Origin of the sequence: Croceicoccus pelagius (assembly GCF_001661915.1) — a bacterium.
Classification (GTDB): domain Bacteria; phylum Pseudomonadota; class Alphaproteobacteria; order Sphingomonadales; family Sphingomonadaceae; genus Croceicoccus; species Croceicoccus pelagius.
Genome location: NZ_LYWY01000018.1, coordinates 1 through 57,671, shown reverse-complemented (window position 1 = coordinate 57,671; position 57,671 = coordinate 1). Strand labels below are relative to the sequence as shown.

53 protein-coding genes, 1 tRNA gene and 1 pseudogene (1 of these 55 running past the window's edge) are annotated in these 57,671 nt (G+C 62.4%); 23 read left to right on the top strand and 32 right to left on the bottom strand.

What is annotated here, in order from left to right; all coding sequences use genetic code 11:
* Both eno and A9D15_RS03130 read left to right on the top strand, forming a co-directional pair.
* Window positions 1-938 carry the 3' portion of a phosphopyruvate hydratase gene (eno, locus tag A9D15_RS03135; RefSeq protein ID WP_066761684.1) on the top strand. 346 nt of this gene lie to the left of the window's left edge, so only the last 938 of its 1,284 coding nucleotides appear in the window; its start codon lies off the left edge, out of view; its stop codon occupies window positions 936-938.
* A 157-nt stretch (window positions 939-1,095) separates the two neighbouring features.
* Complete coding sequence (locus tag A9D15_RS03130) at window positions 1,096-2,958, top strand: M13-type metalloendopeptidase (RefSeq protein WP_066761683.1); 1,863 nt, start codon at window positions 1,096-1,098, stop codon at window positions 2,956-2,958.
* On the opposite strand, the gene ribH is transcribed toward A9D15_RS03130, so the two are convergent.
* The 11 genes from ribH to A9D15_RS03075 form a co-directional block, all read right to left on the bottom strand.
* Window positions 2,955-3,377, bottom strand: coding sequence for a 6,7-dimethyl-8-ribityllumazine synthase (gene ribH, locus A9D15_RS03125; protein ID WP_066761793.1), 423 nt, complete (start codon window positions 3,375-3,377; stop codon window positions 2,955-2,957). The two genes, A9D15_RS03130 and ribH, sit on opposite strands and share 4 nt — an antisense overlap.
* Window positions 3,378-3,393: 16 nt before the next feature.
* Window positions 3,394-4,683, bottom strand: a complete 1,290-nt coding sequence (ribB, locus tag A9D15_RS03120) for a 3,4-dihydroxy-2-butanone-4-phosphate synthase (protein WP_066761791.1) — start codon at window positions 4,681-4,683, stop codon at window positions 3,394-3,396.
* 278 nt (window positions 4,684-4,961) lie between these two features.
* The gene (locus A9D15_RS03115; protein ID WP_066761682.1) at window positions 4,962-7,256 is read right to left on the bottom strand and encodes an EAL domain-containing protein; all 2,295 of its coding nucleotides are present in this window, start codon (window positions 7,254-7,256) and stop codon (window positions 4,962-4,964) included.
* A gap of 117 nt (window positions 7,257-7,373) precedes the next feature.
* Window positions 7,374-7,988 carry an OmpA family protein gene (locus A9D15_RS03110; protein ID WP_066761680.1) on the bottom strand — a complete coding sequence of 205 codons (615 nt, stop codon included), beginning with the start codon at window positions 7,986-7,988 and terminating at the stop codon, window positions 7,374-7,376.
* A 17-nt stretch (window positions 7,989-8,005) separates the two neighbouring features.
* Window positions 8,006-9,868, bottom strand: a complete 1,863-nt coding sequence (locus A9D15_RS03105) for a cation:proton antiporter (protein WP_066761678.1) — start codon at window positions 9,866-9,868, stop codon at window positions 8,006-8,008.
* A gap of 319 nt (window positions 9,869-10,187) precedes the next feature.
* Window positions 10,188-10,263: transfer RNA gene (locus tag A9D15_RS03100), tRNA-Lys, on the bottom strand.
* Window positions 10,264-10,381: 118 nt separating this feature from the next.
* The gene (rodA, locus tag A9D15_RS03095; protein WP_172807449.1) at window positions 10,382-11,497 is read right to left on the bottom strand and encodes a rod shape-determining protein RodA; all 1,116 of its coding nucleotides are present in this window, start codon (window positions 11,495-11,497) and stop codon (window positions 10,382-10,384) included.
* Between the two features lie 2 nt (window positions 11,498-11,499).
* Window positions 11,500-13,632, bottom strand: a complete 2,133-nt coding sequence (mrdA, locus tag A9D15_RS03090; protein WP_066761674.1) for a penicillin-binding protein 2 — start codon at window positions 13,630-13,632, stop codon at window positions 11,500-11,502.
* A complete protein-coding gene (mreD, locus tag A9D15_RS03085; protein ID WP_066761672.1) occupies window positions 13,632-14,189 on the bottom strand; it encodes a rod shape-determining protein MreD in 558 nt (185 codons plus the stop codon). Before mreD ends, mrdA begins: the two co-directional genes overlap by 1 nt.
* Window positions 14,186-15,067, bottom strand: coding sequence for a rod shape-determining protein MreC (mreC, locus tag A9D15_RS03080; RefSeq protein ID WP_066761670.1), 882 nt, complete (start codon window positions 15,065-15,067; stop codon window positions 14,186-14,188). Before mreC ends, mreD begins: the two co-directional genes overlap by 4 nt.
* Before the next feature lie 29 nt (window positions 15,068-15,096).
* Window positions 15,097-16,146, bottom strand: coding sequence for a rod shape-determining protein (locus tag A9D15_RS03075; RefSeq protein WP_066761666.1), 1,050 nt, complete (start codon window positions 16,144-16,146; stop codon window positions 15,097-15,099).
* A gap of 172 nt (window positions 16,147-16,318) precedes the next feature.
* Here A9D15_RS03075 and mutL point away from each other — a divergent pair, with 172 nt between their 5' ends.
* Together mutL and A9D15_RS03065 are read left to right on the top strand one after the other, a co-directional pair.
* Entirely contained in the window at window positions 16,319-18,184 is a 1,866-nt protein-coding gene (mutL, locus tag A9D15_RS03070) for a DNA mismatch repair endonuclease MutL (RefSeq protein WP_066761664.1), read from the top strand.
* Window positions 18,185-18,213: 29 nt separating this feature from the next.
* Entirely contained in the window at window positions 18,214-18,708 is a 495-nt protein-coding gene (locus A9D15_RS03065) for a hypothetical protein (protein ID WP_066761662.1), read from the top strand.
* A 1-nt stretch (window position 18,709) separates the two neighbouring features.
* On the opposite strand, the gene A9D15_RS03060 is transcribed toward A9D15_RS03065, so the two are convergent.
* The 3 genes from A9D15_RS03060 to A9D15_RS03050 all read right to left on the bottom strand — a co-directional run bounded on the left by A9D15_RS03060 (window position 18,710) and on the right by A9D15_RS03050 (window position 20,820).
* Window positions 18,710-19,156 carry a MaoC family dehydratase gene (locus tag A9D15_RS03060; RefSeq protein ID WP_066761660.1) on the bottom strand — a complete coding sequence of 149 codons (447 nt, stop codon included), beginning with the start codon at window positions 19,154-19,156 and terminating at the stop codon, window positions 18,710-18,712.
* Between the two features lie 45 nt (window positions 19,157-19,201).
* Window positions 19,202-19,963 (bottom strand): DUF1206 domain-containing protein, encoded by a 762-nt coding sequence (locus tag A9D15_RS03055; RefSeq protein WP_229660372.1) that lies wholly within the window; start codon window positions 19,961-19,963, stop codon window positions 19,202-19,204.
* Between the two features lie 104 nt (window positions 19,964-20,067).
* Window positions 20,068-20,820, bottom strand: a complete 753-nt coding sequence (locus tag A9D15_RS03050) for a MauE/DoxX family redox-associated membrane protein (RefSeq protein WP_066761657.1) — start codon at window positions 20,818-20,820, stop codon at window positions 20,068-20,070.
* A gap of 24 nt (window positions 20,821-20,844) precedes the next feature.
* Between A9D15_RS03050 and A9D15_RS03045 the strand changes: the two genes are divergently transcribed.
* A complete protein-coding gene (locus tag A9D15_RS03045) occupies window positions 20,845-21,270 on the top strand; it encodes a MerR family transcriptional regulator (RefSeq protein WP_066761656.1) in 426 nt (141 codons plus the stop codon).
* A 21-nt stretch (window positions 21,271-21,291) separates the two neighbouring features.
* Here A9D15_RS03045 and ychF read toward each other — a convergent pair whose 3' ends face one another.
* Complete coding sequence (ychF, locus tag A9D15_RS03040) at window positions 21,292-22,392, bottom strand: redox-regulated ATPase YchF (protein ID WP_066761655.1); 1,101 nt, start codon at window positions 22,390-22,392, stop codon at window positions 21,292-21,294.
* Between the two features lie 257 nt (window positions 22,393-22,649).
* Between ychF and A9D15_RS03035 the strand changes: the two genes are divergently transcribed.
* Entirely contained in the window at window positions 22,650-23,132 is a 483-nt protein-coding gene (locus A9D15_RS03035) for a hypothetical protein (protein ID WP_066761653.1), read from the top strand.
* Here A9D15_RS03035 and A9D15_RS03030 read toward each other — a convergent pair.
* The 9 genes from A9D15_RS03030 to A9D15_RS02990 form a co-directional block, all read right to left on the bottom strand.
* Window positions 23,119-23,463 (bottom strand): (2Fe-2S) ferredoxin domain-containing protein, encoded by a 345-nt coding sequence (locus A9D15_RS03030; protein WP_066761651.1) that lies wholly within the window; start codon window positions 23,461-23,463, stop codon window positions 23,119-23,121. The two genes, A9D15_RS03035 and A9D15_RS03030, sit on opposite strands and share 14 nt — an antisense overlap.
* Before the next feature lie 44 nt (window positions 23,464-23,507).
* Window positions 23,508-24,317, bottom strand: coding sequence for an SMI1/KNR4 family protein (locus A9D15_RS03025; RefSeq protein ID WP_066761649.1), 810 nt, complete (start codon window positions 24,315-24,317; stop codon window positions 23,508-23,510).
* Between the two features lie 293 nt (window positions 24,318-24,610).
* Window positions 24,611-25,180, bottom strand: coding sequence for an aminoacyl-tRNA hydrolase (gene pth, locus A9D15_RS03020; protein ID WP_066761647.1), 570 nt, complete (start codon window positions 25,178-25,180; stop codon window positions 24,611-24,613).
* Window positions 25,181-25,292: 112 nt separating this feature from the next.
* Entirely contained in the window at window positions 25,293-25,949 is a 657-nt protein-coding gene (locus tag A9D15_RS03015) for a 50S ribosomal protein L25/general stress protein Ctc (RefSeq protein ID WP_066761646.1), read from the bottom strand.
* Between the two features lie 124 nt (window positions 25,950-26,073).
* The gene (locus A9D15_RS03010) at window positions 26,074-26,946 is read right to left on the bottom strand and encodes a TraB/GumN family protein (protein WP_082924217.1); all 873 of its coding nucleotides are present in this window, start codon (window positions 26,944-26,946) and stop codon (window positions 26,074-26,076) included.
* 9 nt (window positions 26,947-26,955) lie between these two features.
* Entirely contained in the window at window positions 26,956-27,861 is a 906-nt protein-coding gene (locus tag A9D15_RS03005; protein ID WP_066761645.1) for a TraB/GumN family protein, read from the bottom strand.
* A gap of 61 nt (window positions 27,862-27,922) precedes the next feature.
* Window positions 27,923-28,570 (bottom strand): hypothetical protein, encoded by a 648-nt coding sequence (locus A9D15_RS03000; RefSeq protein WP_172807448.1) that lies wholly within the window; start codon window positions 28,568-28,570, stop codon window positions 27,923-27,925.
* On the bottom strand, window positions 28,554-28,751 hold the full coding sequence (locus A9D15_RS02995) for a helix-turn-helix transcriptional regulator (RefSeq protein WP_066761642.1): 198 nt from the start codon (window positions 28,749-28,751) through the stop codon (window positions 28,554-28,556). The genes A9D15_RS03000 and A9D15_RS02995 overlap by 17 nt, the downstream gene beginning before the upstream one ends.
* 10 nt (window positions 28,752-28,761) lie before the next feature.
* The gene (locus tag A9D15_RS02990; RefSeq protein ID WP_066761641.1) at window positions 28,762-28,944 is read right to left on the bottom strand and encodes a hypothetical protein; all 183 of its coding nucleotides are present in this window, start codon (window positions 28,942-28,944) and stop codon (window positions 28,762-28,764) included.
* Window positions 28,945-29,126: 182 nt separating this feature from the next.
* Here A9D15_RS02990 and A9D15_RS02985 point away from each other — a divergent pair, with 182 nt between their 5' ends.
* The 3 genes from A9D15_RS02985 (at window position 29,127) to ppdK (ending at window position 34,934) form a co-directional block, all read left to right on the top strand.
* Entirely contained in the window at window positions 29,127-30,026 is a 900-nt protein-coding gene (locus A9D15_RS02985) for a glycine--tRNA ligase subunit alpha (RefSeq protein WP_066761638.1), read from the top strand.
* Entirely contained in the window at window positions 30,023-32,161 is a 2,139-nt protein-coding gene (glyS, locus tag A9D15_RS02980; RefSeq protein WP_066761787.1) for a glycine--tRNA ligase subunit beta, read from the top strand. The genes A9D15_RS02985 and glyS overlap by 4 nt, the downstream gene beginning before the upstream one ends.
* A gap of 106 nt (window positions 32,162-32,267) precedes the next feature.
* Entirely contained in the window at window positions 32,268-34,934 is a 2,667-nt protein-coding gene (gene ppdK / locus A9D15_RS02975) for a pyruvate, phosphate dikinase (protein WP_066761637.1), read from the top strand.
* Between the two features lie 19 nt (window positions 34,935-34,953).
* Here the strand turns inward: ppdK and A9D15_RS02970 are convergent, their stop codons facing one another.
* Window positions 34,954-35,742: a methyltransferase domain-containing protein gene (locus A9D15_RS02970; RefSeq protein WP_066761636.1), complete on the bottom strand. Its 789-nt coding sequence runs from the start codon at window positions 35,740-35,742 to the stop codon at window positions 34,954-34,956.
* Between A9D15_RS02970 and A9D15_RS17105 the strand changes: the two are divergent.
* The 5 genes and pseudogenes from A9D15_RS17105 to A9D15_RS02950 all read left to right on the top strand — a co-directional run.
* Window positions 35,667-36,029 (top strand): annotated as a pseudogene (locus tag A9D15_RS17105) (double zinc ribbon domain-containing protein); the annotation flags it as partial. The gene A9D15_RS02970 and the pseudogene A9D15_RS17105 overlap by 76 nt on opposite strands.
* Before the next feature lie 39 nt (window positions 36,030-36,068).
* Complete coding sequence (locus A9D15_RS02965; RefSeq protein ID WP_308419920.1) at window positions 36,069-36,617, top strand: ComF family protein; 549 nt, start codon at window positions 36,069-36,071, stop codon at window positions 36,615-36,617.
* Between the two features lie 309 nt (window positions 36,618-36,926).
* Complete coding sequence (gene hisI, locus A9D15_RS02960; protein WP_066761632.1) at window positions 36,927-37,292, top strand: phosphoribosyl-AMP cyclohydrolase; 366 nt, start codon at window positions 36,927-36,929, stop codon at window positions 37,290-37,292.
* Window positions 37,293-37,323: 31 nt separating this feature from the next.
* Window positions 37,324-37,734, top strand: coding sequence for a MerR family transcriptional regulator (locus tag A9D15_RS02955; protein WP_066761630.1), 411 nt, complete (start codon window positions 37,324-37,326; stop codon window positions 37,732-37,734).
* Between the two features lies 1 nt (window position 37,735).
* Window positions 37,736-39,541 carry an acyl-CoA dehydrogenase C-terminal domain-containing protein gene (locus A9D15_RS02950; RefSeq protein WP_066761629.1) on the top strand — a complete coding sequence of 602 codons (1,806 nt, stop codon included), beginning with the start codon at window positions 37,736-37,738 and terminating at the stop codon, window positions 39,539-39,541.
* A gap of 21 nt (window positions 39,542-39,562) precedes the next feature.
* Here A9D15_RS02950 and cysK read toward each other — a convergent pair whose 3' ends face one another.
* The 3 genes from cysK to A9D15_RS02935 are packed head-to-tail and all read right to left on the bottom strand — an operon-like array spanning window position 39,563 to window position 42,449.
* Window positions 39,563-40,480, bottom strand: a complete 918-nt coding sequence (gene cysK, locus A9D15_RS02945) for a cysteine synthase A (protein WP_066761624.1) — start codon at window positions 40,478-40,480, stop codon at window positions 39,563-39,565.
* 33 nt (window positions 40,481-40,513) lie between these two features.
* Window positions 40,514-41,797 (bottom strand): MFS transporter, encoded by a 1,284-nt coding sequence (locus A9D15_RS02940; RefSeq protein WP_373283497.1) that lies wholly within the window; start codon window positions 41,795-41,797, stop codon window positions 40,514-40,516.
* A gap of 1 nt (window position 41,798) precedes the next feature.
* On the bottom strand, window positions 41,799-42,449 hold the full coding sequence (locus A9D15_RS02935; protein WP_066761622.1) for a carbonic anhydrase: 651 nt from the start codon (window positions 42,447-42,449) through the stop codon (window positions 41,799-41,801).
* 57 nt (window positions 42,450-42,506) lie between these two features.
* Here A9D15_RS02935 and lipA point away from each other — a divergent pair, with 57 nt between their 5' ends.
* Entirely contained in the window at window positions 42,507-43,469 is a 963-nt protein-coding gene (gene lipA / locus A9D15_RS02930) for a lipoyl synthase (RefSeq protein ID WP_066761614.1), read from the top strand.
* A 12-nt stretch (window positions 43,470-43,481) separates the two neighbouring features.
* A complete protein-coding gene (locus tag A9D15_RS02925; protein WP_066761613.1) occupies window positions 43,482-43,925 on the top strand; it encodes a type II toxin-antitoxin system RatA family toxin in 444 nt (147 codons plus the stop codon).
* On the opposite strand, the gene A9D15_RS02920 is transcribed toward A9D15_RS02925, so the two are convergent.
* Window positions 43,926-44,450, bottom strand: coding sequence for a CinA family protein (locus A9D15_RS02920; RefSeq protein ID WP_066761611.1), 525 nt, complete (start codon window positions 44,448-44,450; stop codon window positions 43,926-43,928).
* Window positions 44,451-44,495: 45 nt separating this feature from the next.
* On the bottom strand, window positions 44,496-45,653 hold the full coding sequence (locus A9D15_RS02915) for a bifunctional 2-C-methyl-D-erythritol 4-phosphate cytidylyltransferase/2-C-methyl-D-erythritol 2,4-cyclodiphosphate synthase (RefSeq protein ID WP_066761609.1): 1,158 nt from the start codon (window positions 45,651-45,653) through the stop codon (window positions 44,496-44,498).
* Between the two features lie 121 nt (window positions 45,654-45,774).
* On the opposite strand from A9D15_RS02915, the gene dusB reads away from it, so the two are divergent.
* The 7 genes from dusB (at window position 45,775) to hflX (ending at window position 55,132) form a co-directional block, all read left to right on the top strand.
* Entirely contained in the window at window positions 45,775-46,800 is a 1,026-nt protein-coding gene (gene dusB, locus A9D15_RS02910) for a tRNA dihydrouridine synthase DusB (protein ID WP_066761607.1), read from the top strand.
* Window positions 46,797-47,918, top strand: coding sequence for a two-component system sensor histidine kinase NtrB (locus A9D15_RS02905; protein WP_082924216.1), 1,122 nt, complete (start codon window positions 46,797-46,799; stop codon window positions 47,916-47,918). Before dusB ends, A9D15_RS02905 begins: the two co-directional genes overlap by 4 nt.
* On the top strand, window positions 47,915-49,363 hold the full coding sequence (locus A9D15_RS02900) for a sigma 54-interacting transcriptional regulator (protein ID WP_066761604.1): 1,449 nt from the start codon (window positions 47,915-47,917) through the stop codon (window positions 49,361-49,363). Before A9D15_RS02905 ends, A9D15_RS02900 begins: the two co-directional genes overlap by 4 nt.
* A gap of 72 nt (window positions 49,364-49,435) precedes the next feature.
* A complete protein-coding gene (locus A9D15_RS02895; protein ID WP_082924215.1) occupies window positions 49,436-51,706 on the top strand; it encodes a sensor histidine kinase in 2,271 nt (756 codons plus the stop codon).
* Window positions 51,707-51,728: 22 nt separating this feature from the next.
* The gene (gene ntrX / locus A9D15_RS02890; RefSeq protein WP_066761601.1) at window positions 51,729-53,108 is read left to right on the top strand and encodes a nitrogen assimilation response regulator NtrX; all 1,380 of its coding nucleotides are present in this window, start codon (window positions 51,729-51,731) and stop codon (window positions 53,106-53,108) included.
* Between the two features lie 139 nt (window positions 53,109-53,247).
* Window positions 53,248-53,802 (top strand): RNA chaperone Hfq, encoded by a 555-nt coding sequence (gene hfq, locus A9D15_RS02885; RefSeq protein WP_066761599.1) that lies wholly within the window; start codon window positions 53,248-53,250, stop codon window positions 53,800-53,802.
* A gap of 13 nt (window positions 53,803-53,815) precedes the next feature.
* Window positions 53,816-55,132: a GTPase HflX gene (gene hflX / locus A9D15_RS02880; protein WP_066761597.1), complete on the top strand. Its 1,317-nt coding sequence runs from the start codon at window positions 53,816-53,818 to the stop codon at window positions 55,130-55,132.
* On the opposite strand, the gene mazG is transcribed toward hflX, so the two are convergent.
* Window positions 55,127-55,918, bottom strand: coding sequence for a nucleoside triphosphate pyrophosphohydrolase (gene mazG, locus A9D15_RS02875; protein WP_066761595.1), 792 nt, complete (start codon window positions 55,916-55,918; stop codon window positions 55,127-55,129). The genes hflX and mazG overlap by 6 nt on opposite strands.
* Window positions 55,919-56,163: 245 nt before the next feature.
* A complete protein-coding gene (locus A9D15_RS02870) occupies window positions 56,164-57,558 on the bottom strand; it encodes an ISNCY family transposase (RefSeq protein ID WP_066761594.1) in 1,395 nt (464 codons plus the stop codon).
* Window positions 57,559-57,671: the final 113 nt, after the last annotated feature.

The window sequence follows — 57,671 nt, the reverse complement described above, 5'->3', positions numbered from 1 at the left end:
TGGCCGTGGCCAAGGCTGCAGCGGCTGCGCGCGGGTTGCCGCTTTATAGCTACATCGGCGGCGTTTCGGCCCATGTCCTGCCGGTTCCGATGATGAACATCATCAACGGCGGTGAACATGCCGACAACCCGATCGATTTCCAGGAATTCATGGTCATGCCGGTCGGCGCCGAATCGCTGGCCGACGCGGTCCGCTGGGGTGCGGAAATCTTCCACACGCTGAAGAAGGGCCTGTCGGACAAGGGCCTGTCGACCGCGGTCGGTGACGAAGGCGGCTTTGCCCCGAACCTTGCCAGCACGCGCGACGCGCTCGACTTCATCATGCAGTCGATCGAAAAGGCCGGCTTCAAGCTTGGTGACGACATCGCCCTCGCACTCGACTGCGCCAGCACGGAATTCTTCGCCGACGGGCGCTATGATATCGCGGGCGAGGGGCTTTCGCTCACCGGCGAGGAAATGGCCGACTACCTGGCCGACCTTTGCGCCAACTACCCGATCCGTTCGATCGAGGACGGCATGGCGGAAGACGACTTCGCGGGCTGGAAGGCGTTGACCGACAAGATCGGCGACAAGGTCCAGCTCGTCGGCGACGATCTTTTCGTGACCAATCCGAAGCGTCTGAACATGGGCATCGGCGAAGGTCTTGCGAACTCGCTGCTGGTCAAGGTCAACCAGATCGGCACGCTGACCGAGACGCTGGAGGCAGTATCGATCGCGCAGCGCAACGGCTATACCGCCGTAATGTCGCACCGTTCGGGCGAGACCGAGGACAGCACGATCGCCGACCTCGCGGTTGCCACCAACTGCGGCCAGATCAAGACCGGCTCGCTTGCCCGTTCGGACCGGCTTGCCAAGTACAACCAGCTCATCCGCATCGAGGAAGAGCTGGGCGCATCGGCCTTCTACGCAGGATCCAGCGCGTTCGGTCGTCTTGTTTGATGCCGGAGTGCGTTCGGACTGAAGCGCGTCTTTAACGGGCGCATTCAGATATTTGCGAAGCGTGGCAAGGTTCCGTAAAAGGACCTTCGCCACGTTTTTGCCATAATGAAAGTCGGGTCCCGCCTTGCGCCATGCAATCCTAGCCGCTTCCGCTCTGATGGCGGTCTCTTTCGGGGTGCTGGCTGCGTGCTCGTCCTCCGATGACAGCGGTTATGTCGCGACGCAGGGCACCGGCGTCGGCATCGATGTCGAGGCGATGGACAAGGCGATCTCGCCTGGCGATGACTTCTACCTCTATGCCAACGGCGGATGGCTGCAATACGCCGAAGTGCCCGAGGACCAGCCCTATGCCAGCAGGCGCGATGCGGCGGCGAGCCTGCTGGAAACGCGGCTCCTCGCCATCCTGCAGGAACTGGCCAGCAGCCCGCAGCCCAATGGCAGCGGAGAGGCGCAGCTTCGCGAGTTCTACCGCGCCTTCATGAACCGCGCAGGAATCGAACGGGCGGGCCGCGACATCGTGGCCGATGATGTCGCCCGCTTTGCCGACATCGAAACGCCCGAAGATCTCGCGCGGGCCATCGGCGAAAACGTGCGAAGCGATGCGAACCCGCTTCTCGCCGATGACGAGCGTAGCGACGGGCTGTTCTCGGTCGCCGTGATGGCAGGGCCGGACGGGCAGACGCAGATCCCGTACTTGTTTGCGGGCGGTCTGGGCCTGCCGCAGGCCGATGACTACGAATATGCGCCCACGCGCGCGTCTTATCGCGTTTATGTTGCCCGCGTCTTGGGCTGGGCCGGGCTAGGCGGCGCGGCTTCGCGGGCGCGGAAGGTGGTCGAGCTGGAGCGCAAGCTGGCCGCGGGGCAGGGCGGTGCCGGCAGCACTTTGACGTGGAGCCGCGAAGCCTTGGCAAAGCAGGCTCCGGGCATGGACTGGGACGCATTCCTTGCAGGCGCCGGGTTGAACAAGGCCGACCAGATCGCCGTGCAGCCGGCAGGGGCCGTGCAGACGGCCTCGGCTCTCGTTGCGTCCGAACCGGTCGAAGTGTGGCGTGACTGGCTGCTGTTCCACCGTCTTAACCGTCAGGCGGGGCTCTTGCCAAAGGCAGTGTCAGACGCGCATTTCCAGTTCTACGACCGCGACCTTCGCGGCATCCGCAGTCGTCCTTCGCGTGAGAGCGAAGCGGTGGCGCGTGCATCGGAGCTCTACCCCGACGTTCTCGGTCGGCTTTACGTCGAGCGCTATGTCGACGAAGCGCAGATCAAGGACGTGCAGCAGATCGCAGAGGCCGTGCGCGGCGCGATGGGGCAGGCAATCCGTGAGAGCGACGACATCGACGATGCTACGATCGCGGTGCTGCTCGAGCGGTTAAAGGGCGTAAGCGTCTCGGTCGGCCATCCCGAAACGATCACGCCCGTCAAACGCCGCGCCCTTGAACTGGACGGCGCCTATGCCATCGCGCAGGAAGCGGACCGTGCGCTTTATCTCCAACAGGCCTCGCGCGCCGGAACCGCTGCGAATGCCGGCGAATGGTGGCTTGCGCCGCACGAGGCCAGCGTGCTGACCCTGCCGAACCAGTCTTCGATCCAGATCAGTTCGGCTTTCATCCAACCTCCGATCTATAATGCCTCGTCGGATGCTGCGGCCAATTTCGGCGGCATCGGTTCGATCATCGGGAGGGAAATGGCGCGTGTGCTCGACCTGCCGAACGATGATGCAGAAGTCAGCGCCGACCTTGCCGGCCTACAGGCCGCGTTCAGGGCCTATCGCCGGTCGCTCGGCGGCAAGGAGCCTGCAGTTATCGAGGGGTTCACCGGCGACCAGCGGTTCTTCATCGCCTGGGCGCAGATGTGGGGCACCAAGTATCCCGAAGGCAGCAGCCTCGATCGGCGCCGGGCGCAGGATGCCCTGCAGGCCCGGGCCAATCTGGTCGAGAATATCGATGCCTGGTACCGTGCCTTCGACGTTCAGCCTGGGGCACGGATGTACCAGTCAGCCGATGATCGGCTTACTGCCTTTTAGACCGCAAAACGCGACTGCAGGTCGAGCAGGGCGAGGGCGGCCTTCGCCGCTTCACCGCCTTTATCCTTCTGCGCCGGATCGGCACGGACGAGCGCCTGTGCCTCGTTCTCCACCGTCAGGATGCCATTGCCGATGGCAACGCCGTCCATCGTCAGCGCCATGACGCCGCGCGCGCTTTCGCCCGCGACGATTTCGAAGTGATAGGTCTCACCCCGGATGACAACGCCGATGGCGACATAGCCGTCGTACTGACCGCTTTCCGAAGCCAGCGCGATAGCGCCCGGAAGTTCGAGAGCTCCCGGAACGGTCAGGACATCGACGGAGTGCCCTTCGGCCTCCAGCGCCGCGCGGGCACCGGCGACGAGCATGTCGTTGAGATGATCGTAGAAGCGGGCTTCCACGACGAGAAAGCGGGCCATGTCGGTCTCCGTTGGATCAGTCGATCGGCCGTTCGCCGGCGATCGAAAGGCCATAGCCTTCCAGCGCGACGAGCGAATGATGCGTGTTGGTGAGCAGGATCATCTCCTGCACGCCCAGTTCGGTAAGGACCTGCGCCCCTACGCCATAGTCGCGCAGTTCGTCCATGTCGGGTGCGGAATTGGCTCCCGAATGCAGATCGAGGACCGTGGACCAAAGCCGCTTGCGGTGACGGTTGATGATCACGACGACACCGGCGCCTTCGTCCGCGATCTGCTTCATCGCGCGCTGCATGAGGCCCGAGCGCGGACCTTGCTCGCCCAGCGTGTCTCTGAAGATGTCGAGCGTGTGCATGCGCACCAGCGTCGGCTTTTCGGGGCCGATATGGCCGAGCGAGAGCGCCAACGTCTCATCACCCGTTGCCGTGTTGTAGTAGGCGCGCGCCGTCCAGGTGCCGCCATACTGGCTCTCGAAACGGGTCTCGGAGCGCAGTTCGACGATATGGTCGTGCTTGCGGCGATAGGCGATGAGATCGCGGATCGTGCCGATTTTGAGGTCGTGCCGACGCGCGAACGTGATGAGATCGTCCATGCGGGCCATCGTGCCGTCATCGTTCATGATCTCGCAGATCACGCCCGAAGGGTTGAGACCGGCAAGACGCGAAATGTCCACGGCGGCCTCGGTATGACCGGCGCGAACCAACACGCCGCCATTACGTGCGACAAGCGGGAAGACATGGCCGGGGGTTACGATATCGTCCGCGCCCTTGGAGGAATCGATCGCCACGCTGATCGTGCGGGCACGGTCGCCCGCGCTGATGCCTGTGGTGACGCCTTCGCGGGCCTCGATCGAAGTCGTAAACGCCGTTTCGTGCCGCGTACGATTGTTGCGGCTCATGAGTTCGAGGCCAAGATCCTCGACCCTTGCCTTGCCAAGAGCGAGGCAAATCAGGCCGCGACCATGCGTCGCCATGAAGTTGATCGCCGAGGGGGTAGCCATCTGGGCGGGAATGACGAGATCGCCTTCGTTTTCGCGGTCTTCGTCATCGACGAGGATGAACATGCGCCCGTTGCGCGCTTCGTCGATGATCTCCTCAGGTGTCGCGAGGACGGGGCGATCGTCGTTGTCGCGAAGGAAGGCGTCGAGCTTTACAAGCGTTTCGGAGGTAGGGTTCCAGCTATCCTCAGTGCAGTCGCGCAGCGAGTTGGGATGAAGGCCGGCGGCCCTTGCGATGGCGGAACGCGACATCATGCCCTGGTTAACAAGGGCCCTGATTCGCTCCTGAGTCGGGGTGATCGTGGTCTGCATGAAAGCCACTTCGCACATTAGAATGTGATTGGCAAATATCTTCACATTTGGATGTGACCGCCAGCTAGTGAGATCACTACGATCGTACCGCAGTACCGCAGGATTCCTTGTGAAATTGTAGGTGGAAAAGCCAAAGAAAAAGGCCTCACCGCGAGGCGAGGCCTTCTAAAAACTCGGTTCGAGGATGCTTACATCCAGTGTTCGAACCAATTCAGACACCAGTCAAACATGTTAGGCCTCCGTTCTTGAGGCTTACACGTTAACCACATTTTTTAAGGTTAATAAAGGGTTAATTTTCGAGGCTCATCGACGGCCTGGTTTCCTAGCATCTGGATGAACTGGGTCAGCAACTGCGGCTTGCCGAGAAGATAGCCCTGGCCAATCTCGCATCCGAGCTCGATCATGGTGGAGCGATCTTCCTCGGTCTCGATGCCTTCGACGACCATTCGCATGTTCGCCATGCTCGTCGTCTTCTCGAGTGCGCCGATGACCATGCGGGCCCGGTCGCTGTGCTGAGAAAGCACCACAAAGCTGCGGTCGATCTTGAGTTCGTCGCAAGGCAAGGCGACCAGCAGCGACAGGTTTGCCTCGCCCGTACCGAAATCGTCGAGCGCGATGTGGTAGCCGATTGAACGGAGCTTCTCGAGATTGCGGGCAGCGCGTTCGATATCGGGCGTTCGCGCCGTCTCGGTGATCTCGATCGTGATGGCAGAGGGGCGCCCGCCGCCGGCCAGGATGTTCTCGTGCACGAAGGGCACGAAGTCGTCATCGGCCACCAGCGTCGCGGAAACGTTAACGCTGACGCGAATGCCCGTCGAAAGGATGCGATCAGCGGCACGGGCCGCGAGGCGCAGAGTATGCGCGGTCAGCGGCTTGAGGCGTCCGGCACGTTCGATCTGGGGGATGAACTGCGACGGGCTGATGACGCCGCGTTCGGGGTGGCGCCAGCGGACAAGCGCCTCGACCCCGACGATGCGTTCATCGGAAAGACGACACTGGGGCTGGAATGCGAGGTATATCTGCTCGCGCTCGATCGCGTCACCGAGTGAGGCCAGAAGCGAAAGCTGCCAGTTGGCGTCGAAGCCTTCCTGTTCGCTCACATAAGAGATATGCGTCGGGCGCGATGCTGCGCGGCCGGCGGCGACGATAGTGGCGCTGATCGCCTGGCGCGGTTTCTCGATCGTGCAGTCAAGGAGACCGAACGCGCAGTTGAAGTCGAGGGTTCGGTCGCCGGTGACGATCGGCGCGCTCGTCAAGGCGAGCAGTCCGGCGACGTGGCTCTTGGCGTGTTCGAGTTCGTCGAACCATGCGAAGTGGCCCGTAGTGTCAGTGTAGATCTGCGCCGTCCCGCCGATGGCCAGGCGCTGCGCGATCTGGCGTACGAAGTCGGCATGGTGCGCGGTTTCAAGGCTGGCGAGGATTTCCTCGTAATTCTCGACCTTGGCGATGATCAGGCGGCCCCTGGCCGCGGTAAAATCATCTTCCAGTGAGTGGAAATTGGGCAGGCCAGACAGGCGTTCGACCCCCGCTGCCCGTTCGCGCATGCTGGAACGGAGACGCAGACCGCCATAAACGAGCAGCACGCAAAGCCCTGCACCCGAATTGATGATCGGACCGAACGGAGCAACGAGCAGCGGAACCGCGACCATCAGGCCGGTTGTCCCGAAATAGGTGTTCCGACGCATCCGGCGCGGCATCAACGCCGCGATGTAGAGCATGATGATCGCGAAGAAGTAGCCGATCTCGGTCGGTACGCGGAACGGCACACCGCCAATCAGGGTCTCGGCCGCGATCAGGTCAACGAAAATGCCGGGGACGCGCCAGTCTTTCGGGACGAGCGCGTTGCGTTCCAGCGATGTGATCGATGCAATGACGACACGCTTGCCGCGCAATTCGCTCGACATGGCGGAGCGGCCGGCGAAGTCGTCGACCGAGTAGACCTTGATGTCGGTGGCGCGGTGGCGGTAATCGATCGGGAAGACGCCCGGCACGTAATCGACGCCTGAAATGGCGGCGCTGAACGACTTCCATTGCTTGTCTGCGACGAGCATCGGCGACTCCGCCTCGCGCACGAATCCGGTCATCAACTGGCGATTGGCCTGAGCGGTTTCACGCACACCGGGGAAGGAAGCGCGGCGATCGACACGTACGCCGATGTAGTTTTCGTCCGCAGTATAGGCGAGGGGCCAGCCGATGGTGACCGGCTGGTTCGCGCCTGCAATCGACTTGGCAAGATCGGGTATGCCGGGATCGGATTCGACGAAGCGGCCTTCGATGAAGATCGCCTCTGCGCCGGCCTTTGACGCGATGCGTACGGCCTGGGCCTGCCGCTCGGCAACAGATTCGTCGGAGAAGTTCTGCCCGCTACCGGTATCGATCAGAACGATTTTCCCGCTGATGGGCTGCACCATCAGGGCCGAGCCGAACCAGCGCGGCGCGTGGTCGATCAGGTGGGGCAAGGCAGCGAGGCCGAGCAGGAACGCGGCAAGCGCGCTCGCAGCGAGCTGGTACAGGCGTACAAGCTCCTGCGAGGAGGCGCGGCGCGCTGAAAAGAGGCGGAGCCCGAACTTCACGCGCGTATGTGTATCGGGAAGTGGTTAACTTTTCCCTGCAAAAGTTACGAAGAGGCTCACCGTAGCATTGCCCGTTAGATGGTTAACGCAGAGCTTAGACTATTCGGCACCGAAGTCTCAGGTCGCGGGAGCCTCGGCAGGAGCATCGCTGGCGACGTCATCCGGCGTTTTGGCTGTCTCTTCGTCGTCCTGTTCGGGAGGAGAGATGGAGACTTCGACGCGACGGTTCTTCGCGCGCCCTTCCTCGTCCGGCGTCCCGTCAAGTTTCGCATTGGGCGCGATGGCCAGCATTTCGCCCATCGCAATGATCGTGATCCGTTCGGGATCTGCGCCGGCTTCCTCAAGCAACGCGGCAACCGCTTCGGCCCGGCGCTTCGATGCGCGCAGGTTTGCCTCGTCGTTGCCCGAGCTGTCGGTGTGGCCCCAAAGCGTAATCGCGCCGCCCAGCTTAAACTGCTTGGATTCGATGACCGACTTGATCTTCTCCGCCGCCTCTTCGGAAATGTCTGCCCCACCATCCGCGAAGGGGATCGTCTGCTCGAACGGTTCGGTCGGTAGCAGGTCCTCGACGATCGGTTCGGGCGTTTCGCGCAGAATCGAAATCGGGCTCTCGGTCGCTTCGGGCAGGGCGGTCTCCGTCGGTTCGGGGTCGGGCTCTGCCGGCGGTTTGCAGCCCGCCAGAAGCATCGCGGGCGCGGTCGCGACCAGCGCCAGTTTACCTGCATTCCTCATCACGTTCCCTGTTGTTTTCATGCGGGTTTTGCCTCCGCCTTGGATTGGCCTTTCGCCTTCTTCTCCTTGCGGGACTGGACGCGTTGCATGTCGAGCTCCTCGGGCGGCGAATAGGACACGACATAGTCGCCCGGTGCGGGGGTGGGCCGCGCGGCGTGCGTGAAGAAACGCAGTGCGCCTGATGCCTTCACGACCATCAGGAAATCTGCCTCGTCGGGAAGCGCGGAGCGGGCGGCCTCGAAATCAAACTGTTCGGAAAGGCGCGTCTTGCGGAATTCCCAACCGGCCTGCTGGCGGCGATGCATTTCGTTCATGTCGACGCCCGACTGAAACAGCGCACGCCCGCGGATCGAGGGCGGGAGCGAGCGCGGATCGTCGTGATGGCCCGCTTCGCCAAGCTGATAGACGCTGTCGCGCCCTATTTCCGGTGCGAATTCGTTGCAGACCAAGGCGTTGTAAGCTTCGTTCTCGGTCGCGGCGACTAGGGTCTGGAACTGCGATAGGTCGAGCGAATGTTCGGTCGCTTCCGCGAGAATTTCGCCGTGATAAGTCGGCAAACCTTGCTGGCGCGCACCGGACAGGCGCCACCAGCTGGTGTCGGCAATCGTCACCGGCACTTCCATCTGCTTCAGCTCTCGCGCCAAGGCGATCGACCAGGGAGTGGCCCCCACAAGGAGGATTCCGGGCGTAGTCGAACCGGTGAGGCCCAGCCATTTCGCAACAGGCGCGATGGTAAAGCCGTGCGCGACGATAGTCACGACACAGACCGCAAACGACAGGCTGATCAGGATCGTACCGTCGCCATATCCAAGGTCCGACAGGCGCAAGGCGAACAGGCCGGAGATGGCGACCGCGACGATGCCGCGCGGAGCGATCCATGCGACGAAGATACGCTCCTTCCACGGGATCGAACTGAACGCGAGGCTGAGCAGCACCGTAGCCGGACGCACGAGGAAGAGTATGGCAATCAGAAACAGCGTGAACTGCCATTCTAGTGCGCGCAGCGTGTCGAAGTTCAGCGACGCGGAGAGCAGGATGAAAATGCCCGACACAAGCATGACGGCGATGTTCTGTTTGAACGGGTGAATGTCCCGCAAAGAATCGACGTTCATGTTCGCCAACGCGATGCCCATTAGTGTCACGGCGACAAGGCCGGTTTCCTGCTGGATTAAGTTCGAGACTACGAACAGGCCGATCACCGTCACGAGCAGGACCGGTGCTTTCAGGAATTCCGGCACGAAGCCGCGCGGGAAGCTCCACGCGATGAGCCACGCCGCGGCGTAACCCAGGACGGCCGCGGCAAGAGTGGCAAATGCCATCTGCGGCAGGACTTCGGCAAGACCGGCGCCGTTGGCCGATGCGCGGAAATATTCGTAGGCGATAACCGCGCACATCGCGCCGAAGGGATCGTTGACGATCGCTTCCCACTTCAGGATCGCGGCAGGGCGCTGCGCCACGCTCGATTGGCGCAGGAGCGGCAGGACCACCGTCGGCCCGGTCACGACGAGGATGCCGGCGAACAGTATCGACACGGGCCAGACCAGTCCGGCAATGTAGTAACAGGCCAGCGATCCCAGCAGCCAGGCAATGGGCACACCGAATATGACGAGGCGCCAGACAGCACTGCCCGTTTTCCGCAATTCCCGGAAATCAAGGCTCAAGCCGCCCTCAAACAGAATGATCGCGACACCGATGGAGATCATCGGTTCCAGCAGTTCACCGAAAGCGTGGTGGGGATCCATTATCCCGGTGATGGGGCCAGCGATGAACCCTGCCGCCAGCATCAGCACGATAGCCGGCCATCCGGTCCGCCAGGCAACCCATTGAGCGCCAATGCCGAGCACGCCGACCAGCGCGATTACGAGAGCCTGTTCTTCCATTACCCCTCAGATGCTGCCACGCGGTGCGCGGTCGTGCAATCGCGACGACCGTCCCTGTGCCCAAGGTAAATGCCGAGATGACATAGGGTTCCCGCAATGGCAGGGATCAGTGCGCGATAAAACCCGAAGTTATGAAGGGTGAGCGGCGGGCCGAGGGTGCGGCGACCGGCCGAGATGTTCGCGTTACTGTAGGGACCGCGGACGACAGCGAATGCTGTCATCGTGTATGTCCGAAAGCGATATAGAAAACACTAGGCTAGCTAAGTAGCGACCTTTGGCTGCGCGCCAAAATGCAAAGGGTTCATAAGTAAATGAATAATGGTGGACGCACTAGGGCTCGAACCTAGGACCCGCTGATTAAGAGTCAGCTGCTCTACCAACTGAGCTATGCGTCCACTTCGCCGCTTTGGAGCCGCGATATGGTGGTTGGCCGTTCAGGCCGTCCCCCGTGGGAGCGCTCCAAATAGTGATATGCGCGATTCGTGCAAGGGCTTTTTTGCACATTGGCGAAACTTACTCGAAGCTTCCCCGCACGTCGCGCTTGCCCCACCGGTCGACCGCCATGATCAGGCCGACGCAGATCATGATCGTCATCATCGAAGAACCGCCGTGACTCATGAACGGCAGGGGGATGCCGACCACGGGCGCGAGGCCCATGACCATCATCAGGTTCACCGCCGTATAGAAGAAGATCGTGGCGACAAGGCCAGCTGCCAGCAGGCGCGCAAACCGGTCCGGAGCATCGCGGGCCACCCGAAGGCCCCAGCGCAGCAGCCAGCCGAAAACGAACAGCACGAACAGTCCGCCCATCATTCCCCATTCCTCGGCCATCGTGGCAAAGACGAAGTCGGTGTGCGGTTCTGGAAGGTAGTTGAGGTGGCTCTGCGTGCCGTTGCCGAACCCCTTGCCGAACAACCCCCCCGATCCGATCGCGATCTTGGACTGGGTGATGTGATAGCCCGTGCCAAGCGGATCGCTTTCCGGGTCGAGGAAGGTCAGAACGCGCTGCTGCTGATAGGGGTGGAGCGCGGCAAAGAACAGGATCGGCACCGCAATCACGCCCGCAATACCCGAGGCGACGAACCAGATCATCGGCAGACCGGCAAGGAACATCACCACAATCGCGCCGAACACGATGGCAAGGCTGGTGCCGAGATCCGGCTGCATCAGGACGAGCCCGACCGGCAGGCCGATCAGCAGGCCGGGGATCAGCAGCGAGCGGAACTCGCGCGTCGCTCCAGGGGGCAGCATGTCGTAATAGCGCGCCAGGATCAGCACGATGCCAGGCTTCATCAATTCGGACGGCTGCAAGGTCATGAAACCGAGGTTGAGCCAGCGCTGGCTACCGCCGCCGACAAAACCCATCGCCTCCACCGCCATCAGCAGCAAGACGAGCATGACATAGACCGGCACGGCCATCATCTTGATGAAGTCGCGCGAGAACTGCGCGATCACCATGGCCATGACGAGAAAGACGAGAAAGCGCACGATGTGCAGTGCCGACCACGGCATCCAGTGCCCGCCCGCTGCCGAATAGAGAACCGCAGCGCCGAAGCAGACCAGCAGCAGGAGCGGTATGATCACGCTCCACGGCTGGCGTCCAAGCCCGGCGGGAAGGGATGCCATCATGTTCATCGGCGCTGCCCCGGCTGGTTAAAGGTAGGCGATGGGGTGGGCGCTGGCGTCGGAGAAGGCGTGGGCGATGCCGAGGGTGTGCTCGCAGGTGCCGGCGTCGGGTTGTCGCCTTCGGGCGCACGTGGCTGTTCGGCGGCGTTCACCGGTTGGGGGGCAGGGGTGTCGTCCGACTGGCTCGTCGCGTTCTCGACCTCGCTCGTCTCCGGCTTGGGCGCGGCGCCGCCGTAGGCCCGTTCGTAAGACTGGTACTTGCGTGCAAGACGTTCCTGCGCGGTGCCGCCCCATTCTTCCTCATATCGGTGGAGCACTTCCAGCGCCTTGTGAGGATCGAACAGGTAAGTCATCACGTCGCGCGCCACCGGATAGGCCGATGACGAACCGGCACCGTGTTCGATCGCGACAGCGCAGGCATATTTCGGCTTGTCGTAGGGGGCGAAGCAGACGAAGTGGCCGTGGTCGCGATACTTCCACGGCACGCCCTTGCCGCCGCGGCCATAGGCGAGGCTGACGACCTGCGCGGTACCGGTCTTGCCAGACAGCTCGATCCCGTCGAGAGGCAGGCGCGCGCGACCCGCGGTGCCCGCGCCGTTCACCACTTCCCACATCGCGTGACGCACAGTTTCCAGATGCTCCTCGGGGATGTCGAGGTGCGGGGCAGGCCGGGCAGGCGCGGTCATCAGAAGGCGCGGCTGAAACCGCCGCCCGCTGGCAATTCGCGAGGTCATGACCGCCTGTTGCAGGGGATTCACGAGGAAGTAGCCTTGACCGATCGTGGCGTTGACCGTGTCGTAGGCCTGCCATTCCTTGCCGTACTTCTTCAGCTTCCACGCCGGGTCGGGCACCGTGCCATAGGACTGGCTGGCGACGGGGAGAGGATACTTGTAACCAAGCCCGAGTTCGCGGGCCATGTCGGAGATGACTTGCATGCCCACCCGCTGCGCCATGGCGTAGAAGTAGACGTCGCAGGACTGGTAGATGCCCTTCGCCATGTTCGTCGTTCCGTGCCCGCGACGGTTCCAGCAGCCGAACACGCGGTTGCCGACACGCAGGCCGCCGCCGCAGAACACGGTTTCTCCAGGGTCGATCCCGGCCTTGAGCAGGGCAAGGCTCACGAACGGCTTCACCGTCGAACCGGGCGGGTAGAGGCCCGACAACACCTTGTTGCGCAACGGAACGTGGTCGTCCTCGGACAGCATCTTCCATTCGACACGCCCGATACCGTCGGAGAAACTGTTGGGATCGAAGCTCGGCATCGATGCCATGCACAGGAGGTCCCCGTTTTCGAGGTCCATGACGACGACCGAGCCGGATTCGAGCCCGATGCGGCGGGCGGCATAGTCCTGCAGCTTGGCATTGATGGTCAGCTTGACCGGATCGCCCTGCACGTCTTCACGCGTTTCGAGGTCGCGTACGATCTTGCCGCTGGCGGTGACTTCGGCACGGCGGGCGCCGGGCTGCCCGCGTAGTTCTTTCTCGAAATACTTTTCGACCCCGTCCTTGCCGATCTTGAAGCCAGGGGTGATGAGCAGCGGGTTCTTCTCTTCCTCGTACTCCTCCGCCGATACCGTGCCGACATAACCGAGCAAGTGCCCAACCGAAGGGCCGGTAGGGTAGTATCGGGTGAAGCCGCGCTGCGGGACGACTCCGGGAAGATCGGGCAAGCGCACCGAAAGCGCCGCGAACTGTTCCCAGCCGACGCCGGTCGCGACCTCGACGGGTCGGAAACCGCGCGTACCGTCCAGCTTGTCGCGAAGGTCGGTGATGGCCGCTGGCGTCAGTTCGAGAATCTCTCCCAGAACCGCAAGCGTACGATCCTTGTCGATCACGCGTTCGGGTACGAGATCGACGCGAAAGTCCGCGCGGTTCGATGCCATCGGGATATTGTTGCGATCGAGTATCCAGCCACGGCGCGGCGGGATCAACGTGAGGTCGACGCGGTTCGATTCAGAGGCGAGATTGTACTTTTCATTCTCGGCCACCGCGAGATAGCCCATGCGCGCGGCAAGCAGCACGCCGATACCGCCCTGCACGGAACCGATCACGAAACTGCGCCGGTCGAACCGGTTACGCAGTTCGCCGCTGCTGACCCGCTGAAGCAGGCGCGCACCACGTTTACGCTTGAAAAGCATCAACCGAGCACTCGTATCCGGGCAAGTCGCAAGAGATCCAGAATCGCAATCACGCGGGTCAGTAACGGAAAGGCGATGAACGAAAGCAGAAGCTGCGGCAGTATCAGCCCAGGCGCAAAGGCCCCGCCCGCGATCGAGGCAACAACGTGCGAAAGCAGAAGATAGGCAGCGATCACCACGCTCGCAACCAGCCAGTCCTGCCAGAACCCGCGCCAGCGCAGCCAACCGTCGATCAGTTCCATCCCGATCATGGCGATGGACCAGAGCAGGATCGCGCTACCGAAAGGTTGGCCGGAATAGAGATCGTCGATCAGGCCCAGCGGCGCACCGGCCCAGAGCGGCAGGAGGCCCGGACGCAGCAGTCTCCAGCCCACGAGAAGCATGAACGAGAGCGGCGGTATGACAGGTGTCGACGCGATGACCGGAGAAAGCGGGACGAGCGAGGCCAGCGCGATCGTCAGCCAAGGCACTACGGTCGCAAGAGTGCGGGAAGGGGCGCGATTGATGCGGCGGGAAAAGAGGCCAGAGCCGGGGAGCCGGTCGCCACCAAGGCTCACGGCGTGGTTTCCTGTGCCGGATCGCGCAGTTCGGTGATCGGTTGCCAGATCGGTTCGACGATTACGAACTCGCTTGCCGCAGGGTCCGACACGATCTGCGCCACGGCCCCGTCCCGCGTCACGTTGCGCACGATGGCGACCGGCACGTTGGGCCGGTAAAGCCCGCCGGAACCGGACGTGACGAAGACGTCGCCTTTCTTGAGCGGATTGATGCCGAGATCGATCAGGCGGATGATCAGCGTGCCGTCAGCCTGCCCTTGCGCAAAGCCCGAGATGTCGCCCTTAACGCGGCGGACCGGCACGACGCTCTCACCATCGGTGACGAGGAGGACGCGGGCCGTGCGATTGCCGACCTCGAGCACGCGCCCGACAAGGCCCTTGGCCGAACGCACCGGCTGTCCGGGCTGTACCCCGTCGCGCTTGCCTGCGCCCAGCAGGGCGAAGCGGCGCGTGCTGGTGGAGCTGGAGCCGATGAGACGCGCGGTCGTAACCGGCGTGCCGTCTGTTTCGCGCACTTCGAGCAGGGCCTTCAGACGTGCATTTTCGGACTTGATCGCTTCGGCTTCGGCAAGGCGCGAGCGGGCGACGGCGAGTTCTTCCTTCAGCTGCGCGTTCTTGCTCCCTGCCTCGATATAGCCGGAGATCACGTCGATAAAGGTCTTGCCACTCGAACGGGTCGTTGCCGAAACGCGGCCTGCCGGCGCGGCGACGTCATTGGCCGCGGCGCGCGCGAAGGCGAAAGCAGTCGGGTTGAGCAGCGAAACGACGAGCACGACGAACCCGAGCGCTGCCCCGGCCGATGCCGCGACATAGCTCGTAAATAGTCCGAGGTGCGCCCTTTTCGAAAAACCCGGACGCCGGTCTTGCGGCGCCGCCATCGCCGTTCCCCTTCAGTTCGTCGCGGCCCTCAGGCCGTCATCAGCACGCCGCGGTAGACCGGTTCTTCCAGCGCGCGGCCGGTGCCCAGCGCCACACAGGACAGCGGGTCTTCGGCGACGGTGACCGGCAGGCCGGTTTCTTCGCGCAGGTATTCGTCGAGGCCGCTGATCAGTGCGCCACCGCCCGTGAGCACGATGCCTTGGTCGACGATGTCGGCGGCCAGTTCGGGCGCGGTGTTTTCAAGCGCGATACGAACCGCCTCGACGATGGCGCCGATCGGTTCGGCCAGCGCCTCGGCGATGTTCGCCTGGCTGATCGTGATTTCCTTGGGCACGCCGTTCACGAGGTCGCGGCCGCGGATGTGGATCGTCTCGCCCTCGCCATCTTCGGGAACGGTCGCGACGGCATAGTCCTGCTTGATCCGTTCGGCGGTCGATTCGCCGATCAGCAGGTTGTGGTGTCGGCGCACGTAGGAAACGATCGCTTCGTCCATCTTGTCACCGCCGACGCGAACGCTGGTGGTATAGGCAAGGCCGCGCAGCGAGAGCACCGCGACTTCGGTCGTGCCGCCCCCGATGTCGACCACCATCGATCCGACCGGTTCGGTAACCGGCATGTCCGCACCGATTGCGGCGGCCATCGGTTCGAGGATCAGGTAAACCTGGCTGGCCCCCGCATTGCTGGCCGCGTCGCGGATCGCGCGGCGTTCGACCGAGGTTGAGCCCGAGGGCACGCAGATCACGATTTCGGGATAGCGCAGCATCGACTTGCGACCGCCGTGAACCTTGCGGATGAAGTACTTGATCATCTCTTCCGCGACTTCGATGTCGGCGATGACACCGTCGCGTAAGGGGCGGATGGCCTCAATGCTGTCGGGGGTCTTGCCCATCATCATCTTCGCATCGTCGCCGACGGCCTTCACCTTCTTGATGCCGTTCAGCGTTTCGATCGCAACGACCGAGGGTTCGTTGAGCACGATGCCGCGCCCTTCGACATAGACGAGCGTGTTCGCCGTGCCGAGGTCGATGGCCATGTTCTGCGAACCGAACTGGAAAAGGCGGGAAAAGAATGAGGACATGATCGGTGTGCGGTCCCTGAAAGTGTGGCGCCTAATTATGGCGCATGATGGTTTAGTCGCAGTGTGACTAGCCCAAAAGCATAGACAGATGGAAAATATTTCGCGGGAGTTTGCGGGCTTTTCCACACCGCCCGCCTCGAAAAAGGCGGGGTTCGTCGCTAGACCTCGATCGATGCCTCAAATTCGCCGCCTTCCCGAAAACCTGGTGAACCGGATTGCCGCTGGCGAAGTGGTCGAAAGACCGGCTGCCGCGCTCAAGGAGCTGGTCGAAAATGCCATTGATGCGGGCGCGACGCGGGTCGATATCGCGCTGAAACTGGGCGGCCTCGACGGGATCGAGGTCACCGACGATGGCTGCGGCATGACGGCGGCCGACATGGAACTGGCGCTGGAACGACATGCAACGTCCAAACTGCCCGACGAAGCGATCGAGCAGGTGACCACGCTGGGCTTTCGCGGAGAGGCGCTGCCTTCCATCGCCAGCGTTGCCCGCCTTTCGATCGAAAGCCGCCCGCGCGGTGCGGACGAGGGATGGAAACGCGTTGTCGACCACGGGCGCGTGGTGGAAGAGGGGCCTGCCGCCCTGCCGGTGGGTACGCGCATCCGTGTTGACCATGTGTTCGCGAACGTGCCTGCCCGCCGCAAGTTCCTGCGCACGCCGCGCAGCGAATATGCCGCGTGCCACGATGTCGTGCGCCGTCTTGCCATGGCGCGGCCCGATGTGGGCTTCTCGTTCTCCAACGATGGCCGCCGCATCGTGCAGGTGCAACCCGGCGAGGATGTCGCGACGCGCGTATCCCGCCTTGTCGCGCGCGAACTGGCCGACAACGCGGTAGAAGTGGACGTCGTTCGCGGCCCGGCAGAGGCTCCGATCCGCATGACCGGCATTGCGGGCCTGCCGACTTACAACCGCGGCGTCGCCGATCACCAGTATCTTTTCGTGAACGGTCGTCCGGTGAAGGACCGTCTGCTGACGGGCGCGGTTCGCGGCGCCTATTCCGACATGCTGGCCCGCGATCGCCACGCGGTGCTGGCACTGTTTCTCGACGTTCCGCCGGAGGAAGTCGACGTCAACGTCCACCCCGCCAAGACCGAAGTACGCTTTCGCGATCCGGCCATGGTGCGCGGCATCATCGTGTCGGGCCTGCGCGATGCCCTGGCCAGCGGCGACAAGCGCAGCGCGCAGACGCCTGATGCAGGGGCAATGGGCGCGTGGATCCGCGAAGGCGATGCACCGCGCCTGCCCGATGGCGACAACATTGCGCGAGATAATCGCGGCGTTTTCGCAGGGCAGGGCTGGCAGCAGCGGGAACGTCCGATGATCCCGCCCCCAACGCCGCCCATCTATCGCGACATGGAAGGGGCGATCCTTTCCGGGCCGACGATGCTCGATCCCGAGCTTGCCCCGCAGGCGCGTGCCGAAGAGGCGCTCGAACAGCCCGGCGATGCCGAGCGGTTTCCGATGGGCACGGCCCGCGGCCAGATCGCGCAGACCTACATCGTCGCCGAAGCCGCCGACGGCCTCGTCATCGTCGACCAACACGCCGCGCACGAGCGCCTGACGCTGGAACGCTTGAAGGCCGCAGGGGCAGGGGAAGGCATCACCCGTTCGCAGGCGTTGCTCCTGCCCGAAGTGGTCGAAATGGAAGAGGCCGACTGCGACCGGATCGAGGAAGCGGCGGAAAAGCTGGGCATGTTCGGTCTCGCGGTCGAACGTTTCGGCCCCGATGCCATGCTGGTCCGTGCCATGCCCGCCGCGCTTAAACGCGCCGATCCCGCCAGACTGCTGCAGGACATTGCCGACGACATCGCCCGCAACGGTGATGCGCTGCTGCTGGGCGAAAAGCTCGACCTCGTGCTGGCGACGATGGCCTGCCACGGATCGGTCAGGGCAGGGCGCACCTTGTCGGTGGCGGAAATGAACGCCCTGCTGCGAGAGATGGAGCGCACACCGCGTTCAGGGCAGTGCAACCACGGCCGCCCGACATGGGTGAAATTGTCGATGGACGACGTCGAAAAACTGTTCGGCCGGCATTAGGCCGTGGCCATAATCGGGAGAGTATCGGGATGCGTGTGAAGCTTGCAATCGCGTGCGGCGTGGCGGGAATGCTCGCGGCCTGTTCGGACGGGTCGGACCCTGCCAAGGATGCCGCCGACATTGCAGAGATCGAGGCGATGCACGACATGCCCGCGATCAAGCAGATCAGCCCAGAGCACATTAGCTATCCCGATATCGAAAAGAACAACCTGTTCGGCGTCAGTTGCGGCTTTGCGCCTGGCAACAGCATGCGGGTCCTGTTCCTTGCCATGGACGAACATGGCTACATGAAGCTCGACGACAAGATCGTCACGCTCGCCCCCGACAAGGGGAGCGCAAAGCTGCCGGTGACCGGCTATACGCATTACGACGGCAAGGAATTCTCGGTCACGCTTGACCTGGACGAGGGCACCGATGCGCAGGAAGGGATCGAACTGACCAAGTGGCGCGGGCGCATGACGGTGCGCGACCACAAGGATCGCATCACTTACGACAAGGACGGGCTCGTCGGCTGCGGTGCGTGATCTAGCGCTTCGGGTCGCACCCGATCATGCCGGTAGTGGTCATGTCCATCACCAGCTGATCGTCCTGATTGAACAGACGTAGCGAGACTTCCACAAGCCCGAGTCCGGGGCGCGATCTGCTTTCCCGCTTTGTCAGTGCAACGTATTCGAGAGTGAGCACGTCGCCCGGATAAACCGGGCGTGGCCAGCGCAGTTTGTCGACACCCAGGCCGCCCTTGCTGTCCACCAGGGAAAGGACGTGATCGACGTAAAGCCGCATCGCGATTGCGCAAGTCTGCCAACCACTTATCGAAAGGCGTTCGAACGGTGTGCCGACGGTGCCTTCGTCCGACAGGTGAAAGGGCTGAGGGTCATACTTCGACGCGAAGTCCAGCGCATCTGCGCAGTTCACTTCATATGCGCCGGCCCGCATGGTCTGGCCGACTACGATGCTTTCGAAATACTGCATCGCTGCCGACTAGACCACGCGGGCCGGTCGCTCAATGGATTTGGATCAGGCGCGGAACGCAGGCTTCATGCCGCCCGAATCCATGTCGGGGATGATCCGGTACTGCGCGAGGATCAGGCTGAAGAGACCGAACATCAGAATGCCGACGGCCACCAGCGTGAACCAGATGCCTTCGCCCGAAAGCGAGGCAACCGCGTCGCCCAGCGTCTTCACCTGTCCGCCGCCAGCCGACATGAAACCGGCCTTGAACAGCGACCAGCCGATAATGGCGAATACGACGGCGCGCGCGATGTAGCCGGCACCGCCGAGCCAACGCGTGAAATCAGGTGCCTGGGCGCTGATCCGGTGCATGAAATCGCCGCTAATGCCCTTTTTGGCCTGGAAGACGGCGGCAAGGAAAAACGCGATGCCTAGAATGCCGAGGACGACGCCGCCCAGCGACATCGAGAGAATGCCCGAAGCCGCTTCCTGCGCGCTGCCGCCCGAAGGTTCGCTTTCGCTTGTCGCGAACTTGAACGCCGACCACGCAAGCGCGAGGTGGCCGATGGCGCTACCTGCATGGCCAAGGCGCTTTGCGATGCCCTTCTTGTCGGATCCGTTGTTTTCGATATCGAAAAACGTGGAGGCGAACCGGAACAAGGCATAGGCCAGCAGACCGACGACCATGATCCAAAGGATCACCGTGCCGGCGGGAAAATCCTCGATCGCGCGGAAGATGCCGTTCGTGCCCTTGCCGATTTTGCCCGCACTGGTCAGCGCGATGATGCCGAGCACCGAATAGAGGATGGCGCGTGAGAGGTATCCCACGCGCACAGCCCAATTAAACTTTTCCGATTTGTCTACCATTTCCGGCGTGTCCCCTATGTCTTGATCTAGGGAACGGGCGAGGCCGGATTTGGTGCCCAAAGCCCTCAATAGGGCGCAAACAGCGTCCAGAGCGCCATGGCGATCATGGCGAGGTTTTCGGTCAAAGATACGAAACCAAGGGGCACGCGGCCCGATCCGCCGACACAGGCGCACTTCAATTCGCGCTTCTGGACGTAGACTGCATAAAAGACGCTGACCGTGCCGACCGTGCCGATGAAAAGCGCGAGCGGTATCGACAGCCACGACAGCAGGTGCCCTGCCATAAGTATGCCCGCCGTCGCCTCGGCGAACGGATATATCCGCGCATAGGGAACCCAGCGGCGGGCCAGCAGGTCATAGCCCAGGAACATCGTTGCGAACTTGTTCACGTCCTGCAGCTTTAACATGGCGAGGATCGCCATCGAGAAGGCCACGAACCATTCGCCGGCCCGGATCGTCAGCGGAGAGCCAAAAACCATCCAGCTGACGGCCAGTGCAAGTCCGGCGGCGATCGCGAAAACGGCAAGGACAGGCTGGTAGCTGACCGCGTCGGGATCCTGAACTTTGAGGCCGAGATGGCGGCGCAGGTCCTCGTATCCGCCGATCCGCTCACCGCCGATGAACGTCTGCGGCGTGGTCTTTACGCCGTGCTCGGCCTTGAACGCCTCGGTCTGCTCTTTCGTGACGAGATGATGGTCCTCGACCGTGAAGCCTTTGTTTTGAAGGAGATACTTCGCCTTCAGTCCGAACGGACAGATGTGCTTGTCCATCACCATGCGGTAGAGGACGGCGGTTTTCTGGGTGTCTTGTGTGCTCATAAGGCGAGGTCTACATTGCGTACCATGGTACGGAGTCAACACCGAAATGCATCAACCAGACGCCCGTTCCGCATTTCGGAACTGGCCGCCGCCGCAGATGTGGGGGTGGAAACCGTGCGTTTCTATCAACGCAAGGGACTGCTGGAGGTCCCGACCGGACCGGCGACGGGCGGACGGCACTATGGCGACGACGATGTGCAGCGCCTGCGCTTTATCCGCCAGTCTCAGGCGGCGGGATTTACGCTGAAAGAGATAAAGCGCCTGCTCGACCTCGACCGGATCGACGACCGGGCGCAGGCCCGCGCCATGGCGCAAGATCGGATCGTCGCGCTCGACGCAGAGATCGAGCGTTTGGAACTGGCCCGCGCGTCGCTTAGAAAGCTCGCGACCGAATGCGCGAAAGGCGGGGCAGGACCCTGTCCGATCCTGTCGGCATTCGACCCGGCCTGAACGGCCGGGCCTGAGGCCGGATCAGACGTTGAACTTGAACATCATGATGTCGCCGTCCTTGACGACATATTCCTTGCCTTCCTGGCGCAGCTTGCCCGCCTCGCGGGCGCCGCTTTCGCCGCCGAGCGCGATATAGTCGTCGTAGGCGATCGTCTCTGCACGGATGAAACCGCGTTCGAAGTCGGTGTGAATCTCGCCGGCGGCCTGCGGAGCCTTGGCGCCATCGGGGAACGTCCAGGCGCGGGCTTCCTTGGGCCCGGCCGTAAAGAAGGTCTTGAGGCCCAGAAGTTCGTACCCTGCGCGAATGACGCGGGCGAGGCCCGATTCCTCAAGGCCCATTTCGGCGAGGAATACCTTCCGGTCTTCCGGTTCCATGGCGACGATTTCGCTTTCGATCGCGGCGGAGACGACGACGGCCTGCGCGCCTTCGGCCTCTGCCTTGGCGAAGACCCTGGCCGAAAGTTCGTTGCCGTCGGCGGCGTCCTCTTCTGCGACGTTGCAGACGTAGAGCACCGGCTTTGCCGTCAGCAGTTGCGCCTGTGCGAAGACGCGGGCTTCCTCGTCGTCCTGAGGTTCAGTGAGGCGTGCGGGCTTGCCTTCGCGAAGCAGTTCCAGCGCCTGTCCCAGAACGGAGGCGATGATCTTCGATTCCTTGTCGCCCGTCGTCGCGCGCTTGGCCGCGGCGGGCACGCGCTTTTCGAGGCTTTCGAGATCGGCCATCAGCAGTTCGGTTTCGACCACTTCGGCATCGGCCAGCGGGTCGACCTTGTTGGCGACGTGCTGGATGTCGTCATCCTCAAAACAGCGCAGGACGTGGACGATGGCGTCGACTTCGCGGATATTGCCGAGGAACTGGTTACCAAGGCCTTCGCCCTTCGATGCACCCTTCACCAGACCGGCAATGTCCACGAAGGCCAGTTGGGTCGGGATGATCTTGGCACTGCCGGCGATCTTGGCGATTTCGTCGAGACGCGCGTCGGGAACGCCGACCTGGCCGACGTTCGGTTCGATCGTGCAGAACGGATAGTTCGCCGCCTGCGCCGCCTGCGTTTCGGTCAGCGCGTTGAACAGCGTCGACTTGCCGACATTGGGAAGGCCCACGATGCCGCAACGAAAACCCATGAAATGCTCCGTTATAAATTAATGATCGGCCGATAGGGGAGGCTTTGCCTCAACGCCAGCCCGATTTCCCCCAGCCATGCTACATCTGCGGCCTACGATGGTTAGCAAGGTGTTTGACAGAGGTTACGCAGTACCCCACCGTGCCGGATTGTTAAAAAAATAACCCTGAATTTTTATCATCTAATTAGTCTTATACGGCCAGATTCAACGTGTTCTCAGCCAGAATCAATTGGCGGTGATGCAGGGGGTCGCACCTAATGATACACACGGAAATCGTCGGGCGTTTACGCCGCGCGAAAAGCATCCTGAAACTACGTGCACGAAGAGATGCCTATTTCGACGCCGACCTTTTCGGTGAGCCGATCTGGGACATGCTGCTGGATCTCTTTGTGGCCCACATGGAAGGGACCACGATCACGACAACCAGTCTGTGTATCGCCTCTCGCGTACCGCAGACGACGGCGCTTCGCTATATCAGCGTGATGCAGGAAAAGCGTTTGATCGTCAGTCGCAAGAACGAAGACGATGCAAGGATGCGCATCCTCGAGCTTACGCCACAGGCTCTGGGAGCACTTAATCAATATTTCGATCATTGCGATGGCGAAAGGGGCTATCGTGACGACCCGGCAATCCCGTTGAAACACGATGCAACGGACGACGGCGCCAAGATTGCCGTCAACGACTTCATGCAGCTGCTGCAAACCTACATGAAGGACAAGTCCTCGATCAGGGTCGGGTGAGCGAACCGCCAGCGCGCGCCGGCGAAGATAGATCTTCAAGCTGGCGCGCCAGTTCGCGAATGTCAGCATCGGGGAGGACGATCTGCCACTGGCCGGGAGATCGGCTGTCGACGACGACGACGCCCCGGTCGGGACAGACACCAAGGCACGATACCTCGACAATGCCCAGCGGTGCCTTGCGGCCCCTCTTGGCACCCGTTTCGGCCTTCAGCGCCTTGGCCAGCGGTCTGCCTTTCGGGCCGTAGCCGCCACCGCGCTTCAGGTTCTTTTTGCTGCACTTTCTGCACACGAGAATGGCGTGGGACCAATTGGAGCGGATCTTCGTCTTCATCGTGCCCCATCAACGCAGGAAGGCATGATCGGGTTGCAGCGAAATCAAAAGGCGGGCGGCGCGCCTTTCAGGATGCGAGCGCCATCGGTGAAACTGTCGATTGCCGGTTCCTTCAGCCTGAATTCGCGCAAGACCGTTTCGCCGGCGGCCACCTTCAGCCGGAAATTGCCCGCCTCCAGCAAGTCCGCGACCCAGCCGAGAAAACCGCCCAGCGATTCTGCCAGTACGACCTTGTTGTCTTCGTCCCGCCCGAAAATGATGATCTGGCCTATCCGCCCCTTGGGCCAGGGTGCGAGGTCGACGCCGATGTGCCCGCCCGAAAAGTCACTGGTCAGCGGAATCCAGCCCGGATTGGCATAGGCCGGATCGACCGCACCAGCGGGCCAGCCGGTGCCGGGGATCGCATAGGGATCGCCGAACTCCTCCAGCACTTTCTTCCAGACCTGCCAGTCGTACACCACCTGCATCAGCGGCAGGATCGGCAGACCGTAGACGTGCCCGAAACGGTCGTCGTTCTCTCCGTCATGCCAGCGATATAGCTGCCGCCAGGCGGTAGGCATGGTCTGGCCGATCGCGGCTTCCGTTTCAGCGATCTGTCGGTCGGTGGCAGGCGGATTGAAGGTATAGCGCTCGGCAGGAAGGTTTGCTGCATACCACGCATCGAGGCGGGCCAGGATCGGGGCGATGTCCTCTTCCAGCATGGGGAGCGGTTCGCCTTCGGGACGTTCTGGCGGCGTCGCTGCGCTACCCTTTCGATGGGACGCTAAGGAGCACATGGCAGGCAACACGCCGGAAAGCGCCGCTGCGCCAAGGATAACGCCGCCTGCGATAAGGCCCCGTCTGCGATTGTCCATGCCCGAAGCGCCTCTCCCGATGCCCTGCAAAGGGTGAATGCTATCGGCGTCCCAAGAGGCTGGATAGAGGCAGAATGTGAATAAGCCCTAGTCCTGCCGCGATTTTCATTTTCCTACACGCGACGTGATCGCCAAAATGCGAGCGGTTCTTTCGATTGTCGGAAAATTCATGCGATCACGGCAAAGTGTCACCTTGGCCTGGGCAAAGGGAAAGCGCGATATCGTGCCACCTTCGCCATGTTGGACACGGGTGACAGGGTGTCACCTTTGTCACCCGCGGCAATTACGGGCGTTCAACCCTGAAGGCGCAGTGCCACATCGTTCATGAAGCGAGCGTCGTCACCCTTGGCAAGCCATTCGGCTTCCGCCGCCATCGCGCCGAGCATGGCAACAAGGTCGTCCATCTCTGCCTTGGCGTAGTTGCCGAGAACGTGACCGGTCACGCGGTCCTTGCTGCCGGGATGGCCGATGCCGATGCGGATGCGGCGGAAATCGGGGCCGAGGTGCTGGTTGATCGAGCGCAGGCCGTTGTGCCCCGCAAGCCCGCCGCCCATGCGGACTTTCACCTTGAACGGTGCGAGGTCGAGCTCGTCATGAAAGACGGTCAGTGCATCTGTGTCGAGCTTGTAGAAGCGCATCGCCTCGCTGACGGCGCGGCCACTTTCGTTCATGAAAGTGCCGGGTTTCAGCAGGAGGATCTTCTGTGAGCCGATACGGCCTTCCTGAAGCCAGCCGGAAAACTTCTTCTGCACGGGGCCGAAGCCATGAACCTCGGCAATGGTGTCGAGCGCCATGAAACCGATGTTGTGACGGTTCAGCGCATATTTCGCGCCGGGATTTCCAAGGCCTACCCAAAGCTGCATGCCCGCGCCCTAGCCAAAGCGACGCGAAAAGAAAACGGGCCAAAAGAAAACGCCGGCCCCCGCGAAGGGACCGGCGCAATTCTTAAGCCTGCGATTGCAGGACGAAGGACGATTAGTCGTCTTCGCCGTTCTGCTCGGTCGCGGGAACTTCGTCCGCATCGGCTTCGCCTTCGGCGGCAGCAGCGCCTTCGGCTTTCTTCAGGGCCGACGGAGCGACCAGCGTCGCGATGGTGAAGTCGCGGTCGGTGATCGCGCTTTCGCTACCCTTGGGCAGGGTGACTTCGCTGATGTGGATCGAATCGCCGACTTCCTTGCCCGTGACGTCGATCTCGATTTCGGTCGGGATCTTGTCCGCTTCGCAGACCAGCTCGAGCTCGTGACGGACGACGTTCAGCACGCCACCCTTCTTGAGGCCCGGAGCGGCTTCTTCGTTGACGAAAACGACGGGGACCGCGACGTCGACCTTGGCGCCCTTCGCAAGGCGGAGGAAATCGACGTGGGTCGGACGGTCGGAAACCGGGTGGAACGAGACGTCCTTGGGCAGGGTCTGAACCGGCTTGCCGCCCATGTCGATCATGATGATCGAGTTGGAGAAGTGGCCGGTGTTCAGCAGCTTGACGAGAGCGCGTTCTTCGACGTGGATCGTCTGCGGTTCTTCCTTGCCGCCGTAGATGACAGCGGGGACGCGACCTTCACGACGCAGTGCACGGGAGGCTCCCTTGCCTGCCCGCTCGCGCGCCTCGGCCGTCAGGGTAAGCTGATCGCTCATGATTTCTGACCTTCGAAACTGGTTGATACAATTAACGCTGCCCAGCGCCTCCAGGGATGACCGACAGGGCAAGCGAAGGCGCGCGGCTAGACGCAATCGCGCGTAAAAGCAAGCGCGAAGGCGGTTACTGGACCCGCGTGACCTTCCAGCCGCGCTGTTCCAGCAGGGCGATGAGCCCGTCATCTCCGCCGATATGGCCCGCCCCCACGGCAACGAATGGCTTCTTGCCATCCTGAAGCTGTCCCACGATCCGCCCGATCCAGCGCGAATTGCGGCGGGAAAGGAGCGCCGCGCGAAGCTGGGGCGAGGCATCGAAACCCATGTCCATCAGGCCCGCCAGCCGGTCCGCATCACCCGAAGCCCAGGCATCGGACAAATCGTGCGGGCCGATGGTATCGGCTTGGTCGACGAAGGTTTCGAGAAGATCTTGTTGCTCGTCCCCGCTCAACTGGTCGAAGATGCGAAGCTGTTCCTCGGTGGTTTCGAAGCCCACGATAGGCTTGTCCCATTCCGCGATCAGCGTCTTGTCGACACCGTATTCCGGATCGAGCGTGCTGCGCTGCTGGAGCATGGAGGACAGGGTGAGGGCCGCGGCCCATGTCTCGACGTAATGGAAGCTTTCTTCCGATGCGCCTGCATCATCCAGCACTTCGGCCAGTTCGTCGCGGTAGACGGGCGATACCCGTTCCGACAGCGGGGGAAGGGCGGGATCGATGGCCAGTTCTTGGAAGATGCGTTGGGATTCGGCTGTGTCGAGATTCTCGATCTCGACCATCAGGACGCCGGCTTGCGCAAGCGCCTGATCCAGTTCGGTGCCATGCCATTTCGTCGAGCGGGGTAGGGCATGTATCGTGCCGAACAGCCAGCCCGCAGGTTCGGCCCCTTCCGGTGCGTCAGCCGCATCGACCCGCCACAACGCCGGTTCTGCCGTGCTGCCGCACCCTGCAAGAAGCAGGACGAGCGGAGCAAGAAGACAGGCGAGGAGGCGGGTCAGCACGGTTCTTACTTAGTACTCGATGCGGGTGGCGGTGAAGCCCTTGGCGGCAAGCATCGACTGGACGCTATCGTCGCCCGCAAGATGGCCTGCGCCAACAGCGATGAAGACCGTCCCCGGGCTCTCCATGCGGGTGCCGATCCACTCCGCCCAGGCGGCGTTGCGGTTCTTGAGCAGGACTTCGTGCAGCTTGGGCGTGTCTTCCATGCCCTCGTTCAGAAGGTCGGCAGTCGCCTTGGTGTCGCCCATGGCCCATGCGGTTTCCATGTTCTCGAAGGTTTCCTTCATCTCGCCCATGTCATCGACACCGGCCATGAGGAAGGCGATCTGGTCTTCCTGGCTAAGCCCGGTAAAAAAGCCCATTTGCTGTTCGAACGTCTCTAGCCCCACCATCTGCATCGACCGTTCGGCAGCGGCGGTCTGGAGCACCTGCTCTGCACCCGCCTCGGCAGAATAGCCAAGCTGCTGCAGCGGCGCGGTGGCGAGCGTGACGCCGGCGAACCAGGGCTGCATCGGTTCGAGCATCTGGGCCGGAAGGCCGATCGAGGATGCCGCAGCCGCAAAGCGGGCGTACTGGTCTTCGGTCAGGATGGTCGACAGCCCGCTCCCCGGCTTGGCGATCGCGGCGGTCTGGACGAAGCCGGCCATTTCCTCGGGCGGCGGCGGAATCATTTCGAGCACGAGTTCATCCGACTTCCCGAATGCGTCGGCGACGGCGTCATCGAACCAGACCAGATCGGTCTTCAACGCATGCATCGTACCGAACAGATAGATCGTGGTGTCGTCGTCCGACAGAACCCACAAAGCGGGATCGGCATCGGACCTGTCGAGGACGGCTTCCTCGGCATAAGCAGGCGAACCCAGACCAAGCAGCGCGGCAAACGGCGCGAGCTTGCGGAACATGGACTTCAGATTCATGGCGACCCTCTTTTGCTTCAAGTGAATATATGTACGGCGTGAATGAACGAAAAGTGACGTCTCAGAAGTAACGCTTCCAGAGCCAGATGGCCGACCAGATAACTATGGTCAGCATGAAGACCGGCATCGCTTCGACAGGCTCCATCAGCCCGCCACGGGCAAGCACCCACCATGCAGCGGTGACCGAGAGGTTGAAGTTGAGCGCGACGACAGCGCCGTCTGAATAGGCCCCGGCCTCATGTTCATCGAGCGCGCGCCACCAGACCCAGGTCAGCACCGGCACGATGACGAGCGCGCCTATCGCAAGGATGATCGCGATCGTGGGCGAAAGGTCCGCGCCTGAGAGAATCGGACTTTCACCCTTTTCGCCAACCGCCATCAGCACGCCGAACACCACGCCGACCAGAACGGACACGCCCATCATGAGACGGGCGCGGCGGGTATTCTTGCCCATTGGCTCTGCAAAGATTGCGCGAACCTGGCGAAACGCGACCCACAGGAGGAGCAGCCCGATGGCAAAGCAGACCGCCCCGATCGTCCCTGCGCGGACCGACAAGTCGCCCTTTTCGAGGAAGCCCGCCGTAACGCCGGTGACAATGCCAAGGCAGAAAACAGCGGCGATGCCGGAAAGCGATGCGAGCGTTATTCTTGCTGCGGTGGACTGGCCCAAACGGCCTTCCTCGGCGGGGTTTTCAGTCATGGCCATCATCGAAAATGTCCTCGATCTTCATGTCAAAAAGGCGGGCGATGCGAAAGGCGAGGGGGAGCGATGGATCGTGCTTCCCTGTCTCGATCGCGTTCACCGCCTGCCGTGATACGTCGAGCCGCGCGCCAAGCTCTGCCTGGCTCCACTGCCTTTCGGCGCGCAGCACTCTCAACCGGTTGTTCATCGGCGGATGCTCAACTCACGCCACGCGAGGCGACAATCTCCGCCAGCCATGCAGCCTCGACCGCGAGGGCTGCGAAAATGAACTTGCGGTGGTTCGCCGTGGGCTTTGCAATGCCCCGCCAGAAACGGTTGCGGGTTTTCTCGTCTGTCAGGAAAGAGGCTGGGGCCTTGCGGCGGCAGATGGCAGGGAACACGGTAAACTCCGTCAGCTTGTCATTACATCGTGTCAGGTATGCATGACTAAATGACGTGATTCGCTGACAATGTCAATACTACCTGACATTGCGTCATCATGACCTGACAGTAGGGCTAAGCGGTCGGGCATGAAGCCGAAGCGCCATTGACGCCTTTGCTGGCACGCGTCATTGCCCCGCCCATGACACGCGATCCGACACGATCCTTTCAGGACATGATCCTCGCTCTCCACGATTTCTGGAGCGCGAAAGGCTGCCTCATCCTTCAGCCCTACGACATGCGCATGGGCGCGGGCACGTTCCATCCGGCCACGACGCTGCGCGCGCTTGGGCCCGAGCCGTGGAATGCCGCTTTCGTGCAGCCCTGCCGCCGTCCGACCGACGGTCGCTATGGCGAGAATCCGAACCGCCTGCAGCATTACTATCAGTATCAGGTGATCCTGAAGCCGAGCCCACCCCAGATCCAGGAGTGGTATCTCGACAGTCTTCGCACGATCGGCATCGATCCGCTCAAGCACGATATCCGCTTCGTCGAGGACGACTGGGAAAGCCCGACGCTGGGCGCGTGGGGGCTGGGCTGGGAAGTCTGGTGCGACGGGATGGAAGTCACCCAGTTCACCTATTTCCAGCAGATGGGTGGTTTCGACTGCAAGCCTGTTGCGGGCGAGCTGACTTACGGCCTCGAACGCCTCGCCATGTACATTCAGGGCGTCGACAACGTCTACGACCTCGCGTTCAACACGCAGGGCGTGAGCTACGGCGACGTGTTTCTTGAAAACGAACGGCAGATGTCGACGTGGAACTTCGAGGTGGCCGATACCGACGCCCTGTTCGACCTGTTCCGCAAGGCTTCGGCAGAGTGCAAGCTGTGCCTTGAAAAGGGCCTGCCGATCCCCGCCTACGAACAGGCGATCGAGGCAAGCCACATCTTCAATCTCCTTCAGGCTCGCGGCGTGATCTCGGTTCAGGAACGCGCCAGCTACATGGCGCAGGTCCGCGACCTCGCGCGCGGTTCGTGCGAGGCTTATATGGCGAAGTATTCCGACCAGTGGGCCGCCGCTTATCCGGAGTGGGCCGCATGACCGATTTCCTACTCGAACTCCGCTCGGAAGAAATCCCCGCCCGTATGCAGGCGGGCGCCCGCGCCGATCTCGAACGCCTGTTCCGCGAACAGATGAAGGCCGCAGGTGTGGAACACGGCGCAATCACCGTCTGGTCGACCCCGCGCCGTCTTGCGCTGATCGCAAAGGCCATGCCGCAGCAGACCGAGGCGGTTAGCGAAGAGGCCAAGGGCCCGCCCGAGGGCGCGCCCGATCAGGCCGTCGAGGGCTTCTGCAAGAAGAACGGCGTGACCCGCGACCAGCTCGAGGTTCGCGAGGTGAAGGGCCGTGCGACTTATTTCGCGGTGAAGAACATACCGGGCCGCGAGGTGAAGGACGTTCTGGCCGAGGCGATCCCGGCGATCGTGCGCGCCTTCCCGTGGCCCAAGTCGATGCGATGGGGTGAGCCTTCGATCAGCAGCGAGAGCCTGCGCTGGGTCCGCCCGCTTTCGGGCATCGTCGCGATCCTTGGTGAAGACCTTGTCGAGTGTGAAGTCGGCGGCGTTGCCTCAGGCTATGCCACTCTCGGCCACCGGTTCCACCATTCCGGCGAGATCACCATCGGCGGGGCCGACGATTACATCGAAAAACTGCGCGCCTGCCACGTCATCGTCGATCACGAGGAGCGTCAGGACATGGTCCGCGCCCAGGCACAGGCCGCCGCCAGCGCCGCGGGCCTCAAGCTCGTTGCCGACGAAGGCTTGGTGATCGAGAATGCGGGCCTGACCGAATGGCCGGTGCCGCTGCTGGGCCGTTTCGACGAAAGTTACCTCGACGTGCCGCCCGAAGTCATCCAGCTGACTGCGCGCACGAACCAGAAATATTTCGTCTGCAACGATGCGAACGGCGCCTTGGCCAACGCCTTCGTCTGCACCGCCAACATCGCTGCCGACGACCCGGCGGTGATCGTGGACGGCAACCGCAAGGTCCTAGCCGCCCGCCTGTCGGATGCGCGCTTCTTCTGGGAAGTCGACCAGAAGACGACGCTGCGGGAACACAATCGGAAGCTCGATCGCATCACTTTTCACGAAAAGCTGGGCACGGTAGCCGAGAAAGTCCAGCGCGTCGCAAAGCTGGCCGACTGGCTGGTTTTCGATGCGAAAGCGCCTAACGGCGACCACAAGCTGGCGCGTCAGGCAGCAGAACTTTGCAAGGCCGATCTCGTCACCGAAATGGTTGGCGAGTTTCCCGAACTGCAGGGCCTTATGGGCGGATATTATGCCCGAGCCGAAGGGCTGCCGGACGACGTGGCGAACGCGATACGTGACCACTACAAGCCTGCGGGACAGAACGACGAGGTGCCAACCGCGCCGACGACGGTCGCTATCGCGCTGGCCGACCGGCTCGATAACCTTCTCAGCTTCTTCAAGATCGGCATCCTGCCGACCGGCTCGAAAGATCCGTTCGCATTGCGCCGTGCCGCACTTGGCTATTTGCGCCTCGTCCAGGAAAATGATCTGGAACTGTCACTCGACACAGTGGTCCACGCTTGGGAAGGACGTCCGAACGCTTCCCTGGCCGAGAAAGTCTCTGAGTTCCTGCTCGATCGACTGGCCGTCCAGCTGAAGGACCAAGGCGTCCGCCACGATTACATTGGCGCTTCGCGCGAATGGAAGGGTCGTACCGACTTCCGCGTTGATCGGGTCGAGGCGCGAGCACGCTCGCTGGCAGAGTTTCTGACGGGCGAGGACGGCGCAAACCTGCTCGCTGGCTACAAGCGTGCGGCCAATATCCTGAAGAAGGAAGGCTACGAAGGTACTGACCGCATCGCCCGCACCGGCGAGGAAGATCCGCTCTCGCTGGTCGATGATCCGGATGTCGGTTCGATCGTTGCCGAGCGCGGAAAATCGGCGAGCTACGATCGTGAGCCTGCCGAACAGGCTTTGGTCGAAGCGCTTGCCAAGGCAGAGCCTGCCGCGAACGCAGCGATTGCCGGGGAAGATTTCGGTGCGGCCATGGCGGCGCTGGCTACCTTGCGCGCCCCGATCGATGACTTCTTCGACGACGTCACGGTCAATGATCCCGATCCGGCGAAGCGTTCGGCACGTCTTGCGCTTCTGGCCAACTTTGTTGCTGCAGTGCACAAAGTTGCCGACTTTTCTCGGATCGAGGGCTGACTCTTTGCGTTTGTAACACTACAGGGGCGCGATTGAGGGAGAATTGTACCCTGATGTGCCGTTTTTGCTGCACTGCAAGGTATCGTAACAAGAGGTCAAAGGTATCATGACGCAATATGTCTACACCTTCGGGGGCAACGCGGTTTCGAACGATCCGCGCGCGAAGGACAAGACGATCACTGGCGGCAAGGGCGCCAACCTGGCGGAAATGGCCTCGATCGGTCTGCCGGTGCCTCCCGGTTTTACGATCACGACCGAAATGTGCGTCAAATATCTCGCCGAGGGTGCCAACTTCGACGATGCCTTGCGCGCCGATGTCGCTTCGGCTCTGGGCCATATCGAACAGACGGTCGGCAAGAAGTTCGGCGATGCCGCCGATCCGCTTCTGGTCTCGGTCCGCTCGGGCGCGCGCGTCTCGATGCCGGGCATGATGGATACCGTTCTCAACCTCGGCCTCAACGACGATACGGTGCAGGGCCTTGCCAGCGTGTCGGGCGATGAACGTTTTGCCTGGGATTCCTATCGCCGCTTCATCCAGATGTACTCCGACGTCGTGCTCGGGCTCGACCACGGCCTGTTCGAGGAAGCTCTTGAAATCGCCAAGGAGGACAAGGGGTATTACAACGACATCGAGCTGACTTCCGAAGACTGGAAGGCGCTCGTCGGCGAATACAAGGAAATCGCCGAGCGCGAGCTTGGCCACCCGTTCCCGCAGGACCCGTCCGAGCAACTGTGGGGCGCGATCGAGGCGGTTTTCGCCAGCTGGGATTCGGACCGCGCGAAAGTCTATCGCCGTCTGAACGACATTCCCGGCGGCTGGGGCACGGCGGTCAACGTGCAGGCCATGGTATTCGGGAATATGGGCGATACCTCGGCCACCGGCGTCGCCTTCACGCGCGATCCGGCGACGGGCGAAAGCACATACTACGGCGAATACCTGATCAATGCGCAGGGCGAAGACGTCGTCGCCGGAATCCGTACGCCGCAGTACCTGACCAAGGCTGCTCGCGAGGCCGCAGGCGCCCAGGCAGAGTCTATGGAAGAGGCAATGCCCGAAGCATACGGGCAGCTCGCCGAAGTGTTCGATATGCTCGAAAAGCACTATCGCGACATGCAGGACATCGAATTCACGGTCCAGCAGGGCAAGCTCTGGATGCTGCAGACCCGCAGCGGCAAGCGTACGGCCAAGGCCGCGCTGAAGATGGCGGTCGACATGGTCCACGAAGGCCTGATCGACGAAGCGACCGCGATCGGCCGTGTCGATCCGATGGCCCTCGACCAGTTGCTCCACCCGACCCTCGATCCCGATGCCGAACGCCACGTCCTGACCGTCGGTCTGCCCGCATCGCCGGGTGCGGCTTCGGGCAAGGCGGTGTTCGATGCCGACACGGCAGAAAGCTGGGCCGAGAGGGGCGAAGAAGTCATTCTCGTCCGCGTCGAAACCAGCCCCGAAGACATCCACGGCATGCACGCGGCGAAGGGCATCCTGACCGCGCGCGGCGGCATGACCAGCCACGCGGCCGTCGTTGCCCGCGGCATGGGCCGTCCCTGCGTTTCAGGTGCATCGGCGCTGTCGATCGACCGCAAGACCAAGACGGCGCGCATCGGTTCGAACGAGATCAAGGAAGGCGACGTCCTTACTCTTGATGGTTCGACCGGCGAAGTCATGCTGGGCGCTGTTCCGACGATCGAGCCCGAACTGGTCGGCGATTTCGCGACGCTGATGGAATGGGCCGATGCCAAGCGCCGGATGAAAGTTCGCACCAACGCCGAAACGCCCGCCGACTGCAAGATGGCGCGCCAGTTCGGTGCCGAGGGTATCGGCCTTTGCCGCACCGAGCACATGTTCTTCGACGCGGGCCGCATTTCCAGTGTCCGCCAGATGATCCTGGCCGAAGACAAGAAGGGCCGCCAGGCCGCGCTTGCCAAGCTGCTTCCCGAACAGCGTAGCGACTTCAAGGCGATCTTCACCGAAATGGCAGGCCTTCCGGTCACCATTCGCCTGCTCGACCCGCCGCTGCACGAGTTCCTGCCCCAAGGCGATGCCGAGTTCGAGGAACTGGCCGAAATCACCGGCTACGGCATCGACCATCTCAAGCGCCGCGCTGACGAATTGCACGAGTTCAATCCGATGCTCGGCCATCGTGGCTGCCGTCTGGGCATCACGTTCCCCGAGATCTACGAGATGCAGGCGCAGGCTATTTTCGAGGCGGCTATCGAAGTCGCGGCCGAAAGCGGTGAGGCTCCGGTCCCGGAGATCATGATTCCCCTGGTTGCCACCAAGCGCGAACTGGAAATCCTGAAGGCGCTGGTCGACAAGACGGCCTCCCAAGTCTTTGCCGCCAAGGGCAAGACGCTGGACTATCTCGTCGGCACGATGATCGAACTGCCCCGCGCCGCGCTGATGGCCGGCGAGATCGCAGAGGAAGGCGCGTTCTTCTCGTTCGGGACCAACGACCTGACGCAGACGACGCTCGGCGTCAGCCGCGACGATGCCGCCCGCTTCCTCGGGCCTTACGTCGACAAGGGCATCTACCCGCGCGATCCGTTCGTCAGCCTCGATATCGAGGGCGTGGGGCAGCTGGTCGAACTTGGCGCAGAGCGTGGCCGCGCGACGCGTCCCGACATCAAGCTCGGCATTTGTGGCGAGCATGGTGGCGACCCCGCATCAATCGCGTTCTGCGAGAAGGTCGGTCTCGATTACGTTTCGGCCTCGCCCTATCGTGTGCCGATCGCTCGTCTTGCTGCGGCGCAGGCGGCGCTGAAGGCCTGATCAGAAGCGCGGGGCCCGGTTATCTTCGCGGAGCGGGGCTCCATCCGCTCAGCGTGACAATTTCGAACCGTTCGCGGACGAGGCCATCTTCACCGGCTTCGTCCGCGAATGCGTATCGGGCAATGTTGAAGGCCGCGTTACCCAAGGGCGGGCCAGGGTCTGCAAGGACGTTGCCAAGTGCCTGGGCGCGCAAATCACCGACAAGCTGGTCGATACTGTCGAAGCCGACATCAAAGCCCCAACCATCGACGACGGGACTTGCGTAGCCGAGACGGGTCATGAGCTGCCCTGCGGCTCGCACGTCGACTTGGGGGTGAATGCGCGGGGAAGGGCGCTCGCCATCGGCTTCAAGCATGGCCTTGCGAAGCACAGGCAGCGAGCCGGCGGCAAGGAAGCTGGCGATCATCAACCCATCGCTTGCCAGTGCCCTGCGCATCAGAACCAGAGCGCCGGGCAGATCGTTTACCGTGTCGAGCAGGCCGAGTGAGGCTATCAGGTCGTATGGACCGCCCGGAAGCGGCTTTTCCTCGTCCAGTGGCGAGCCGAACCGCTCGCAAGGATCGGCAAGCACGACTTCGCTGCCCTGCGCCATCAGGTGCGCGGCAAAGGCGCCGGTCACGTCGCCGATGACGAGTGCGCGGTGGAACTTGCGGTTGAGGAAGCCGAGGCGATCAATGGCATCCTCTGCGATCTCTCTTGCGACGGTCGAGACGGCCTCGCCACGCTGCCGCAATGCGGCCATGCGCGATCGTGCAGCAAGGCGGCGGCGAGGCGAAAAGATCATGGGCGGCGAGGGAGGGGTGTCCATGCGCGGACCTGTGCCGTGGATGGCGCGAGCGCGCAAGGTTGCAGCAAGTCGCTGCACACGGCAAACATGACAAAGTGTCGTTTCGTCAAACCTTTGCGCCGATTTTGGACTTCGTCTATCCTCCGCGCTGTCCCGCTTGCGGGGACGCTATCGCGGGCGGTTCGCCCAGTGGTGACGACGCTTTCTGCGCCGAATGCTGGGGCAGGGTGCAACTCCCCGGCCAACCTTGGTGCGCGACATGCCAGCATCCTTTCGGAGCCGATCACTTCGGGGCTGATGCGCAATGCGCGCGCTGCCTGGCCGAAGCTCCGCTTCACGACGGGATCGTGGCGGCTACGATCTATGGCGACGTTTCGCGCGACATGGTTCTGCACTTCAAGCACGGCGGCCGTATCGCGCTTGCCGGACCGATGGGCCGCACGATCGCTGCGCGGATCGGCGACAGGGTGCGCGGCGACGCCATCGTCGTGCCGGTGCCCTTGCACCGCTGGCGTATCTGGAAGCGCGGATACAACCAGTCGGCGATGCTTGGGAAAGTCATCGCGAAGTCACTCGGTCTCGAGTTTTCGCCGGACCTGCTGATCCGGACCAAGCCGACACCCAGCCTCGGCGGGCTCGATCCCAAACAACGGCGGGAGGCGCTGAAGGGTGCCATCCGGTGCAATCCGCGCAAGGCCGATAGCATTCGCGGCCGCGATGTCATCCTCGTCGACGACGTGATGACAAGCGGCGCGACCAGCGATGCCTGTGTTCGTGCGCTGAAAAAGGCTGGAGCGAAAAGCGCGGTGATTGCCTGTTATGCGCGGGTCCTGCACGCGCAGCCGGTCCCCAAAAACGAAACGCCCGAGACCGAAAGGCCTCGGGCGTCCGCGTGACTGACCGGTTAGGCGCTACAGGGATCCCGCCGATCCCGAGCTGCCATCCGGCCCCTCTATTAGGCAGTACCCCCCGGTACCACCGATCCCTGAACGTTGACCGCTTCAGAGGACGTCCTGGACAACGTCTACCGTCCTTTCGAACGGGTCCGGCTCCCTCAAGCCGTGAGCGTCTTGTGCACGACAGGTTGCTGACGGGGAAGGATTCGTTACCGGACCCCATGGAAATTATGCAACGCTGTGCCTATCGTGCAACAGGCGCCTTGTGGCGCAGTTGACGCTACGTCTTTCCGAATATTGCGAGGCCCCATGACCACCGAGACCGTCGAGACTACCGACCAGTTCAAACCGCGTTTCGACGAAAAGGGACTGATCACCGCAGTCTGCGTCGCAGCAGACGGGGGCGAGGTGCTCATGGTCGCGCACATGAACGACGAGGCCTTGGAACTCACAAGAAAGAGCGGTTTTGCGCATTTCTGGTCGCGTTCACGCGGCGAGCTCTGGAAGAAGGGAGAGACGTCGGGCCACGTCCTCGAAGTGGTTGAGATGCTCGTCGACTGCGATCAGGACTGCCTAGTTCTTCGCGTCAATGCCGCAGGTCCGGCTTGTCACACGAATGCACCGACCTGTTTCTACCGCCGCGTGACCGACAAGGGGCTTGAATGCACGTCTTGACGTTAACGTAAGCGTCAACTAAGTTGACGGCATGACCGATCGAGCCGCCAATCCCGACGAAAAAACATGGACGATCGCCGAACTTTCGGCGGAGTACGACGTCACGGCGCGCGCCCTGCGCTTTTATGAGGAGCAGGGCCTGATCTTCCCGCAGCGTAGCGGTACACAGCGGATCTATTCCGAAGGTGACCGCGCGCGTCTGCGATGGATCGAACGAGCCAAGAGCGTGGGATTCTCGCTCAAGGAAGTGGGCGAGATGCTCGATCTTTATGATCTCGACGACGGGCAGATCACGCAGCGCAAAGTGACCCTCGAACGCTGCCGGGAACAGCTCGCCAAGCTCGAGCGTCAAAGACAGGACATAGACTGGGCCATGGGCGTCCTCACCGAGTTCATCGACAAGGTGAAGAGCGACCTGGAACCGGCCAAGCGAGAGGACTGAGATGCCGACTTATACCGCCCCCGTGCGCGATACCCGCTTCGTGCTCGAAAACGTGATCGACCTGCCCGCGATGGCAGGAAAGCCCGGCTTTGAGGATTTCGATGCCGACATGATCGCGCCGATCCTCGAGGAAGCCGGCCGCTTCTTTGCCGAAGTCGTCGCGCCGACGAACCTTCCCGCCGACAGACAGGGCTGCGTTCGCAATGACGATGGTTCTGTAACGACGCCCGACGGGTTCAAGACCCTTTACGCGAAGGTCCGTGAGACCGGCTGGACGACGCTTTCGATGCCTGCCGAATATGGCGGACAGGGACTGCCGGGCGTTCTGGGTTTTGCAGCCGAGGAATTTTTCACCTCGGCCAACATGGCTTTCGCGATGTATTTCGGCCTGACTTCAGGCGCGGTCGAGGCAATCGAGCTGCGGGGATCGGAAGAGCAGCGCGCGCTTTACATCCCCAAAATGGTGAGCGGCGAATGGACCGGCACCATGAATCTTACCGAGCCGCATTGCGGCACCGACCTCGGACTGCTGCGCACCCGCGCCGAGCCCAACGGCGACGGGTCCTACTCGGTCACGGGCACCAAGATTTTCATTTCGTCGGGGGAGCATGATCTTACCGACAACATCGTTCACCTCGTACTTGCCCGCACGCCCGATGCGCCGAAGGGAACCAAGGGCATCTCGATGTTCATCGTGCCCAAGTTCATCCCCGATGCCGATGGCAATCCGGGCGAGCGCAATTCGCTGTCGTGTGGTTCCATCGAAGAAAAGATGGGCATCCACGCGAACTCTACTTGCGTGATGAACTACGACGGTGCGACCGGTTGGCTGATCGGTGAGGAGAACAAGGGGCTTGCCGCGATGTTCATCATGATGAACGCGGCGCGTCTTTGGGTCGGGCTTCAGGGCTTTTCGCAGGCAGAGAACGCCTATCAGAACGGCGCAGCCTACGCGCTGGATCGCCGTCAGGGCAGGGCGCTGACCGGTCCTAAGGAGCCTGACGAAAACGCCGACATGCTGGTCGTACATCCCGACGTACGCCGCCTTCTCATGGACGCCCGCGCGCGGACCGAGGGCATGCGGGCGCTGGGCCTGTGGGTCGCGTTGCAGGGCGATATCGCCAAGCGCGCCGCCGACGAAAGCGAGCGCCAGGCCGCCGACGACATGGTTCAGTTGCTGACGCCGGTCGTGAAGGCCATCGGTACCGATATCGGCATGCGCGTTGCCCAGGACATGCAGCAGGTCTGGGGCGGCCACGGCTACATTGCCGAAAACGGCATGGAACAGTTCGTCCGCGATGCCCGCATCACCCAGATCTACGAAGGTGCGAACGGCGTCCAGGCGATGGATCTTGTCGGACGGAAGCTGCCGATGCACGGTGGTCGCGCGGTCCAGTCTTTCTTTGCGATGGTCGACAAGGATGTCGCCAAGGCGGCAGGTAATGAAAAGGTTGCCGCTCTCGCGACGGCGCTCGAGAAGGCGGCCGGCGACTTGAAGGCCGCGTCGATGTGGCTGATGCAAAATGCGCCTGCGGACCCGAACAATGCCGGGTCGGCGGCCTACCACTACATGGAAATCCTCGGGCTCGTCTCGATGGGCTGGATGTGGCTACGCTCTGCCGTAGCGGCAGCGTCGGCCCTGGATGATGGCGAGGACGAAGCCGGCTTCATGGAAGCCAAGATCCTGACCGCGCGGCACTTCGCCGAATCTCACCTGCCCGAAGCGGGCGCGCTGCGTCGCAAGCTTCAGGCTGGCGCCAAGACGATCATGGCCATGCCGGCCGAGGCCTTCGCCCGCACGGGCTGAAGCCTCGGCCCGAAGGACCGCTTACTCCGGAAGGAAGTCGGGCACCGACAGGTAACGCTCGCCCGTGTCGTAGTTGAAGCCGAGGATACGCGCGCCCGCAGGCAGGCTCTCCAGCTTCTTTGCGATTGCGGCGAGCGTTGCGCCCGAACTGATGCCGACGAGCAGGCCTTCGGTCGTCGCGCAGCGACGCGCCATTTCCTTGGCGTCAGCGGCATCGACCGCAATGGCTCCGTCGATCGAGCGGGTATGCAGGTTTTCAGGAATGAATCCTGCGCCGATGCCCTGGATCGGGTGAGGGCCGGGCTGGCCGCCCGAGATCACCGGCGAAAGTTCAGGTTCGACTGCATAGGCTTTCATGTCGGGCCAGGTCTTCTTCAGCTCTTCCGCGCAGCCTGTCAGATGGCCGCCGGTTCCGACGCCGGTGATCATCACGTCGATCGGCGTATCGGCGAAATCGGCGAGGATTTCCTGCGCCGTCGTTTCGGCGTGGACCTTGGGATTGGCCGCATTCTCGAACTGCTGCGGCATCCAGCTACCCTCAACCTCGTTCAGTAGTTCGTGCGCGCGGGCGAGGGCGCCCTTCATTCCCAGTTCACGCGGCGTCAGATCGAAAGTCGCGCCATAGGCCAGCATTAGGCGGCGACGCTCGATCGACATGGAATCGGGCATGACGAGGATCAGCTTGTAGCCCTTCACCGCCGCGACCATGGCAAGGCCGATACCGGTGTTGCCCGAAGTCGGCTCGATGATCGTGCCGCCCGGTGCCAGATCGCCTGAGGCCTCTGCCGCCTCGACCATGGCAAGCGCGATGCGGTCCTTGATCGAACCGCCCGGATTGGTGCGTTCGGACTTCACCCATACTTCGTGATTGGGGAAAAGCCGCGACAGCCGAATATGCGGCGTGTTGCCGATCGTTGCCAGGACACTGTCTGCTTTCATCGTTCGGCTCCTATCCCCGTGACAGAATCGGGATCATTCGCGATAGACCGGAGCGAACGTGCGAGCGTTCCTGATCTCCGGAAAGGCGAAAGCCCAGATAATCGTTACCAATATCGCGCCCGCGCCGCCAAATACAACCGCCCCTGTCGCGCCAAGCAGGGCCGCGGCGATGCCGGACTGAAGCTCGCCAAGTTCGTTGGATGCGGAGATGGCAAGGCCTGATAGCGAGGACACGCGTCCGCGCATCTCGTCCGGCGTATTGAGCTGTACCAACGACCCGCGCACAAAAACCGAGATCATGTCCGCCGCGCCGAGGATGAGGAGCAGGAACAGGCTGAAAATGAGATCGTAGCTGAACCCGAAAACCGCCGTGGCAAGGCCGTAGATGCCCACGGCCCAAAGCATTTTCACGCCGACATTGTGCTCCATCGGCTTCACCGCGAGCCACAACGCGACAAGGCCCGCACCGGCAGCGGGCGCCGCGCGCATCCAGCCAAGTCCTTCAGGGCCGACCTGGAGAATGTCGCGCGCGAACACCGGAAGCAGGGCCGTGACCCCGCCGAGCAAGACGGCGAACAGGTCGAGCGAAATCGCGCCGAGCAGGAAACGGTCGTGCCAGACGAAGCGGAAGCCCTCGGTAATCTGCTTGATCGGGTGCTTTTTGCGATCGACTTCAGGCTTTCTGAGGGGCTTGATCAGCAGCACCATCAACGAGCCGAGCACGAGCAGGACGACCGACACGATATAAGGCAGCGTCGGGAACACGGCATAGAGCATTCCGCCCGCCGCCGGGCCGAGGACGCTGGCAAACTGCCATGCGATGGCATTGGTTGCGATCGCGCGCGGGATCATCGGGGCGGGCACGAGGTTGGGGGCAAGCGAATTCATCGCCGGCCCGAAGAATATGCGCGCCACGCCGTGCAGCGCCGCTAGCGCGAACAGTAACGGCAGGCTGAGATTGTCGCTCCACGTCGCGAAACCGAGCGCGGCGGCCACGAACGAGTCGATCCCCATCGACAGCGCCGCGACCTTGCGCCGATCGTACCGGTCGGCGACGACGCCCGAGATCGGGGTCAGCACGAAAAGCGGGAGGAACTGGACCAGCCCGAGGATGCCGAGCTGGAACGCAGCCGCGCTCCTGCTCATCCCGTAGTCCGACCGCGCCACGTCATAGACCTGCCACCCCAGCACCACGACCATCGAGAGCGTCGCGATGACGCCCGCGAAACGGGTCAGCCAGAAAATCCGGTAGTCGCGGATCTGCAGCGGGTGCCGCGGCATCGGCACGCCGATGGCGGATTCAGTCGTTTCCTCCAAGTCAGGCGACCGGCTGGAAGTTTCCGCTATCCTCGTCAAGCCAGTGCAGAACGCCGTCCGAAATCGCGAAGAACGCGCCGCGCAGCCTCAGCTTGCCCTTGCCTTCCTTGACCTGGATGCAGGGGAAAGAGCGCAAGTTCTCGATCGAAACCTTCACCGCGGCCTGTTCCATTGCGCGTTCCGCCTTGCGGCCTTCGGTGCCGTGTTCGGCAGCCACCGACTCGCGCGCATCGTCCAGAAGGTCGATCCAGTCGGCGATGAAGCCGCCCTTGCCGGGCTCTGCACCCAGCATCTTCTGCGACAGAGCCGCCTGGCAGCCACCGCACATGCCGTGGCCAAGCACGACGATTTCCTCGACCTCGAGCACTTGCACCGCAAATTCGAGCGCGGCCGACACGCCGTGATGGCCGGGGGTCGTTTCGAACGGGGGAACCATGGCGGCAACGTTGCGAACCACAAAAATCTCGCCCGGATCGACGTCGAACACCTGCGCCGGATCGACGCGGCTGTCCGAACAGGAAATCACCATGACCTTGGGCGACTGCCCGTCCTTCAGGCGCATCCAGCGCTCGTGTTGGGGGTGCCACAGCTTTTCGCGAAAGCGCATGTAGCCGGCGTTAAGGGCCTCGAAGGCGGAAGGAGAATCGGTCATAGGCTCCCTTTGCCGCCAAGCATTGCGGCTTGCAAGCGACGGGCCTATGTGGGGCGCATGAACGAGATACTCTCCGCAGCAGACCTCAAGGCCGATCAGCAGGACGCCGAAAGCCGCGAACGCCGTCGCAAGCCCGACTGGATCCGCGTGAAAGCGCCGACCAGCAAAGGTTATGCAGAGACGCGCCGCCTGATGCGCGACCTCAAGCTCAACACCGTTTGCGAAGAGGCCGCGTGCCCTAATATCGGTGAGTGCTGGACCAAGAAGCATGCCACCGTGATGATCCTTGGCGACGTCTGCACGCGCGCCTGCCGCTTCTGCAACGTGAAGACCGGCATGCCGCGAATGGTCGACCCGATGGAGCCGGTGAACGTCGCAACCGCCGCTGCCGAAATGGGACTTGAACACATCGTCATCACGTCGGTCGACCGTGACGATCTTCCCGACGGTGGCGCAGGGCACTTCGTCAAGGTCATCCAGGAACTGCGCGCCCGCACGCCCAATACGACTATCGAGATCCTGACGCCGGACTTCCGCGGCAAGATGAAGAAGGCGATCGCCGCCATCGTCGAGGCGCGCCCCGACGTCTTCAACCACAACCTCGAAACGGTGCCGCGTCTTTACCCGACGGTGCGGCCGGGTGCGCGTTACTATGCATCGCTTCGCCTGCTGGAAGAAGTGAAGAACATCGATCCGTCGATCTTCACGAAGAGCGGCATCATGCTCGGCCTTGGCGAACAGCGTCTCGAAATCCACCAGGTGATGGACGACATGCGCAGCGCCGATATCGACTTCCTGACGATGGGCCAGTACCTGCAGCCGACGCCCAAGCATCACAAGGTCATCGATTTCGTAACCCCGCAGCAGTTCGACGCACTGGGTTCCATTGCCCGTGCTAAGGGCTTCCTGCAGGTCGCTTCCAGCCCGCTGACGCGTTCCAGCTATCACGCAGGCGAGGACTTTGCCGAAATGCGCGCAGCGCGCGAGGCGAAGCTTGCCAAGGCCGCTGCACGCAGCTGAGAACCCGAAGCGATGCCGTCCATTCGCGAGAGCCGCGAGCTACCCTATAGTGCCGAACAGATGTTCGCCCTCGTGGCGGACGTCGGCCGTTATGCCGAATTCCTCCCTTGGGTCGTGGCGACACGCGTGCGTTCGGACAGCGATACCGAGATGGTTGCCGATATGATGGTCGGCTTCAAGGCGCTTCGCGAGAAGTTCACTTCCAAAGTTCACAAGGAACGACCCACGAAGATCGTCGTCGAGTACGTGGACGGTCCGCTGAGCCATCTCGAAAACGCGTGGCATTTCGAGCCGCTGAGCGAGACGAGTTGCCGTATCGACTTCTGCGTCGACTTCACGTTCCGCAATTCGGTGTTCGAGGCACTGGCCGGCCAGTATCTCGACCGCGCTTTCCGCAAGATGGTCGGCGCGTTCGAGGAACGGGCGCGCGAGCTTTACGGCCCTCCCGCCCGCTGATCAGGCCTGCTGCGTGTAACTACGCGGCAACAGCAGTTCGAGCGCGCAGATCGCGGCCCGATGCCGCACTTCGGGCCGCGTCGTGCATTCGAACTTCTTCAGCTCTGCATGCGGTTCGGTATCTTCCGCGTCCTTCTTGCGCGCACGGGCAAAGACGACGGTGCCGACAGGCTTCTTGTCCGTTCCGCCATCGGGTCCGGCAATACCGGTTATCGCGACCGCAAGATCGGCGCTGGAATTGGCGATTGCGCCTTGCGCCATCGACCAGGCTACGGCCACGGAAACCGCACCGAACGTTTCGATAAGGTCGGAAGGGACGCCCAGCATCTCCATCTTCGCGTCGTTAGAATAGGAGATGAAAGCGCGGTCGAGCACTGCCGACGAACCGGGAATCTCGGTCAGCGCGGCGGACACCAGCCCGCCGGTGCAGCTTTCCGCGACGGCAATGGTCGTGCCCATCTCGCGGTGAGCGTCGACGACCTTTTGCGCCAATTCGATGATATCTTGAGGGAGTAGTCCGTTCATGGAATCCGTCAGTCTGCGGGTTGGCAGAACGCGTGCGTCAATACGTCACGCCGATTGTAGCAGGACTTGCGCTTGGGCCGCGATGCCTTCGCCGCGGCCGGTAAAGCCAAGTCGTTCGGTAGTCGTGGCCTTCACCGATACGCAACCAATGTCAACGCCCATAAGTTCCGCGACCCGCGCCTGCATGGCCTCGCGGTGGGGGCCTACCTTGGGTTTTTCGCAAATGACCGTGATGTCCGAATTGGCGATGGAATAGCCAGCTTCGCCGACAAGCTTCACCGCGTGGCTCAGGAAGATATGCGACGCAGCGCCCTTCCACTGCGGGTCCGAAGGCGGGAAATGCTGGCCTATATCGCCCATTGCCGCCGCACCCAGAATCGCATCGGTGAGAGCATGGAGGGCAACGTCGGCATCGCTATGGCCCGACAACGTTTTGTCGTGCGGGATATGGACACCGCAAAGCCAGACCCCGTCGCCATCGACGAGGCGATGAACGTCATACCCGCTCCCGATGCGGAATGAGGGCCTCGCGTGCCGCGCCTCTGCCAGCGCGAAGTCGGCAGGGTGGGTCAGCTTTTCGAGCATCGTATCTCCTTCGACCAGCGCGACATTGCCGCCGGCGTGACGCAGCATCTGGGCATCGTCGGTCGCTTCCTTATCGGCTGGCCATGCCTTGTGAGCAGCCAGAATGTCGGCAAAGCGGAAGGCTTGCGGTGTCTGAACCCGCCAAATCCCATCACGCGGAACGGTATCGCCAAGAGCACCGTCGCCCCGCGCAAGAGTATCCACCACAGGCAGCACCGGGATCGCACCGGTATCGATATCGAGCGCCGCAATCAGGCCATCGATCACTCGCGCGGGAAGAAAGGGCCGCGCCGCATCATGGATCAAGACGCGGTCCGCACCGCCGTCGTCGGCAATTGCCGAAAGCACGTTCAGCACCGATTGCCGTCTGCTCGCACCGCCGATTACGGTCTGCGGCACAGGGGAGGGCGCAACCGCCTCTGCCAGCATTTCGTCTTGGCCTTCGCCAATCACGACGATCACCTTGTTGATTTCGGGGTGTGCCTCGAACGCGCGCAGTGCATGGGCGACGAGGCTACTGCCCGCCACTTTCCGATACTGCTTGGGGATCGCACCGCCGGCTCGCTCTCCGCGACCGGCTGCGACGATGACCGCGATTGTCTGGCTTTCCGAATTCATCGGCGCGCCATAGCCGCAGGCGCGTCGCCAATCCAGTGGGCGCTAGTGCCGACCTTGCGAGGGGGTTGTCCAACCTCGCGCAGTTCTGTAATGGGTGCCCAAAATTTAGGCACATTCGCAGATGCAACATTCAAAGCCCCCCAAGCTGGACCCGATCTATATAGGTCCGGTCAAAATCGACTCCCCCGTGATCCTCGCGCCCATGACCGGCGTGACCGATCGCCCGTTCCGCACGCTCGTCCGCCGCTTCGGTTCGGGCCTGAACGTGACCGAGATGATCGCCAGCCCCGCAATGATCCGCGAAACGCGCCAGTCGATGCAAAAGGCAGACTGGGACCCGTGCGAGGAACCGGTTTCCCTTCAGCTTGCCGGTTGCAACCCGACCGAGATGGCCGAGGCCGCCAAGCTCAACGAAGACCGCGGCGCGGCGATCATCGACATCAACATGGGCTGCCCCGTAAAAAAGGTGGTCAATGGCGACGCGGGCAGCGCCCTGATGCGCGACCTGCCGCTGGCCGCCAGCCTGATCGAAGCGACGGTGAAGGCCGTTTCGGTGCCCGTTACCGTGAAGATGCGCATGGGATGGGACCATGCCAGCCTCAACGCGCCCGAACTTGCCCATATCGCCGAAGATCTGGGCGCAAAGCTCATCACCGTCCATGGTCGCACCCGCAACCAGATGTACAAGGGGAGCGCCGACTGGGCGTTCGTGCGCAGCGTGAAAGATGCGGTCTCGCTTCCTGTCATAGTCAACGGCGATATCTGCGGTATCGACGACGCCTCGAATGCGCTTGAGCAGAGCGGCGCGGACGGCGTGATGATCGGCCGCGGCGCCTATGGCAAACCGTGGCTGCTGGGCCAGGTGATGGACTGGCTGGACGGAGCCCAAGTGCGGCCCGATCCAACGCTGGCCGAGCAGTACGAGCTTATCATCGAGCACTACCGCATGATGCTCGACCACTATGGCGAGATGACCGGTGTTCGCATGGCCCGCAAGCATCTCGGCTGGTACACCAAGGGTCTCCCCGGCTCGGCCGAGTTCCGTAACAAGGTGAATTTCGTCGACGACGTAGATGAAGTCGTCGCCATGCTGCGCGATTTCTATGCGCCCCTGATCGAGGGCGAGCCTGAACGGAGGGCCGCTTGATCCTTTCAGGAAGCAACGACCTTCCTGACGCGGCCAGTCAGATTGCCAGTCTGCCGCAAGCCGTCATTCTTTTAAGGCCCGGACTACGCATCGCTTCGGTGAACGCGGCGGCAGAACAGTTGTTGGGGCAGGGCGCCCGTCGCCTTTCCGGCAAGGCGCTGTCCGCCGTGATCGAATTCGGCGAAAGCCGACTGATCGAGATGATGCGGGACAGCGACGTGCAGATCAGCGCACGCGACATTGCCGCGAAGATCGGCAAGTCGGATGCGGCGCGCCTGAATCTCGCCATTGCGCCGGTCATCGGGCATGACGGCTGGCAAATTCTGACGCTGACAGCCCCGGCCGAACTCGAAGGCCTTGAGGCCGATGAGAGCGAGCGGGACAATAATGCCCTGCGCGCGCCTGAGATCCTCGCGCACGAGATCAAGAACCCACTGGCTGGAATTCGCGGGGCGGCCCAGCTTCTGGCTCGCAAGCTGCGCGCCAAGGACCGCTCGCTCGCCGAACTTATCGCGGACGAGGTAGACCGCATCGCGCAACTGATCGACCAGATGCAATCGCTAAGCCGACGGACCCGCGAACCGGCACGGCCAATCAATCTGCATGTCGCCGTGCGCCGCGCCCTTCAGGTCGTGGAGGCGAGCAACCCGGACGGTGTCCGCATCGTCGAGGAATTCGACCCTTCGTTGCCCGAAGTCATGGCGAACAACGATGCGCTGATGCAGGTCCTGATCAACCTGCTGACCAATGCGCGTGAGGCCTGCTCGGGCTCTGCCAAGCCGCTTGTGACGGTGCGCACCCGTTTCGCAAGCGGTATCGCGTTACATTCGCAGAGCCGTCTCTCACCCTTGCGCCTGCCGATCGAAATTGCCGTGTCCGACAACGGCCCCGGCATCGATCCTGCCGTCAGGGAACATATTTTCGAACCTTTCGTCACTTCCAAAAAGAGCGGTCAGGGCCTCGGCCTTGCACTGGTCCGCAAGCTCATCCGCGACATGGACGGGCGCATCAGCCACGATCGTGACGAAATCGCCGGGATTACCAGCTTCCGCATTCATTTGCCGGTCGCCGAAGTGCTCGCAACCGCCAACCATAAAACCGAAGAGATTGAGTCATGAGCCACCCGGTTCTCCTTGTCGAAGATGACGCATCCATCGCCATCGTAATCACCGCCGCCCTTGAAGACGAAGGGCTCGAAGTCGTGCGCTGCGATAATATCAAGGACCGCGATCGCCTGCTGCAAGAGCAGAGCTATGCCGCGATGCTGACCGATGTCGTGTTGAAGGACGGCGACGGGATCGAGACCATCGGCACTGTCACCGAGGGATACCCACAGATGCCGATCATCATCCTGTCGGCGCAGAACACGCTCGACACCGCTGTCCGCGCGACGGAAAGCGGGGCGTTTGAATACTTCCCCAAGCCGTTCGACCTCGACGAGCTTGTCCGCGCGGTCAAACAGGCCATCGGCAGCGGCGCGGCACCGCAGGTCGCCAATGTCAGCGAGGACACGATCGGTCTCCCGCTCGTCGGGCGCTCGTCCGCGATGCAGGCCGTCTATCGCATGATTACGCGCGTCATCCGCAACGACCTCACAGTGCTGATCCTCGGCGAATCGGGCACGGGCAAGGAACTGGTCGCGGAAGCCATCCATCAGCTTGGCGACCGTAACCGCGGGCCGTTTGTCGCCGTCAACACGGCCGCGATCCCTGCTGAACTGATCGAATCCGAACTGTTCGGCCATGAGAAGGGCGCTTTCACCGGCGCGGTCAGCCGTCATATCGGCAAGTTCGAGCAGGCACAGGGAGGCACGCTGTTCCTGGACGAGATCGGCGACATGCCGATGCAGGCACAGACCCGCCTTTTGCGCGCTCTGCAGTCCGGCATGATCCTGCGGGTTGGCGGCCGCGAGGAAGTCCCCTTCGATGCACGCATCATCGCCGCGACGAACAAGGACCTTGCCCCGATGATCGAGGAAGGCCGCTTCCGCGAAGACCTTTTCTACCGTCTTAACGTCGTGCCGATCCAGCTACCGCCGCTGCGCGAACGCGGCGACGACATCAAGGCGCTTGCCCGCCATTTCTTGTCGCAGGCCGCGAGAGATGGTCTTCCAGCTCACGCGCTGAGCGATCCTGCAGCGGATCTGCTTTGCAAACAGCCGTGGCGCGGCAACGTGCGCGAGTTGAAGAACTTCATCTACCGCCTCGCGCTCCTCGCCCGAGAGGACGTGATCGACGAGCAGGCGATCCATGCCGCGATGAACGAGACCACACCCGTCGCCAGCGGACAGGCCGCGCCCGATGTCGAGGCGGGCCCTGCCGGCAAGGATGACCTTGCTACCGCCTTGGGCCGCTGGCTGACCGCGAACGCGCCTGAGCAAGGCGAGATCTACGCCAAGGCCATAGCCGCGTTCGAGCGTCCTCTGTTCGAGCACATGCTGTTCGCAACCAACGGCAACCAGCTTCGCGCCGCCCAGATGCTGGGCATCAACCGCAACACTTTGCGCAAGCGGTTGGCCGAACTGCAGATCGACCCGGAGGTATACGCCAATCGGGTCACCTGAAGCGGCGAAGCGTCTGACAAATGCGAGAATGCCCTTGCAATCGCGCAACAGGGCTGTTGTATCTTCGCAACGATGACGGCGGACACTTCCGGACAGACCTTCGATGCGCCTGAGCGCAAGCCGAATTTCGGCTCCGAAGGTGTGGACTGGTCTCGCTTCACGCGCAGGTTCGGCATCTTCTGGCACAAGGCGAACGGCTTTCTCATACTTGAGGTTCTGCTTGTCGCCGCGTTGTTGCTGGTGCTGTTCGGCGGTTGGCTGACACTGGGCGACGGCGACACCCGGGGGCAGTTGCTCCCGCTCGCCACCACTACGACGCTGCTTGTTGGCACGCTTGTTCCGGCCATGGCACTGCTCATGCTCGCGGGACGGCGCCTTGCGCTCAGGCGCGCACGCAAACGGATCGGCAGCACCGGGCAACTGCACGTCCGGCTCGTTTTCTTCTTCTCGCTCATCGCGGCCGTTCCCACGCTGCTCGTCGTGGCTTTCGCGTCGTACCTGTTTCAGTCCGGCGTAGAGTTCTGGTTCTCCGAACGCTCCCGTGGCCTTCTGGAGGACGCGAACCAGCTTGCCCGCGGCTATTACGAACAGAGCCAGCGCGACATCGGTGATGAAACCGTCGCTATGGCTGGTGACGTACGTTTTTACCTCAGTCAGGTCTCGATCGCCTCGCCCGAATTTGCCGAGGCTTTCACCCGGCAGGTCGTCATTCGCAAGCTCAACGAATCCGCGATTATCGAACGCGGAGATGACGGCACTATACGCACGGCGGCCATCGTCGATCCGGATCAGGAAGCAGGCCCGCAGCGGATCGAAAGCAGCACCTTCGACCGGCTTACCCAGGGCGAATCCGTCGTCGTCACGGCAACGGCGCAGCGGATCGAGGCGGTGACGCCGCTCGACCGCGACCGGAACATCTATCTCTACACGGCCCGAAAATCGGATCAGGAAGCACAGGAACAGTGGCAGCGCGCGCAGAGCGTACTTGCCAACTACGACAGCCTGACGCGCAATGCGCGCTCGCTCCAGTTGCAGTTCAACATCGCGCTCATCGGCATTTCGCTGGCTCTCGTGGCGCTGGCGGTCTGGTTCGCCTTGCGTTTTGCCGACCGGCAGGTTGAGCCTTTGGCTGCGCTTGTCACGGCCGCGCGGCACGTCGGCGCGGGTGATTTCAGCAAGCGGGTCGATGGGCGTACCGGCAACGACGAGATTGGCCTGCTCAATCGTGCTTTCAACCGCATGACCGAGCAGATTTCCGGCCAGACCCGTGCCTTGGTCGAGGCGAACGAACTGCTCGTCGAGCGCCGCGCTTTTACCGAAGCCGTTCTCGATTCCGCGACGTCCGGTATCGTGTCGGTAGATGACGACGGCTCGATCCTGCTTATCAACGGTTCGGCAATCGCGATGCTGTTCGAAAACGGGGAAGGGGAGGCCATCGGCCGGCCCCTCAGCGAAATCGCGCCGTCGCTTGCCGATCATCTGGAAAGCGGGCGAAGCGGCGGCGTCGTCCAGCATGCGCGCGGCGGCGATACGCGCACTTTGGCAATTAAGGTGGCACGTACACGGCACGGTACGGTCCTGACTTTCGAGGACATCACTCGCCAGTTGCTCGACCAGCGCCGTGCCGCATGGTCCGACGTCGCCCGGCGCATTGCACACGAGATCAAGAACCCGCTGACGCCGATCCAGCTTGCAACCGAGCGTCTTGGCCGCCGTTACCGCCGCCAGATCGAGACCGACACCGAGTTGTTCGACGAACTTACGCAGACGATCATTCGTCAGGTTGGCGATCTGAGGAAGATGGTGGACGAGTTCTCCAGCTTCGCCCGCATGCCCAAGCCCAACTTCCGCAGCGAGGACGTATCGGACCTCGTCAGGCAGGCGATGTTCCTGCAGGAAGTCGGCAATCCCGAAATTGGATACCGCTTCGAGGCGTTAGACGGCGACACGATGATCGCGTGCGACCGTCATCAGGTCGGCCAGGCGATGACAAACGTGCTCAAAAACGCGGCGGAAGCGATCGAGACCCGCAAGTCGCAGGACGGCCCGGACTATCGCGGCACGATCAAGGTCCGCCTGGCACCCGACCGCGATGGCGTTACAGTCACCGTGACCGACAATGGCATCGGCCTTCCCATGGAAGGCGACCGCATCGTCGAGCCCTATATGACGACACGAGAGAAAGGCACAGGCCTCGGCCTCGCCATCGTCCAGAAGATCCTGGGCGAGCATGGCGGCAATATCTCGTTCGAAACGGCCGAAGAGGGCGGCACCCTCGTCCGCTTGCGTTTCGCTCGCGACCCGTTGAGCGAATTGGCCCCCGAAGCCGAGGCCGCACAATGATCACACAAACGGAAGGCGCCCCATGGCACTCGATATTCTGATCGTCGACGACGAACGCGACATCCGCGAACTGGTCGCCGGTGTGTTGTCGGACGAGGGCTATGACTGCCGGACGGCAGGAGACAGCGTCGCCGCACTCGCCGCGATCGACGAAACGCGGCCCAGTCTCGTACTGCTTGACGTCTGGCTCCACGGGTCACCGATGGACGGGCTGGAAGTTCTGGACGCAATCAAGCAGCGCGAGCCGGACCTGCCGGTCATCATCTTCTCTGGCCACGGCAATATCGACACTGCTGTCGCCGCAGTCAGCCGCGGGGCCGTGGATTTTATCGAGAAGCCGTTCGAATCCGAACGCCTGCTCCACATGGTCGAACGCGCGACCGAGACAGAGCGTCTGCGTCGCGAGAATCAGCAGCTGCGTCAGGGAGAGAGCACGTTCGACGAGTTCACCGGCGCTTCGACCGCGATCAACCAGGTCCGCGCGACACTGAAGCGCGTGTCGGGGACGGGCAGCCGTGTCCTCATCACGGGCCCCGCCGGTGCAGGCAAGGAAGTCGCGGCGCGCCTGCTCCACCATTGGAGCCCGCGTGCTGACAAGCCTTTCGTCACGATCAATTCGGCCCGCATTACGCCCGAACGCTTCGAACAGGAGCTTTTCGGCGAGGAACAGGACGGCAAGCTGATCCGGGCAGGGCTACTTGAAATGGCGGACGGCGGGACGCTGTTCTTCGACGAAGTTGCGGACATGCCCGAATCAACCCAGGCCCGCATCCTGCGCGTCCTGACCGATCAGGCCTTCGTGCGCGTCGGCGGCAACCGCCAGATCCGCGTCGACGTGCGCGTCGCCTCGGCAACCTCGCGCGATCTTGAGGAAGAGATCGCCGAGCGCCGGTTCCGCGAAGACCTGTACTATCGCCTCAATGTCGTGCCGGTCTCGATCCCCCCGCTATCGGAACGCCGCGGCGACATTCCCGCACTTGTGGACCACTTCTTCGCCCGTTTCGCCAGCGGGCAGGGCGTTCCGGCCCCTGAAGTGACCGACGACGCCATGGCCGTCCTGCAAAGCTACGACTGGCCCGGAAACGTGCGCCAGCTTCGCAACGTGATAGAGCGGACGATCATTCTTGCGCCGCGCGACAGGCTCGCCCGGATCGAAGCGGACATGCTGCCCGGTGAAATCACGCAAGAGGAAAGCGGCGAGAGCAGCGGCATCACCGCGATGATGGGAATCCCGCTGCGCGAGGCCCGCGAACAGTTCGAGCGGGAATACCTGCGCATCCAGATTCGCCGCTTTTCGGGGAACATTTCCCGCACGGCCAGCTTTATCGGAATGGAAAGGTCGGCACTTCACCGCAAGTTGAAGTCGCTGGGGATCGCCGACCATCGTGACGATAACGACTAAAATGCTGCAATTGCGAAATTAGGCTTTGCAGACCGGTCCGAAATGTTAAACTGGGCCCTGAAACTCGGTCGATCCGCATTGTCGGAGAGGCCAGATTGCGGACGGGAATGCCCGCCGCCAACAAAAAAGGAGGCCAAAATTGGCTGGCAAGACGTTATCTATCAAGACGCCCCCTCCATCGGAGAAGGCGGAACCTGCACCGGCACCTGCGCCCAAGGCTTCGCTTAAAGGCAAGAACCTGCAGGACTTGTTCCTCAACCACGTTCGCCGCAACAAGACCCCGGTGACGATGTTTCTCGTCAAGGGCGTAAAGTTGCAGGGTATCGTGACGTGGTTCGACAATTTCTCGATCCTGCTGCGCCGTGACGGACAGTCGCAGCTGGTCTATAAGCACGCCATCAGCACGATCATGCCGACCGCGCCCGTCGATGCCAACCAGTTCGACATCATCGAGGACGGGAAGGGCAAGCGGCAGCTTCAGGACGTGTTCCTGTCGTCGGTGCGCGATGCCGAAGTCCAGGTCACGATGTTCCTGATCAACGGCGTCATGCTTCAGGGTCGGATCGCATCGTATGACCTGTTCTGCATGCTGCTGGAACGCGAAGGCTATGTTCAACTAGCCTACAAGCACGCGGTTTCGACCGTGCAACCGGTAACCCACGTCGACCTCTCTGGCGACTGGGACGAGGATTAAGCGAGAAGTCACTCTGGGTGAGGAAATAACCGGGGAGGTCACACGCGGCGCACGCGCTGTCGTGGTTCTCCCGGACATACGCTCCGCCAACATCGCGGATCCCGAAGCGCGGCTCGAAGAGGGCTGCGGCCTTGCGCTCGCCATCGGTATCGAGGTGGTGGAAAACTTCATCGTGCCCATCCGCGACGTGCGGCCGGGCACCTTGTTCGGCTCTGGCCAGATCGACCGCATCAAGACTGCCTGCGATAAGGAAGAGGCCGAACTCGTCATCGTCGATGGTGCGCTTTCGGCGATCCAGCAGCGCAATCTGGAGGAAAAGATCAAGCGCAAGGTCATCGACCGCACCGGGCTCATCCTCGAAATCTTCGGCGAACGCGCAGCAACGGCGGAAGGTCGGCTTCAAGTCGAACTGGCGCATCTCGATTACCAGGCTGGCCGCCTCGTGCGTAGCTGGACCCACCTTGAACGTCAGCGCGGCGGCTTCGGCTTCCTCGGCGGCCCCGGCGAAACGCAGATCGAAGCGGACAGACGCATGATCCGCGACCGCATGGCCCGCCTGCGGCGCGAACTCGAACAAGTCCGCCGTACCCGCGCCCTTCACAGGGCACGACGGGGAAGGGCCCCTTGGCCGGTGATTGCTCTGGTTGGTTATACCAACGCCGGCAAATCGACGCTGTTCAACCGGATAACGGGCGCGGGCGTGATGGCAGAAAATCTGCTCTTCGCGACGCTCGACCCGACTATGCGAGGCATAACGCTGCCCGGTGTTGAAAAGGCGATCCTGTCGGATACCGTCGGCTTCATCTCAGACCTGCCGACGCAGCTCGTCGCCGCCTTCCGCGCGACGCTTGAAGAAGTTACCGGTGCGGACGTAATCGTCCATGTCCGAGACGTGTCCAGCCCTATGACCGAGATGCAGAAGATCGAGGTCGAGCAAGTGCTTGCCGATCTTGACGTCAACACGGACGACGAGGGGGCCTTGCGCATTCCGGTCGTCGAGGCATGGAACAAGTGGGACGCAGTCGACGAGGGGCGCAAAGAAGAGCTTCTGGCCATCGCCGAGCATTCGGACATTCCCGTGGTGCCGATCTCGGCCCTGACGGGTTATGGCGTCGAGGATCTGCAACGCCGCGTTGCCGATATTCTCACGGCGTCGTCACGCGTCCATCTGTTCAATCTGCCGATCGGGGACGGGCAGCGGATTGCCTGGCTTCATGCTCATGGCGAAGTTTTGAGCGAGACGACAGTCGATGGCGAAGAGGGTAGTCCCGAACTTGCGATTGAGGTCAGGCTTGACCCGCGGGAATATGGTAAGTTTCTCAGCTTATGAAGGGCTTGAGGGCTTTTCCTCAGATTTGACCTTATTCCACAATACGTCCTGCGCGGCCAGATCAAGAGCAGCGAAATCGGACCCTGAATGCGCCGCCAGTTGCTCCATTCCGGAAAATCGACGCTCGAACTTTGCATTTGCAGCCCTTAGGGCGTCCTCAGCCGAGATACCGTTCTTGCGGAGCCAATTGACCATGGCGAAGAGCATGTCGCCGGCTTCTTCAAGTCGATCCGCATCGTTTGTGGCAGCTTCGAACTCGCCGATTTCTTCGCGGAGCTTGTCTGCGGCTCCCCTCTGATCCGGCCAGTCGAAACCGACCCGCGCCGCACGCTTCTGAAGCTTCTCGGCCCGTAGAAGCCCTGGCAGACCAAGCGCGACGCCGTCGAGAGTGCCTGTCTGGGCCTTGTCCTTGCGTTCGGCAGCCTTGATTGCTTCCCATTTCTGACGAACGGTGGTGGCCGAGCCATCGCCTTCGTCGCCGAAGATATGCGGATGGCGACGCTCCATCTTGTCCGAAATGGCGGCAGCCACATCGTTTAGGTCGAACAGATCCGCTTCCTCCGCCATCCGCGAATGGAAAACAACCTGCAGGAGCAAATCGCCAAGTTCATCCTTGAGATCGGCCATGTCATCGCGGGCGATTGCATCGGCGACCTCGTAGGCTTCTTCTAGAGTGTAGGGCGCGATTGTCGTGAAAGTCTGCGCCAGATCCCATTCGCATCCGCCAATTGGATTACGAAGTTGCGCCATGATGGCGACAAGACGGTCGATCGCTGTTTTCTGCATGGCCTGTGGCTAGGTCAAAGCTTGGGGCGTTGCAATTGTGGAGCAGGGCACCGCATTTCGCCAACCTCTGCGCCAATATGTTCGTGCAACTTAGAGAAGACCCTATTTCCGCCAGATAGAGATGTCACCGTTTGATGCAGCAGGGGTAGCGCGTAGCCCTGCGATCCTGCGCAGCGCTGCCCCTGCTGGTGCGCTGGTCTATCAGATGTCAGTCTTCGGACCCGCTGCGTCAGCAGTGGGCCCTCTCAGACCCTTTCGCCCATGCGCTGGGCCCGTTCAGCCGGGGTCAGGCGCCGGAGCGGAGGGCGCCCACGCTTGCGCTTAACCGTCGGTTGGTCCTGCGGCGCAGGCGAGGGGAACATGTGCGCCCCCTGCGAGCTGCGGCACGGCTCATTTTTGTTTCGCTTCCGCGGGGGCAGCAACTCCTGCATCGCCTTCGCCACCGCCAGCGCCGCATCGAGATGCTTGTTCTCGACGATTGCCGCCTGGTTCACTTGCCGGATCTTGTCGTGCATGCGGTAGGGAAGGACGTGCTCGCCATGGCGGATCTCGAGGCGGCCGTCCGGGTATTCACAGACCTCGACGCGCTTGCCCGCCAGCGACCGGCTGATCTCGTTAGGCTTGAGAATAAAAAGCGCCTTGTTGTAATGCAGCGCCAGTGCCTGCGTTACCGTGCGCCACTCGCGCCAGACCATCTCCGCCTTGAGATCGTCGTGCAGGGCGAGGGGGCGATGCACATCGCGCGGATCGAATGGCGCCCTGGCGAACCGCTGATTGTGCCGCGCCATATAGCCCGGCAGGAACGCGTTGGCATCGCCGATCGTCGAGATGCCTTCTAGGCGCATCGCCTTGACCAGACGGTCCTGCAGTGTCGCGTTTGCCCGCTCGACCCGGCCCTTGGCCTGCGGTGAGTTTGCGCAGATGATCTCGATGTTCAACGCCTCGAGCGCCCGCCCGAAGTGGGTCATGCCGTCGCTCTTGGCCGAGGCCGTGTTGTTGCGGAACACGGAGTGCTTGTCCGAATAGAACGCCACCGGCTTGCCGTGCTGCTCGATATACTCGCGGGTTGCGTCCATGTAGGCGAACGTACTCTCGCTCTCGACCATCTTCAGGTGCATCAGCTCGCTGGTGGCGTCGTCGATGTAGACCAAAAGCGTGCATTGCGGCCCGCGGTCCTCGAACCACCAGTGCTTCGAACCATCGACCTGGACCAGCTCGCCGCGGCAGTCCCGGCGATAACGGGGCTGATAAGGACGTGGGCGGCGGGCATCGCGGTCCTTCCAGAGTCCTTCCTGGATCATCCACTTGCGCAGCGTTTCGCGCGAAATGGTGATCTGGTGCCGCTCCGCAAGATACTCGGTCGCCAGCGTCGGACCGAAATCATGGTAGTGCTCACGGATCAGGCTGAGAACCCGGTCGCGCAACTCCGCCTTGAACGTACGGTTGCTCGGACGGCCGCGCTTCCAGGAAACGAGACCCTCGGGGCCGTCTGCGTGCCACCGGTCAAGCAATCGGTAAACCTGTCGCCGGCAAACCCCGAGAAGCACCGCTGCATCTTCGATCCTCAGTTCGCCACGCTCGAAACGAAGCAGCGTATCGTGCCGTGTAAGCTCGCCATGGCTCATCGCCACCACCGTCATAGCCAAGTCCTCCCGCCTTGCAGGAAGACATGCCACCGGAACCGCGAGACGTCCCGGTTGTGACATCTCTAACTTGCGGGGAGTGACATTTCTAAATTGCGCTTACAACAATA

Coding starts and splice junctions, on each gene's coding strand:
- mrdA (WP_066761674.1), bottom strand. CDS start 13,632: ATGCTTTTCAAGCGTAAACGTGGTGCGCGCCTGCTTCAGCGGGTCAGC.
- lipA (WP_066761614.1), top strand. CDS start 42,507: ATGAACGAGATACTCTCCGCAGCAGACCTCAAGGCCGATCAGCAGGAC.
- A9D15_RS03015 (WP_066761646.1), bottom strand. CDS start 25,949: ATGAGCGATCAGCTTACCCTGACGGCCGAGGCGCGCGAGCGGGCAGGC.
- A9D15_RS03045 (WP_066761656.1), top strand. CDS start 20,845: ATGGTACGGAGTCAACACCGAAATGCATCAACCAGACGCCCGTTCCGC.
- A9D15_RS02915 (WP_066761609.1), bottom strand. CDS start 45,653: ATGAATTCGGAAAGCCAGACAATCGCGGTCATCGTCGCAGCCGGTCGC.
- A9D15_RS03065 (WP_066761662.1), top strand. CDS start 18,214: ATGCGTGTGAAGCTTGCAATCGCGTGCGGCGTGGCGGGAATGCTCGCG.
- A9D15_RS03075 (WP_066761666.1), bottom strand. CDS start 16,146: ATGTCCTCATTCTTTTCCCGCCTTTTCCAGTTCGGTTCGCAGAACATG.
- A9D15_RS03060 (WP_066761660.1), bottom strand. CDS start 19,156: ATGCAGTATTTCGAAAGCATCGTAGTCGGCCAGACCATGCGGGCCGGC.
- ribB (WP_066761791.1), bottom strand. CDS start 4,683: ATGCAGACCACGATCACCCCGACTCAGGAGCGAATCAGGGCCCTTGTT.
- A9D15_RS02935 (WP_066761622.1), bottom strand. CDS start 42,449: ATGACCGATTCTCCTTCCGCCTTCGAGGCCCTTAACGCCGGCTACATG.
- A9D15_RS03025 (WP_066761649.1), bottom strand. CDS start 24,317: ATGGACAATCGCAGACGGGGCCTTATCGCAGGCGGCGTTATCCTTGGC.
- ribH (WP_066761793.1), bottom strand. CDS start 3,377: ATGGCCCGCTTTCTCGTCGTGGAAGCCCGCTTCTACGATCATCTCAAC.
- A9D15_RS03050 (WP_066761657.1), bottom strand. CDS start 20,820: ATGAGCACACAAGACACCCAGAAAACCGCCGTCCTCTACCGCATGGTG.
- ychF (WP_066761655.1), bottom strand. CDS start 22,392: ATGGGTTTTCGTTGCGGCATCGTGGGCCTTCCCAATGTCGGCAAGTCG.
- A9D15_RS02895 (WP_082924215.1), top strand. CDS start 49,436: ATGACGGCGGACACTTCCGGACAGACCTTCGATGCGCCTGAGCGCAAG.
- mazG (WP_066761595.1), bottom strand. CDS start 55,918: ATGCAGAAAACAGCGATCGACCGTCTTGTCGCCATCATGGCGCAACTT.
- A9D15_RS02995 (WP_066761642.1), bottom strand. CDS start 28,751: ATGAACAACCGGTTGAGAGTGCTGCGCGCCGAAAGGCAGTGGAGCCAG.
- A9D15_RS03030 (WP_066761651.1), bottom strand. CDS start 23,463: ATGAAGACGAAGATCCGCTCCAATTGGTCCCACGCCATTCTCGTGTGC.
- A9D15_RS03110 (WP_066761680.1), bottom strand. CDS start 7,988: ATGAGGAATGCAGGTAAACTGGCGCTGGTCGCGACCGCGCCCGCGATG.
- A9D15_RS02900 (WP_066761604.1), top strand. CDS start 47,915: ATGAGCCACCCGGTTCTCCTTGTCGAAGATGACGCATCCATCGCCATC.
- A9D15_RS02950 (WP_066761629.1), top strand. CDS start 37,736: ATGCCGACTTATACCGCCCCCGTGCGCGATACCCGCTTCGTGCTCGAA.
- dusB (WP_066761607.1), top strand. CDS start 45,775: ATGCAACATTCAAAGCCCCCCAAGCTGGACCCGATCTATATAGGTCCG.
- mreC (WP_066761670.1), bottom strand. CDS start 15,067: ATGGCGGCGCCGCAAGACCGGCGTCCGGGTTTTTCGAAAAGGGCGCAC.
- A9D15_RS03130 (WP_066761683.1), top strand. CDS start 1,096: ATGGCGGTCTCTTTCGGGGTGCTGGCTGCGTGCTCGTCCTCCGATGAC.
- A9D15_RS02985 (WP_066761638.1), top strand. CDS start 29,127: ATGACACGCGATCCGACACGATCCTTTCAGGACATGATCCTCGCTCTC.
- mutL (WP_066761664.1), top strand. CDS start 16,319: ATGCCTCAAATTCGCCGCCTTCCCGAAAACCTGGTGAACCGGATTGCC.
- A9D15_RS03000 (WP_172807448.1), bottom strand. CDS start 28,570: ATGATGGCCATGACTGAAAACCCCGCCGAGGAAGGCCGTTTGGGCCAG.
- A9D15_RS02870 (WP_066761594.1), bottom strand. CDS start 57,558: ATGACGGTGGTGGCGATGAGCCATGGCGAGCTTACACGGCACGATACG.
- A9D15_RS02920 (WP_066761611.1), bottom strand. CDS start 44,450: ATGAACGGACTACTCCCTCAAGATATCATCGAATTGGCGCAAAAGGTC.
- A9D15_RS02955 (WP_066761630.1), top strand. CDS start 37,324: ATGACCGATCGAGCCGCCAATCCCGACGAAAAAACATGGACGATCGCC.
- cysK (WP_066761624.1), bottom strand. CDS start 40,480: ATGAAAGCAGACAGTGTCCTGGCAACGATCGGCAACACGCCGCATATT.
- pth (WP_066761647.1), bottom strand. CDS start 25,180: ATGCAGCTTTGGGTAGGCCTTGGAAATCCCGGCGCGAAATATGCGCTG.
- A9D15_RS03105 (WP_066761678.1), bottom strand. CDS start 9,868: ATGGAAGAACAGGCTCTCGTAATCGCGCTGGTCGGCGTGCTCGGCATT.
- A9D15_RS03005 (WP_066761645.1), bottom strand. CDS start 27,861: ATGAATCTGAAGTCCATGTTCCGCAAGCTCGCGCCGTTTGCCGCGCTG.
- rodA (WP_172807449.1), bottom strand. CDS start 11,497: ATGATGGCATCCCTTCCCGCCGGGCTTGGACGCCAGCCGTGGAGCGTG.
- A9D15_RS02925 (WP_066761613.1), top strand. CDS start 43,482: ATGCCGTCCATTCGCGAGAGCCGCGAGCTACCCTATAGTGCCGAACAG.
- A9D15_RS03035 (WP_066761653.1), top strand. CDS start 22,650: ATGATACACACGGAAATCGTCGGGCGTTTACGCCGCGCGAAAAGCATC.
- A9D15_RS02970 (WP_066761636.1), bottom strand. CDS start 35,742: ATGGACACCCCTCCCTCGCCGCCCATGATCTTTTCGCCTCGCCGCCGC.
- ppdK (WP_066761637.1), top strand. CDS start 32,268: ATGACGCAATATGTCTACACCTTCGGGGGCAACGCGGTTTCGAACGAT.
- glyS (WP_066761787.1), top strand. CDS start 30,023: ATGACCGATTTCCTACTCGAACTCCGCTCGGAAGAAATCCCCGCCCGT.
- ntrX (WP_066761601.1), top strand. CDS start 51,729: ATGGCACTCGATATTCTGATCGTCGACGACGAACGCGACATCCGCGAA.
- hisI (WP_066761632.1), top strand. CDS start 36,927: ATGACCACCGAGACCGTCGAGACTACCGACCAGTTCAAACCGCGTTTC.